Origin of the sequence: Paraburkholderia sp. RHO2, assembly GCF_050955445.1 — a bacterium.
Classification (GTDB): Bacteria; Actinomycetota; Actinomycetes; order Mycobacteriales; family Mycobacteriaceae; genus Prescottella; species Prescottella agglutinans_A.
Map to the genome: position 1 here is coordinate 1,144,845 of NZ_CP162617.1, position 56,820 is coordinate 1,201,664.

Annotated in this window: 54 protein-coding genes (2 of these 54 running past the window's edge); 26 read left to right on the forward strand and 28 right to left on the reverse strand. The window is 69.4% G+C overall.

The annotated features are described in order from the left end of the window. The 5 genes in view from ABTV10_RS05250 to ABTV10_RS05270 are tightly spaced (at most 56 nt apart) and all read right to left on the reverse strand, a layout consistent with a single transcriptional unit that may run on beyond the window. A protein-coding gene (locus ABTV10_RS05250; protein WP_499033012.1) for a lysylphosphatidylglycerol synthase domain-containing protein crosses the window boundary here: on the reverse strand, positions 1-1,472 show its 5' portion. It extends 919 nt beyond the left edge of the window; only the first 1,472 of its 2,391 coding nucleotides appear in the window; it begins with the start codon at positions 1,470-1,472; the stop codon falls past the left edge of the window. Beyond that, positions 1,462-2,769: a sensor histidine kinase gene (locus tag ABTV10_RS05255; protein WP_499033014.1), complete on the reverse strand. Its 1,308-nt coding sequence runs from the start codon at positions 2,767-2,769 to the stop codon at positions 1,462-1,464. The genes ABTV10_RS05250 and ABTV10_RS05255 overlap by 11 nt, the downstream gene beginning before the upstream one ends. Next, positions 2,766-3,467, reverse strand: a complete 702-nt coding sequence (locus ABTV10_RS05260) for a response regulator transcription factor (RefSeq protein WP_499033015.1) — start codon at positions 3,465-3,467, stop codon at positions 2,766-2,768. The genes ABTV10_RS05255 and ABTV10_RS05260 overlap by 4 nt, the downstream gene beginning before the upstream one ends. 44 nt (positions 3,468-3,511) lie before the next feature. Continuing rightward, a complete protein-coding gene (locus ABTV10_RS05265) occupies positions 3,512-3,967 on the reverse strand; it encodes a MarR family winged helix-turn-helix transcriptional regulator (RefSeq protein ID WP_499033016.1) in 456 nt (151 codons plus the stop codon). A gap of 56 nt (positions 3,968-4,023) precedes the next feature. Further along, entirely contained in the window at positions 4,024-4,863 is an 840-nt protein-coding gene (locus tag ABTV10_RS05270) for a fumarylacetoacetate hydrolase family protein (protein ID WP_499033018.1), read from the reverse strand. Between the two features lie 118 nt (positions 4,864-4,981). Between ABTV10_RS05270 and ABTV10_RS05275 the strand changes: the two genes are divergently transcribed. Continuing rightward, complete coding sequence (locus ABTV10_RS05275; protein WP_499033019.1) at positions 4,982-5,644, forward strand: GntR family transcriptional regulator; 663 nt, start codon at positions 4,982-4,984, stop codon at positions 5,642-5,644. Between the two features lie 64 nt (positions 5,645-5,708). Here ABTV10_RS05275 and ABTV10_RS05280 read toward each other — a convergent pair whose 3' ends face one another. The 3 genes from ABTV10_RS05280 to metA all read right to left on the reverse strand — a co-directional run bounded on the left by ABTV10_RS05280 (position 5,709) and on the right by metA (position 7,954). Continuing rightward, entirely contained in the window at positions 5,709-6,077 is a 369-nt protein-coding gene (locus ABTV10_RS05280; protein ID WP_499033020.1) for an ANTAR domain-containing protein, read from the reverse strand. A gap of 311 nt (positions 6,078-6,388) precedes the next feature. Beyond that, entirely contained in the window at positions 6,389-6,757 is a 369-nt protein-coding gene (locus ABTV10_RS05285) for a PH domain-containing protein (RefSeq protein WP_499035137.1), read from the reverse strand. A gap of 282 nt (positions 6,758-7,039) precedes the next feature. Further along, positions 7,040-7,954: a homoserine O-acetyltransferase MetA gene (gene metA, locus ABTV10_RS05290; RefSeq protein ID WP_499033021.1), complete on the reverse strand. Its 915-nt coding sequence runs from the start codon at positions 7,952-7,954 to the stop codon at positions 7,040-7,042. Between the two features lie 222 nt (positions 7,955-8,176). Here metA and ABTV10_RS05295 point away from each other — a divergent pair, with 222 nt between their 5' ends. The 3 genes from ABTV10_RS05295 (at position 8,177) to ABTV10_RS05305 (ending at position 11,268) form a co-directional block, all read left to right on the forward strand. Then, complete coding sequence (locus tag ABTV10_RS05295) at positions 8,177-9,529, forward strand: cryptochrome/photolyase family protein (protein WP_499033022.1); 1,353 nt, start codon at positions 8,177-8,179, stop codon at positions 9,527-9,529. 21 nt (positions 9,530-9,550) lie between these two features. Continuing rightward, complete coding sequence (locus tag ABTV10_RS05300; RefSeq protein ID WP_499033023.1) at positions 9,551-9,907, forward strand: hypothetical protein; 357 nt, start codon at positions 9,551-9,553, stop codon at positions 9,905-9,907. Between the two features lie 161 nt (positions 9,908-10,068). Next, entirely contained in the window at positions 10,069-11,268 is a 1,200-nt protein-coding gene (locus ABTV10_RS05305) for an NADH:flavin oxidoreductase (RefSeq protein ID WP_499033024.1), read from the forward strand. Between the two features lie 12 nt (positions 11,269-11,280). On the opposite strand, the gene ABTV10_RS05310 is transcribed toward ABTV10_RS05305, so the two are convergent. Beyond that, positions 11,281-12,060: a hypothetical protein gene (locus tag ABTV10_RS05310; protein WP_499033025.1), complete on the reverse strand. Its 780-nt coding sequence runs from the start codon at positions 12,058-12,060 to the stop codon at positions 11,281-11,283. 482 nt (positions 12,061-12,542) lie between these two features. On the opposite strand from ABTV10_RS05310, the gene ABTV10_RS05315 reads away from it, so the two are divergent. Together ABTV10_RS05315 and ABTV10_RS05320 are read left to right on the forward strand one after the other, a co-directional pair. Further along, a complete protein-coding gene (locus tag ABTV10_RS05315) occupies positions 12,543-13,430 on the forward strand; it encodes an AurF N-oxygenase family protein (protein ID WP_499033026.1) in 888 nt (295 codons plus the stop codon). Between the two features lie 12 nt (positions 13,431-13,442). After that, positions 13,443-14,837 (forward strand): FAD-dependent oxidoreductase, encoded by a 1,395-nt coding sequence (locus ABTV10_RS05320; RefSeq protein ID WP_499033027.1) that lies wholly within the window; start codon positions 13,443-13,445, stop codon positions 14,835-14,837. Positions 14,838-14,849: 12 nt separating this feature from the next. Here the strand turns inward: ABTV10_RS05320 and ABTV10_RS05325 are convergent, their stop codons facing one another. Continuing rightward, the gene (locus tag ABTV10_RS05325; protein WP_499033028.1) at positions 14,850-16,772 is read right to left on the reverse strand and encodes a propionyl-CoA synthetase; all 1,923 of its coding nucleotides are present in this window, start codon (positions 16,770-16,772) and stop codon (positions 14,850-14,852) included. A 145-nt stretch (positions 16,773-16,917) separates the two neighbouring features. Continuing rightward, positions 16,918-17,655, reverse strand: coding sequence for a DNA alkylation repair protein (locus tag ABTV10_RS05330; RefSeq protein WP_499033029.1), 738 nt, complete (start codon positions 17,653-17,655; stop codon positions 16,918-16,920). Positions 17,656-17,697: 42 nt separating this feature from the next. Here ABTV10_RS05330 and ABTV10_RS05335 point away from each other — a divergent pair, with 42 nt between their 5' ends. Continuing rightward, entirely contained in the window at positions 17,698-18,378 is a 681-nt protein-coding gene (locus ABTV10_RS05335; RefSeq protein ID WP_499033030.1) for a GOLPH3/VPS74 family protein, read from the forward strand. Between the two features lie 24 nt (positions 18,379-18,402). Here the strand turns inward: ABTV10_RS05335 and ABTV10_RS05340 are convergent, their stop codons facing one another. Beyond that, entirely contained in the window at positions 18,403-18,855 is a 453-nt protein-coding gene (locus ABTV10_RS05340; RefSeq protein WP_499033032.1) for a cysteine hydrolase family protein, read from the reverse strand. A 435-nt stretch (positions 18,856-19,290) separates the two neighbouring features. Between ABTV10_RS05340 and ABTV10_RS05345 the strand changes: the two genes are divergently transcribed. After that, entirely contained in the window at positions 19,291-21,033 is a 1,743-nt protein-coding gene (locus ABTV10_RS05345) for an ABC-F family ATP-binding cassette domain-containing protein (protein ID WP_499033033.1), read from the forward strand. On the opposite strand, the gene ABTV10_RS05350 is transcribed toward ABTV10_RS05345, so the two are convergent. From ABTV10_RS05350 to ABTV10_RS05370, 5 genes are all read right to left on the reverse strand, one after another. Continuing rightward, on the reverse strand, positions 21,003-22,508 hold the full coding sequence (locus ABTV10_RS05350; protein ID WP_499033034.1) for a carboxyl transferase domain-containing protein: 1,506 nt from the start codon (positions 22,506-22,508) through the stop codon (positions 21,003-21,005). The two genes, ABTV10_RS05345 and ABTV10_RS05350, sit on opposite strands and share 31 nt — an antisense overlap. A 76-nt stretch (positions 22,509-22,584) precedes the next feature. Then, positions 22,585-23,787, reverse strand: a complete 1,203-nt coding sequence (locus ABTV10_RS05355; RefSeq protein ID WP_499033035.1) for an ABC transporter permease — start codon at positions 23,785-23,787, stop codon at positions 22,585-22,587. After that, positions 23,784-24,683, reverse strand: coding sequence for an ABC transporter ATP-binding protein (locus tag ABTV10_RS05360; RefSeq protein ID WP_499033038.1), 900 nt, complete (start codon positions 24,681-24,683; stop codon positions 23,784-23,786). The genes ABTV10_RS05355 and ABTV10_RS05360 overlap by 4 nt, the downstream gene beginning before the upstream one ends. Further along, positions 24,680-25,231, reverse strand: coding sequence for a hypothetical protein (locus tag ABTV10_RS05365; protein WP_499033040.1), 552 nt, complete (start codon positions 25,229-25,231; stop codon positions 24,680-24,682). The genes ABTV10_RS05360 and ABTV10_RS05365 overlap by 4 nt, the downstream gene beginning before the upstream one ends. 32 nt (positions 25,232-25,263) lie before the next feature. Next, entirely contained in the window at positions 25,264-25,530 is a 267-nt protein-coding gene (locus tag ABTV10_RS05370; protein ID WP_499033041.1) for a helix-turn-helix transcriptional regulator, read from the reverse strand. Between the two features lie 100 nt (positions 25,531-25,630). Between ABTV10_RS05370 and ABTV10_RS05375 the strand changes: the two genes are divergently transcribed. The 3 genes from ABTV10_RS05375 (at position 25,631) to ABTV10_RS05385 (ending at position 28,126) form a co-directional block, all read left to right on the forward strand. Then, on the forward strand, positions 25,631-26,173 hold the full coding sequence (locus ABTV10_RS05375; protein ID WP_499033043.1) for a hypothetical protein: 543 nt from the start codon (positions 25,631-25,633) through the stop codon (positions 26,171-26,173). 167 nt (positions 26,174-26,340) lie between these two features. Continuing rightward, a complete protein-coding gene (locus ABTV10_RS05380) occupies positions 26,341-26,943 on the forward strand; it encodes a copper chaperone PCu(A)C (RefSeq protein WP_499033044.1) in 603 nt (200 codons plus the stop codon). Further along, positions 26,936-28,126: a Dyp-type peroxidase gene (locus ABTV10_RS05385; protein ID WP_499033046.1), complete on the forward strand. Its 1,191-nt coding sequence runs from the start codon at positions 26,936-26,938 to the stop codon at positions 28,124-28,126. The genes ABTV10_RS05380 and ABTV10_RS05385 overlap by 8 nt, the downstream gene beginning before the upstream one ends. 46 nt (positions 28,127-28,172) lie before the next feature. Here ABTV10_RS05385 and ABTV10_RS05390 read toward each other — a convergent pair whose 3' ends face one another. Next, the gene (locus ABTV10_RS05390; RefSeq protein WP_499028866.1) at positions 28,173-29,342 is read right to left on the reverse strand and encodes an IS30 family transposase; all 1,170 of its coding nucleotides are present in this window, start codon (positions 29,340-29,342) and stop codon (positions 28,173-28,175) included. Between the two features lie 83 nt (positions 29,343-29,425). Next, a complete protein-coding gene (locus ABTV10_RS05395; protein WP_499033048.1) occupies positions 29,426-31,060 on the reverse strand; it encodes an ABC-F family ATP-binding cassette domain-containing protein in 1,635 nt (544 codons plus the stop codon). Between the two features lie 120 nt (positions 31,061-31,180). Here ABTV10_RS05395 and ABTV10_RS05400 point away from each other — a divergent pair, with 120 nt between their 5' ends. Genes ABTV10_RS05400 through ABTV10_RS05415 form a run of 4 tightly spaced genes read left to right on the forward strand, consistent with a single transcriptional unit; the run spans position 31,181 to position 34,537 of the window. Continuing rightward, positions 31,181-31,798 (forward strand): TetR/AcrR family transcriptional regulator, encoded by a 618-nt coding sequence (locus tag ABTV10_RS05400; RefSeq protein WP_499033051.1) that lies wholly within the window; start codon positions 31,181-31,183, stop codon positions 31,796-31,798. Continuing rightward, complete coding sequence (locus ABTV10_RS05405; protein WP_499033054.1) at positions 31,795-32,811, forward strand: TIGR03617 family F420-dependent LLM class oxidoreductase; 1,017 nt, start codon at positions 31,795-31,797, stop codon at positions 32,809-32,811. The genes ABTV10_RS05400 and ABTV10_RS05405 overlap by 4 nt, the downstream gene beginning before the upstream one ends. Next, on the forward strand, positions 32,808-33,617 hold the full coding sequence (locus ABTV10_RS05410) for an enoyl-CoA hydratase/isomerase family protein (RefSeq protein WP_499033055.1): 810 nt from the start codon (positions 32,808-32,810) through the stop codon (positions 33,615-33,617). The genes ABTV10_RS05405 and ABTV10_RS05410 overlap by 4 nt, the downstream gene beginning before the upstream one ends. Further along, positions 33,608-34,537, forward strand: coding sequence for an SDR family NAD(P)-dependent oxidoreductase (locus ABTV10_RS05415; RefSeq protein ID WP_499033056.1), 930 nt, complete (start codon positions 33,608-33,610; stop codon positions 34,535-34,537). The genes ABTV10_RS05410 and ABTV10_RS05415 overlap by 10 nt, the downstream gene beginning before the upstream one ends. Positions 34,538-34,603: 66 nt before the next feature. Here the strand turns inward: ABTV10_RS05415 and ABTV10_RS05420 are convergent, their stop codons facing one another. Beyond that, on the reverse strand, positions 34,604-35,641 hold the full coding sequence (locus ABTV10_RS05420) for an LLM class flavin-dependent oxidoreductase (RefSeq protein WP_499033058.1): 1,038 nt from the start codon (positions 35,639-35,641) through the stop codon (positions 34,604-34,606). A 42-nt stretch (positions 35,642-35,683) separates the two neighbouring features. Then, the gene (locus ABTV10_RS05425) at positions 35,684-36,286 is read right to left on the reverse strand and encodes a class I SAM-dependent methyltransferase (RefSeq protein ID WP_499033059.1); all 603 of its coding nucleotides are present in this window, start codon (positions 36,284-36,286) and stop codon (positions 35,684-35,686) included. Positions 36,287-36,430: 144 nt separating this feature from the next. Here ABTV10_RS05425 and ABTV10_RS05430 point away from each other — a divergent pair, with 144 nt between their 5' ends. The 3 genes from ABTV10_RS05430 to ABTV10_RS05440 all read left to right on the forward strand — a co-directional run bounded on the left by ABTV10_RS05430 (position 36,431) and on the right by ABTV10_RS05440 (position 39,480). After that, the gene (locus ABTV10_RS05430) at positions 36,431-37,258 is read left to right on the forward strand and encodes an aldo/keto reductase (RefSeq protein ID WP_499035138.1); all 828 of its coding nucleotides are present in this window, start codon (positions 36,431-36,433) and stop codon (positions 37,256-37,258) included. Between the two features lie 111 nt (positions 37,259-37,369). Further along, the gene (locus tag ABTV10_RS05435; protein WP_499033061.1) at positions 37,370-37,984 is read left to right on the forward strand and encodes a PadR family transcriptional regulator; all 615 of its coding nucleotides are present in this window, start codon (positions 37,370-37,372) and stop codon (positions 37,982-37,984) included. After that, on the forward strand, positions 37,981-39,480 hold the full coding sequence (locus ABTV10_RS05440) for a DHA2 family efflux MFS transporter permease subunit (protein ID WP_499033062.1): 1,500 nt from the start codon (positions 37,981-37,983) through the stop codon (positions 39,478-39,480). The genes ABTV10_RS05435 and ABTV10_RS05440 overlap by 4 nt, the downstream gene beginning before the upstream one ends. A 65-nt stretch (positions 39,481-39,545) precedes the next feature. Here ABTV10_RS05440 and ABTV10_RS05445 read toward each other — a convergent pair whose 3' ends face one another. Further along, a complete protein-coding gene (locus ABTV10_RS05445; RefSeq protein ID WP_499033064.1) occupies positions 39,546-40,580 on the reverse strand; it encodes an alpha/beta hydrolase in 1,035 nt (344 codons plus the stop codon). 214 nt (positions 40,581-40,794) lie between these two features. Then, positions 40,795-41,835 (reverse strand): cell division protein ZapE, encoded by a 1,041-nt coding sequence (gene zapE / locus ABTV10_RS05450; RefSeq protein WP_499033065.1) that lies wholly within the window; start codon positions 41,833-41,835, stop codon positions 40,795-40,797. Between the two features lie 42 nt (positions 41,836-41,877). Between zapE and ABTV10_RS05455 the strand changes: the two genes are divergently transcribed. Together ABTV10_RS05455 and ABTV10_RS05460 are read left to right on the forward strand one after the other, a co-directional pair. Then, positions 41,878-42,468, forward strand: coding sequence for a TetR/AcrR family transcriptional regulator (locus ABTV10_RS05455; protein WP_499033066.1), 591 nt, complete (start codon positions 41,878-41,880; stop codon positions 42,466-42,468). A gap of 128 nt (positions 42,469-42,596) precedes the next feature. Continuing rightward, positions 42,597-43,973, forward strand: coding sequence for a hypothetical protein (locus ABTV10_RS05460; RefSeq protein ID WP_499033068.1), 1,377 nt, complete (start codon positions 42,597-42,599; stop codon positions 43,971-43,973). Between the two features lie 125 nt (positions 43,974-44,098). Here the strand turns inward: ABTV10_RS05460 and ahpF are convergent, their stop codons facing one another. The 3 genes from ahpF to ABTV10_RS05475 form a co-directional block, all read right to left on the reverse strand. After that, entirely contained in the window at positions 44,099-45,688 is a 1,590-nt protein-coding gene (gene ahpF / locus ABTV10_RS05465) for an alkyl hydroperoxide reductase subunit F (protein ID WP_499033069.1), read from the reverse strand. Positions 45,689-45,848: 160 nt separating this feature from the next. Beyond that, positions 45,849-46,412: an alkyl hydroperoxide reductase subunit C gene (ahpC, locus tag ABTV10_RS05470; RefSeq protein ID WP_433610509.1), complete on the reverse strand. Its 564-nt coding sequence runs from the start codon at positions 46,410-46,412 to the stop codon at positions 45,849-45,851. Between the two features lie 276 nt (positions 46,413-46,688). After that, positions 46,689-47,168: a cupin domain-containing protein gene (locus tag ABTV10_RS05475; protein WP_499033070.1), complete on the reverse strand. Its 480-nt coding sequence runs from the start codon at positions 47,166-47,168 to the stop codon at positions 46,689-46,691. Between the two features lie 69 nt (positions 47,169-47,237). On the opposite strand from ABTV10_RS05475, the gene ABTV10_RS05480 reads away from it, so the two are divergent. The 3 genes from ABTV10_RS05480 (at position 47,238) to ABTV10_RS05490 (ending at position 49,683) form a co-directional block, all read left to right on the forward strand. Continuing rightward, positions 47,238-48,617, forward strand: a complete 1,380-nt coding sequence (locus ABTV10_RS05480) for a DUF1254 domain-containing protein (protein ID WP_499033073.1) — start codon at positions 47,238-47,240, stop codon at positions 48,615-48,617. Between the two features lie 245 nt (positions 48,618-48,862). Next, a complete protein-coding gene (locus tag ABTV10_RS05485) occupies positions 48,863-49,438 on the forward strand; it encodes an HNH endonuclease (protein WP_499033074.1) in 576 nt (191 codons plus the stop codon). Next, positions 49,435-49,683 carry a WhiB family transcriptional regulator gene (locus tag ABTV10_RS05490; protein ID WP_499033076.1) on the forward strand — a complete coding sequence of 83 codons (249 nt, stop codon included), beginning with the start codon at positions 49,435-49,437 and terminating at the stop codon, positions 49,681-49,683. Before ABTV10_RS05485 ends, ABTV10_RS05490 begins: the two co-directional genes overlap by 4 nt. Before the next feature lie 13 nt (positions 49,684-49,696). Here ABTV10_RS05490 and ABTV10_RS05495 read toward each other — a convergent pair whose 3' ends face one another. Further along, complete coding sequence (locus ABTV10_RS05495; protein ID WP_499033077.1) at positions 49,697-50,785, reverse strand: NAD(P)-binding domain-containing protein; 1,089 nt, start codon at positions 50,783-50,785, stop codon at positions 49,697-49,699. 152 nt (positions 50,786-50,937) lie between these two features. Between ABTV10_RS05495 and ABTV10_RS05500 the strand changes: the two genes are divergently transcribed. Both ABTV10_RS05500 and ABTV10_RS05505 read left to right on the forward strand, forming a co-directional pair. Then, entirely contained in the window at positions 50,938-51,669 is a 732-nt protein-coding gene (locus ABTV10_RS05500) for an enoyl-CoA hydratase (protein ID WP_499033078.1), read from the forward strand. A gap of 15 nt (positions 51,670-51,684) precedes the next feature. After that, a complete protein-coding gene (locus tag ABTV10_RS05505; protein WP_499033079.1) occupies positions 51,685-52,782 on the forward strand; it encodes an MBL fold metallo-hydrolase in 1,098 nt (365 codons plus the stop codon). Positions 52,783-52,800: 18 nt separating this feature from the next. Here the strand turns inward: ABTV10_RS05505 and ABTV10_RS05510 are convergent, their stop codons facing one another. Continuing rightward, the gene (locus ABTV10_RS05510; RefSeq protein ID WP_499033080.1) at positions 52,801-55,176 is read right to left on the reverse strand and encodes a glycoside hydrolase family 3 C-terminal domain-containing protein; all 2,376 of its coding nucleotides are present in this window, start codon (positions 55,174-55,176) and stop codon (positions 52,801-52,803) included. A 78-nt stretch (positions 55,177-55,254) separates the two neighbouring features. Here ABTV10_RS05510 and ABTV10_RS05515 point away from each other — a divergent pair, with 78 nt between their 5' ends. Next, positions 55,255-56,820 carry the 5' portion of an HAD-IC family P-type ATPase gene (locus ABTV10_RS05515; RefSeq protein WP_499033082.1) on the forward strand. It continues 918 nt past the right edge of the window, so 1,566 of the gene's 2,484 nt are visible here — the first part of the coding sequence; its start codon is at positions 55,255-55,257; its stop codon lies beyond the right edge, outside the window.

Below are 56,820 nucleotides of genomic sequence, written 5' to 3' on the forward strand. Positions count from 1 at the left end.
CGGGTGAAGCGGGTGACCTGTTCCGGGGCGATCTTCTCGATGTCGGTCTGGTTGCTGACCTCGTCCCGGATCGCGCCGAGCAGCGCGGACGAGTCGGGCGCCTGCTTGCGCAGCCGTGACGGCATCGCGGACTTGGTGAGCCGGCCCGACGCGGCGAGGATCCGGTCGCGGCCGCGCGCGGCGAGCGCGGCACGGACGGCCGGCTCCACCCCGAACAGCGTCGCGGTCGTCAGGAGCAGCTGCGCGGTGTCGGACTGGATCTGCGCTTCGGACGACCCCAGTTCGGCGTACGTGAAGCCGTCGAACATGGCCTGGCCGTCGTCGATCCGGATCTCGGACGCGCGCAGGTCGCCGTGCGTGATCTGGCGGGCGTGCAGTTCACCGAGCGAGGCCCACAGCATCTCGAGCAGCGTGTCGCGAGGATGAGGATTGTCCGTCCGGAGCGTCGCGACCGGGGCGCCGTGCGAGAGCGGGCGGGCATAGAGTTGCCACCCACGGTCGAGGGCGGTGACAGCCATCGGCTTCGACGCCGCGAGTCCCAGATCGGCCACGGCGATCCCCATGAGCGCCCGGTGCTCGACGGCGCGCGCCAGCGAGGCGTGTGCGGGTGCGCTCTCGCTGCTGCGCAGGGTGAGCCACTTCGACACTTGCCGGATCGCTCCGCTGCTGCGCTGGTTCTGCCCGTACAGCTCGACGATCATCTCCGGCTCGCCGTCGCGGGAGGCGCCGAGGACCAACGGCCCGCTGCCCGCCGGGGTGATCACCCGGAACGCGGTGACCCGGTGACCCAGACGCTGCATCGCCTCGACCGCCGACTCGAGCGGCACCTCGAGCGCCGGCGTGCCGACGACCAGCACGATGATTGCGCCCACGAGGTATCCGACGGCCAAGCCGAGCATCGAGCGGGCCGGCACGATCGAGCTGACGATCAGATGGATCGGCGCGAACAGGAGCAGCAGCGCCCACCACAGGCGCCGCCACCGTTTGGGCAGCCACGGCCCCGACACCGTCAGGACCGCGGCGAGCATCGCGATCCAGCGGGGATCGTCGAGGAACTGGGAGAGGAACGTGTTGAGGCGGTCGGAGACGTCGAGGTGCCACTGCGGGGCAGCGAGACCGGTGCCCGTGAACGACAATGCGACGCCCGCGATCAGCCCCGCCGCCGCGTAGCCCGCGAGCAGCTTCCAGCGGCGGCTGATGACGAGCTGGATCAGGATCGCGAACGGCAGCGCGAGGATCGCGATGCCGTAGAGCAGGTAGACGGTGTCGGACACCTCCGGCGACAGGATGCCGACGATGTCGGACACCGACGTCTCGAGCGCGTCCCATTCGCTGCGGGTGATGAGCGAGCCCGCGATGACCGCGCCGAGGAACACCAGCGCGAAGACGACCCGCAGGATGTCGCTGGTCCGTCGGGCCAGCGGCTGCAGCAGGCTGCCGGTGACCGGGATGTCCCGTCCGTCAACTCTCAAGGGACACCACCAACCGGATGCCGCCGAGGGGGCTGTCCTCGAACGCGGCGACGCCTCCGTGGAGTTGAGCCTGCTGCGCGACGAGCGCCAGCCCCAGCCCGGATCCGCCCTTGGCGGCGCCACTGCCGCGCCGGAAGCGTTCGAACACCGCCGACCTCTCTGTTTCGGGGATGCCGGCGCCGTCGTCGTCCACGGTGATCGTCACGGCGCCGTCCGTGGCGCGGCGCGCCCCGATCGTCACGTGCCGTGCCCGGCCGTGCCGGACGGCGTTGGTGATCGCGTTGTCGAGGGCCAGCCGCAGGCCGACCGGCAGGCCGCGGACGACGAGTCCGGGCGGCGCGTCCACGGTGACCACGAGTCCCGGGTGCAGGCGCTGCGCGTCCTCGGCGGCGAGATCGCACAGCTCCGTCAGATCGAGGTCGACGTGGTCACGCTCGCTGGACAGCTCGCCGGATGCGAGGCGTTCGAGCGCGGTGAGCGTCGCCTCGAGCCGGCCCTGGGTGCGCGCGAGGTCGGCGAGGATCTCGGTGCGCTGTTCGTCGGACAGGTCGAGTGTCGTGAGGACCTCGAGGTCGGTGCGCATCGCGGTGAGCGGGGTCCGCAGTTCGTGCGCGGACGCCGCCGCGAAGTCGCGTGCGGTGTCGAGGGCGGCGGCGGTGCGCGACTGGGCGTCGGAGACGTCCTGCAGCATGGCGCCCGCGGCGGCGGCCAGTTCGTCGGCCTCGCGGACGCCGGACGCGGCCGGTGCGAGGTCCCGGTCGCGTCGGCTCACGCGCTGGGTGAGTTCCACCAGCGGCCGGACCGCGCGGCCGCCGAAGACCCAGCCGAGGCCGGTCGCGGCGACGATCGCGAGGACGCCGACGAGCGCGACCTGCTGCTGCTGTTCGGTGGTGGGGTCCTTCGCTTCGGCGAGGGGGACGGCCACCGACAGGAGCGACGAGGATCCGGGGGCGAGCGGGGCGGTGAAGGCGCGGAACGGGGTGCCCGCGACGTCGACGGTGTGCGATCCGGGATCGAGTACGGGCAGCCGGCTCGACGTGGCCGCGACGACCTCGTCCCCGGACCGGATGGTCACCGCGAACGCGCCGGCGTCCCCGAGGACGTTCAGGAAGGGTGCGGCGGCACCGGCATTGACGATGAGGACCCGGGACGCCGTCTCGAGCCGACGGTCGAGTTGCAGCAGGTTGTTGCGGGCGATGGCGAGCGCCAGGTACACGCCGACCGCGGCGACGACGATCGTCGCCCCCAGAGCGGTGGCCGCGGCGACCCGGGCCCGCAGCGAACGCGGCCGGATCACGTCGGCTCCCGCAGAACGAATCCGACACCGCGGACGGTGTGCACGAGCCGGGGTGCGCCGTCCGCCTCGAACTTGCGGCGGAGGTAGCCCACGAACACGTCCACCACGTTGGTATCAGCGACGAAGTCGTACCCCCACACCAGTTCCAGCAGACGCTCGCGGCTCAGCACCACGCCGGCGTTCCGGGACAGCACCTCGACGAGCTCGAACTCCCTCTTGGTGAGGGGAATCTCGTTGCCGCCCAACCAGACACGGCGGCCGGCGAGGTCCACCGACAGCGGGCCGACGACGATCGGCGGTTCGGTTGCCGTCCCGGCGACGGCCGCCGAGCGGCGGCGCAGCATCGCCCGGATCCGGGCGACCAGTTCGGCGAGGACGAACGGCTTGACGAGGTAGTCGTCGGCGCCGCATTCGAGGCCGGCGATGCGGTCGTCCACCGAACTGCGTGCGCTCAGGACGCAGATCGGGACGTCGTCGCCGGCCGCGCGGAGCGACGTGACGACACCCGTGCCGTCGAGGACGGGCATGTTCATGTCGAGGACGACGGCGTCGGGTGCGGCGTCGGCGACGATCCGCAGCGCGACGGCACCGTCGGACGCGGTGAGGACGGTGAATCCGGACAGCCGCAACCCGCGTTCGAGTGAGGCCAGCACGTCCGGGTCGTCGTCCACGACCAGGACGGTTGCGGTTGCGGTCACGTGAGCATTGTGCCCGGTGAGCGGTCCGGATCCGTGCATGCCGGTCACCGCTCCGGGTCCGCCGACGCCTGCTGCCGTCGGCGCGTGATGAGGACGTCGGCGACCCGGACGAAGGCGTCGAGGTCGGCCGCGGGGACGCCGTCGAACAGGTCCTGAGCGGCCTGCTCGCGCAGGTGTCGGATCCGTCCCGCGTCCGTGCGGCCGCGTTCGGTGAGGGTCACGAGGTGCGCCCGGCGGTCGGTGGGATGCGCCTCGCGGCGCAGGTGGCCGGACTGCTCGAGCGCATCCACCAGGGCGGTGACCTGTCGGGTGCTGCACCGCAGGACGCTCGCCAGGTCGCGCTGGGTCATCGGCGGATTCTCGAGCACGCACAGCAGCGCCCGGGTGCGCGCGGTCGTCAGGCCGAAGGTGCGGGTGCCCGCCGCGACGGACGTCGACAGGTCCTCGGCCAGAAGGTATGCGCGGCCGAGGGCGGCGTTGAAGTCGGGCGTGTCGGGCACGGCAGTGATGCTAATTCATTGTGAATACTGTTCACGAACCGTGCCCGGCGGTCCGGCTACCGCACGCAGCGCTGCACCAGGGTGCCGATGCCCTCGATGCGGCTGGTCACGACGTTGCCGGGCGCGAGGAACCGCTGGGGGTCCCGGCCGACGCCGACGCCCGCCGGAGTGCCCGTGAAGACGAGGTCGCCGGGACGCAGCGTGCACACCGCCGACAGGTGTGCGATCAGCTCGGCGACGGGGAACATCATCTGCGCGGTGCGGCCGGACTGGACCGTCTCGCCGTCGATCGCGCACTCGATCGCCAGGTCGTTCGGGTCGGCGAACTCGTCCGGGGTCACCAGCCAGGGGCCGGTCGCGCCGAAGCCGGGGAACGACTTGGCGAGGGAGAACTGCGGAGCCGGCCCGGCCATCTGCGACGTCCGCTCCGAGAAGTCCTGCCCGACGGTGAGTCCCGCGACGTGGCTCCAGGCGTCGGCGGCGCCGACGTTCGTCGCCTCGCGGCCGATGACGGCCACCAGTTCCACCTCCCAGTCGACGGTGTCGGTGGGCAGGACCAGGTCCGTCTCCGGGCCCGTGAGGCAGCTGACGAACTTGGTGAACGTGGGCGGTGCGTCGGGGGCGGCGAGGCCGGTCTCGGCGGCGTGGTCGCGGTAGTTGAGCCCGATCGCGAACACCTGGCTCGGCGTCGGTGACGGCGCACCGAGGTCGCGGGCGGCGAACGACTCGCCGCCTCCACTGCCGAGGACCGTCGTGGCCCAGGCGGTGAATGCAGCCCACTCGGCGTAGACCGAGGCCGGGGCGGGGCCGAAGCGACCGGAGCTGGCGGTGTGGACGTCGATCGCCCGGCTGTCGTCGATGAGAACGGTCCGTCCGGAGAGATTGGCCACGCGCATGGTTGGGCTCCTGTCGTCGTCGGATGGGGAGGTGTCGACCAGTACACCCGAGGAATATCGGAAAAGCAATTTAATTTCGAAACTTGACTCGCGATTCGGAAGAGCCTGTACTGGCGGCATGGCAAGAGCGACCGGCACCCGCGCAGACGTGATCCACGCGCGGCTGCGCGCCGACATCCTCGGTGGCGTGCTCGCCCCGGGCGAGAAGCTGGCTTTCGGTCAGTTGCAGGCGCGCTACGACGTCAGCACCGGCGTCCTGCGGGAGGTCCTGCCGCGCCTCGTCGAGCAGGGCCTGGCGGTCTCCGAGGCTCAGCTCGGGTTCCGGGTCGTGCCGGTGTCGGTGCCGGATCTGCTGGAGCTCACCGAAACTCGCGTGTTCGTCGAATCGGAGGCATTGCGGCGATCGATCGCGAACGGCGACGTCGAATGGGAGTCCGCGGTCCTGGCCGCGCAGCATCTGCTCTCCCGGACCCCGGCGGCGGAATCCGACGGGCGCGTCTCCGAGGCCTGGCTCACGGCCCACAGCGGGTTCCACGGCGTGCTCCTGCGGGCCTGCCCCAACACGCGACTCGTGCGGATCGCAGAGTCCCTGCGCGACGTCTCGGAGGTCTACCGCTGCTGGAGCGGGCGGACCGCGGAGTCGTCGACCCGCGACGTCGACGCCGAGCACCGGCGCATCGCGACCGCCGCGGTCGAGCGGGACGCCGACCGCGCCGTCGACGAGTTGTGTCAGCACATCGAGTTGACCACGGCGCTTCTGATCGCCGGGGTGGAGGCGTGATCAGGCTCGGTGATCTCGAGAGCGCGGTGGTGGACGTGTTACGGAACGTCTCGCTCTCTCGGCTTCACTGCGCTGGGGGCGGCTTCGCGCCCGAGGCGAGGAGGATGTGATCGAACGCTCCACGCACGTCGAACGCGAGGTCGAGGGCGGTCGGGAGCGCCGCGACCAGTTCCTCGGCCACCACGAGGACTTTGACGTTGAACTGTTGAGACTTCCATGTGAGGACGTCGAATGCGCGATCGGCAGAGATACCGTAGATCACCATCAGGGCGCCTTTCGCCTGCTCGATGACAGTGCGCGACTCGATGAATGCGGAGACGTTCTCGGTGATGCTGCGATCGATGTCGCTGCGGATGGAATCGGTGACGTCGATGTAGAAGCCTGACATCCCGACGACACACCCGTCGGCCGTGATGCACTGACCGGCACCCACGACGCAATGGACCTTGCCGGCGCTGTCGATGATCCGATGCCTGCTGCTGAACGGCTCGCGTCCCTCAGTACCCGCTGCATGAGAGCCGCCGCAGCGTCCCGGTCGTCGGGATGCTTGTGCTCGAGCACTAGCGCGGTGGTGGGGACGACCTCGCCGGGCTCGTAACCGTGCGCGCCGTCGTGGGTCTTGGGTGGAGATCGTTGTCCGAGGAAGGGCGACACGAGAGGACGCCGGAGCCCGAGGCCCTCGCCTGTTCCACAGGCGAGGGCTGGCCCGAAGAAAGCCTGCGGCCGAAGATCGAGAAGGCTCGCTTACGACGCTACGAAGTGCGTGAGCATCGCCTGTACTTCGTAGATGCTCACGCCCTTGGAGAACTGCTTCTGGATGGGCATCGGATTGCCCGAGATCCAGATCTTCAGCTCCGCGTCGAGATCGAACGATCCGGCGGTCTCGACGGAGAAGTGAGTGATCGACTTGTAGAGAACACTGTGGTACTCGGTCTTGCGGCCGGTGATGCCCTGCTTGTCGACGAGGATCAGCCGCCGATTGGTGAAGAGGAACGAGTCCCGCACCAGCTGGTACGCCGCATGGATCTGCTCACCGTGACCGAGCAACTTGCCGAACTCACTGTTGGCCGTAGCGGGATCCATGACCCCCGCGTTGCCCATCAGCCCATCCATCAATCCCAACGCGCGTCTCCTCACTTGTGCCGATTCAACGACACAGTACGCACGCGCGATCGGCGGTTGTCGTGCGGTGTCGTCATCACGAGTCCATGGACAGTAGCCGCTGCTCTTCGCGCGGTCAGCGCAGGGGCAACCGACGCCACGGGCCGCCGTATGTGGTGGAAGCGCTTGCGGCAGAGCACGTCACCTTCTCCGGCACCTCCGTCCGGATCGCTCGACGCTGAGGCGCGGGTGCGGAATCCAGCCGTCTCCGGGGCCCGGAATCGGCTTGGCCGGTCAGGCCTCGCCTGGCTTGAACGGTGTCTCCTGGTAGACGCAGTAGTTCAGCCAGTTGGCGTACAGCAGGTGCCCGTGGCCGCGCCATCGGTTGAGCGGGATGGCGGTGGGGTCGTCGCCGGGGAAGTAGTGCGCGGGAGTGGGGACCGGCAGTCCTTGCTCGCTGTCGCGGCGGTATTCACGTGCCAAGGTGTCCGCGTCATATTCCGGGTGACCGGTCACGAAGACCTGGCGGCCGTCCGCGGTGGCTGCCAAGTAGACCCCGGCCTCCTCGCTCACCGCCAACACGTCGACCTCACCGGTGGCCTCGATGTCGGCGGCGTGGACATCGGTGTGGCGTGAGTGCGGCGCTAGGAACTCGTCGTCGAATCCGGTGAGGATCGGCGACCGCGCGCCAGTGATCCGATGGGGGAATACGCCGGAGATTTTTTGTGGGACTTCGTGTTTTCGGACACCGTAGTGGTGGTACAGGGCCGCCTGCGCACCCCAGCAGACGTGCAGAGTCGACTGCACGGCACCGTGGGTCCAGTCAAGGATCTTGGTCAACTCCGGCCAGTAGTCGACGTCCTCGAAGTCGAGTTTCTCGATCGGCGCCCCGGTAATGATGAGGCCGTCGAAGTGCATATGGGCCACTTCGTCGAAAGTTGAGTAGAACGATTCGAGATGCTCTGCAGAGGTAGTACGCGAGACATGGCTGGCCATGTGCAGCAGGGTGATCTCGATCTGCAGCGGAGTGTTGCTGAGCAACCGCAGCAGCTGCGTCTCGGTGCTGACCTTCATCGGCATCAGATTCAAAATGGCGATCCGCATCGGGCGAATATCCTGATGTCCAGCACGCTCGTCGGACATGACAAAGATTCGCTCCGCCTCCAGGATGGCCCTGGCGGGAAGATTGCGCGGCATAGTGACAGGCATCGCCCAGCAGCTTAGTCCGCCTCCGGTTGCCTACAGGGACCGGAGCTCAATAGGAGCGGTCGCCGGGGCGCCGGGTACGACGGACTGTTGACGGCCGTCTACGCATCGGGGATGAAGGTCGGAGTCGCCGCACCGAGTCGGAGGGCCTCGAGAGAAGCGGGGCCGAGGACCGCTGAACTACCGTGGGTGTGCAAATCGAGCGCGACCCGACTGGAGGAGGCCATGACCGAATCGGTCGTTTGGTTCCGCCGTGATCTGCGGCTGGCCGACCTGCCGACGCTCGGTGCGGCGGGGGAGCGGGCACTGGGCCTGTTCGTCCTGGACGACCGGCTGCTCGCGCCGTCGGGCGGGCCGCGACGAGATTTCCTGTACCGCAGCCTGTCCGAGCTGGACCGGCAACTCGGCGGGCGGTTGCTCGTGCTGCGGGGCGACCCCGTCGATGTGGTCCCGCGGGTCGCGAAAGCCGTCGGCGCACCGGAGGTGCACGTCAGCGCCGACTACGGGCCGTACGGGCGGGAGCGGGATGCCGCGGTCGCCGAACGCGTCGCGTTGGTGGCGACGGGTTCGCCCTACGCGATCGCGCCGGGGCGGGTGACGAAGGACGACGGCACCCCGTACAAGGTGTTCACGCCGTGGTTCGCGCGGTGGCTCGACCACGGCTGGCGCGGTCCCGCCCGGACCGGCGCGGACACGCTGGGTTGGATCGACCCCGACGACGTCGGCGGGCTGAAGGGGCGTGTGGCGATTCCCGCGCCGTCGAAGGCGGGCCCCGGGGCGGGTGAGGCGGCCGCGTCGGCGCGGTGGCGGGAGTTCTGCCACGACGACCTGCTGCGCTACGACGACGAACGTGACCGCCCCGACCTCGACACCACCAGTCGGATGTCGGTGTACCTGAAGTTCGGCAACATCCACCCGCGGACGATGCTCGCGGACCTGGCGGGCAGGCAGGGGCGCGGCGCGCAGCAGTACCGTCGGCAACTCGCGTGGCGAGACTTTTACGCCGACATCCTGTTCCAGCGCCCGGACAGCGCGCGACGCAACTACGACGCCCGATTCGACGCGATCCGGCACGACACCGGACGCGACGCCGACGCGCTGTTCGAGGCGTGGTGCGCCGGACGTACCGGTTTCCCGATCGTCGACGCCGGGATGCGCCAACTGGCAGCCGAGGGCTGGGTGCACAACCGGGTGCGGATGATCGTCGCGTCGTTCCTCGTCAAGGACCTGCACCTGCCGTGGTGGCGGGGTGCGCGGTACTTCATGCAGCACCTTGTCGACGGCGATCTGGCGTCGAACCAGCACGGGTGGCAGTGGACGGCCGGTTCCGGGACCGACGCAGCCCCCTATTTCCGGGTGTTCAACCCGACCAGTCAGGGGGAGAAGTTCGATCCCACGGGCGATTACGTACGGCGCTGGATCCCGGAGCTCCGCGGTGTGGACGGCAGGGCCGTTCACACTCTGAAAGGTGCTCGGCCGGAAGGATATCCGGAGCCGATCGTCGACCACGCACACGAGCGGCGCGAGGCGCTGGCGCGGTACGGCGAGCTGGGTTTCGGGCACCGCGGCTCGGGGTAGCCCCCGGTGGGAAGGAGGCCGATGACACGCGACGTGGAGAAGCGATGGTCCGATCCCCGGACCTTTCGCCGAGCCGTTCTCTTCGACGCGGCAACGATCCTCGCCGCTCTGATCGCGATGGCTGCCGCGATTGCGGTGGGGGCCGCGGTCGACGACTGCGCGCCCGGCGAAGGCACGCTGTGCGGTGGTCCGTCCCGGGTGATCGTGGTGATAGTGCCGTCGGCGCTGTTGTTGCTCGGTGGTCTGGCCGCGTTCGTCGAGACGTACCGCACGTGGCGGCGGGGCGGGACGTGGCCGATCTGGCAGGGCGCGGGATGGGTCCTGTTCGTTCTGATGCTCGTCTACCTCGGTGCTGCCGTGCCGTCGTTGTCCGGTTGAGGATTGACGACCACGATCACGATCGGCCGACGCGGCGGGCGTACGACCTCACCGTCTGTCCGTGATGCGGGGCATCGACTTCCCACTCAGTGGACACCACCACTTTCGGTGCCGCTGGCTCCGGTATAGCCTCGGGCCTCTCCTCGACGGAAGGATCCACGGTGTCCGAGATCGCCGCTCCTGATGTGTTCGCGCCGGCCAAGTTGGGCCCGATCACGTTGCGTAACCGCATCATCAAGTCCGCGACGTTCGAGGGGCGGACCCCCGAGGCGCTGGTCACCGACGCGCTGATCGAGTTCCACCGTCAGCCTTCCGCGGGTGGGGTCGGCATGACGACCGTGGCGTACTGCGCGGTGCAGCCCGAGGGTCGGACCGAGCGCGGTCAGCTGTGGATGCGGCCCGAGGTGGTGCCGGGTCTGCGCAGGCTCACCGACGCGATCCACGCCGAGGGCGCCGCGGCGTCCGCGCAGATCGGACACGCCGGACCGGTGGCGAACGAGAAGTCGAACCGGCTGCCGGCGCTCGCACCGTCGACGTCGTTCAACCCCATGAGCATGAAGAAGATCCACGCGGCGACCCCCGCCGACATCGCACGCATCACGCAGGCCCACGCCGATGCGGCGAAGTTCGCGATCGAGGGCGGATTCGACGCCGTCGAGATCCACTTCGGGCACAACTACTTCGCCAGTTCGTTCCTGAGCCCCAAGCTGAACAAGCGCAAGGACAACTACGGTGGATCGCTCGAGAACCGGGCGCGGATCGTGCTCGAGACCGCGCGGGCCGTGCGCGAGGCCGTCGGCGACCGGATCGCGATTCTCGCCAAGCTCAACATGGACGACGGTGTGCCCGGCGGTTTCTGGGTGGACGAGGCGATCCAGGTGGCCCAGTGGCTCGAGGCCGACGGCAGCCTCGACGCGCTGGAGCTGACGATGGGCAGCTCGCTGCTGAACCCGATGTACCTGTTCAAGGGTGACGCCCCGGTCCGCGACTTCGCGAACGCGATGCCGCAGCCGGTCAAGTTGGGCGTGCAGATGGTGGGCAAGGCGTTCATCAAGACGTATCCCTATGAGCCGCTGTTCATGCTCGAGGAAGCGCGCCAGATCCGCGCCGCGGTGACGATGCCGCTGGTGCTGCTCGGCGGTGTCACCGACAAGGCCGGCATGGACACCGCGATGGCCGAGGGCTTCGAGTTCGTCGCGATGGCGCGTGCCCTGCTGCGCGAGCCCGACCTGATCAACCGGATCCAGGCCGAGTCGCGCACACGGTCGCTGTGCATCCACTGCAACAAGTGCATGCCGACGATCTTCTCCGGTGCCCGCTGCGTCCTGGTCGATCCCGTTCCGGTCCGCGGGCGGGGCTGACGCGGGGTCGGACTACACGCAGTCCCACGCGAACTCGACGGCCGCGCGGACGTCGTCGGCCTTCTCGGCCCAGGCGCCCGTGCCGCTGACGGGGCCGGCGATGCTGCACAGTGATTCGGTTGCGGCGCCGATGATCTCGAGCGCGACGCGGAACTGGTAGCCGCCGACCGTGGCCAGATGGTCGTAGTCGGACTCGTGTGCCGAGCCGTTGCGGCCCGTCACCGCCCCCAGGTCGATGCGTTCGATCAGGTTCGCGAGCGCGGGTGTCGGCGTCGGCAGGGTCGGGGCGGGGGCCGCCGTGACGGCTGCCGTCGGACAGAGTGCGGTGGGAAGGCCGAGGTCGACGTCGTCGGCGGTCGCCGCCGCCGTCAACCGGGCACGCGCGTGTGCCGACGCGGCCGCCAGGCGCCGGGCGACGTCCTCCCCGCGGGCCGATTCGAGTCCGGCGAGGACGCGGAGTCGGTCAGCGGAGGAGCCGAGCAGCGTCCATACAGTGCTCATCCGACCGGCCTCGATCAGCGGTGCGGTGTCGAGCAGCGTGGCCAGGATTTCGTCGTACTGGGCGATCGCCGCGGCAACGCGAATGTCGGGCCCCGCGTCCGATTCGGACACGCGCAGCGCATCGAGATCCGGTTCGAGGCAGGCCTGGATCGTGACCGCGACCTCGCGCACCAGCGCGGCCTGGTTCGACAATTCGATGCCCTCGGTGTCGGGCAGGTAGTGGCGACGCGGGCTGTTCGCGACGAACTCGCGCAGGAGGGCATGGGCGGACGGAGTGGCTACGACGGACAACTTTCCCCCTTGAACGAGCGCGGACGAACGGGAGCGGGCAGGGACAAGCACGGAAGGGTTGCGGCCGACCGCGGCCGACCGGGGAAATCTCCGTCCATTTCGGACAATTCGAATCAATGGTGTCGAACCTTGGGGTGCGATTTCCTCTGCCGTGAACGTACCGTGATCTTACCGTGATCGTCAAGTGTGGCGAATGTCCTGACCTGGGGATTCCGGGAATCAACTTAAAGATAGTTTGGGGAAGTTTCTACGAATTATCCGATTGGTGAGGATTCTCGGTTCGAGAGTTCCTTGTCGGCGCCGATCTCTGCGATCGCATCCCTGGCCTCGGTGAACATCTCGATGTCGACCCCGGCGAGCCTCGGCCGGTATGTGGATACCGGGATTCCCAGCCGTCACTCATGCGAGCATGGACCGCACGTTCGGGGCGCTCTCGCGCGAGCGGTGCCTCGAATCGCCACCGAATTGAGGGGTAGGGAAGGATGGGCGCTTCCGGAAGCGACGCACTGTTCGAGGCCCTGCTGGAGTCTGCCCAGCGGCTGTCCTTCGATTCGAGGAGTCCGCTGGTCTACCAGTCCGAACCGGGCGACGACGAACGGCACGGTATGACGCCGCAGTGGTCACCCCTCTTCGGCACCCCGATGTGGGACGGCATGTCCGAATCCGAGCGCGTCCGACTCACCAGAAGCGAAGTAGCGCATTTCCTGGGCGTCGGCATCTGGCTGGAGGTGGGGTTGCAGGTGGCATTGCTGAGGGCGAGCCACAGCGCGGATCCGGGCCGGCCCGACGTCAAATTCCTTTTCAACGAATGCGCAGACGAGAACCTGCACTCGTTGATGTTCGCCAATGCGATCGAGAGCATCGGATCACATTTCTATCCACGTGACCGCATGCTGGACTTCTTCGGATGGGTGTTCCGCCACCTCGTCCGGGACGAGGTGGCGTACGGAGTCGTCCTCGCCGGCGAGGAGATCTTCGACGTCATGCAGCGTGACTGGATGTCCAGCGATGACGTCGTCGCACCGATTCGCCGTGCCGCCTACATCCACGTCGTCGAAGAGTCCCGGCACATGGCGTATGCGCGCCGGAAGATCCGAGATCGATTGATCGGACTCTCCCGCTTCAGGCGATACGTGAGCACACTGGTCATCGCGTTGGGGACGCACCTCATCGCGAAGAGCCTGATCAATCGCCGGGTCTACGAGGAACTCGGCCTCGAGTGGGGTGCCGTGAGGTCGAACATCGATGGAAGCGAACACCATCGGATGGCATTCCGGAACGCCGCGGGGCCGTTCATCGAGTTCCTGAGCAGAGAAGGACTGCTGAATGCCGGCGCTCGATGGATCTACCGAAGGTCGAATCTTCTCTGAGGAGGAGTCGTCGTGGCCCACGTCATTCTGGGGCATTGCTGTAAGGATGCCTCGTGTGTGCGGGTATGCCCGCAGAACTGCATTCATCCCGCCCCCGGCGAGGACGGCTTCGCTTCCGCCGAGACGCTCTACATCGACCCCGGATCGTGCATCGACTGCACGGCATGCGTCGAGGCCTGCCCGGCCGCGGCCATCAAACCCGAGCATGCGCTGACCGCGACCGAGCGCCGGTACTCCGCCCGCAACAGGGAGTTCTTCGCGCAGACCCCCGCCACGCCGCGCGCCAGACCGCGCGCCGTCTTCGAGCTGCCGCTGGCCGGCCCGAGCGACAGACTCGACATCGCCATCGTGGGGTCGGGGCCGGCCGCGATGTACACCGTTCGCGAACTCCTGCGCCGATCGACCTCGATCAGCGTCACCGTCTACGAGCAGCACGAGAGCATCGGGGGCCTCCTGCACCGGGGCGTGTCACCCGACCACGTCGGCGTGCGCGACATGATCCGACTGTTCGACGTGCCCTTCCGCGACGACCGCGTCACGATCGTGCCCGACACGGAAGTCGGTGTGGACGTATCGATCGACGAACTCCGAACGAGGTTCGACGCGGTCGTCCTCGCCTGCGGAGCCTCGCAGCCACGCCGAGTCGGACCCGCCACCGCCGGTGGCGGCATCTACCAGGCCATCGACATCCTGGTCGCCGAGAACTGCGGGTCCCCGGGGATGCACCCGCCGGCGCCTGCCGGACCGTCGTGCGTTGTGATCGGCGCGGGAAACGTCGCCTTCGATGTGGTCCGGTGGGTCGCGAAGACGCGTCGGCGGGCTTCCGTGCACGATCGGATCGGAGAACTGGTGGTGCTGTCGCGGTCGGCTCCGGACGGCGCCGCGTTCACTCCGTCCGCGTTCTACGAGCTCCGCGACCTCGAGCGCACCGAGGTGCTGATCGACCGCGCCGGCAGCGCGCCGCCTACCGGCGCGGACAGCTCGCTGCTTCGCGAGCTCTCGCGCCTGCGTTCCGCCGATGTCCGCGGCGTGCACGCCGCGGCGACCGAGACCGCGGATCCCCTGCGCGTCGTCCTGTCGTTCGGGCAGGAGGTGGCCGACCTCCGGGCGACCGGCGACGGCGCCGTCACGGTCACCACGGTCGCCGGTCGGACGTTCCACGCGAACTCCGCGGTCTGCGCCGCCGGGTTCACCACGAAACGAATCGTCGGCGTCCCCCTCGACCCACGCGGGGTCGTGCCCAACCGGCGCGGACAGGTGATCTCGCACGAGACCGGCGAACCGGTGGAGGGACTGTACGTCGTCGGCTGGGCGAAACGAGGCGCGTCCGGCGGGGTCGGCGACAACCGCACCTGCGCCGCGGAAACCGTGACGCAACTCGCCGCCGACCTCCGCTCGCGCGCGTGACGCGTGCGAGGGTCAGCCGCGGAGCAGCTTCTCCAGGTCCGCGAGGACGGACGGGTCCTCGATGGTGGACGGCACGGTGTACTCGTCGTTGTCGGCGATCTGCCGCATCGTCTTGCGCAGGATCTTGCCCGAGCGGGTCTTGGGCAGCGCCTGCACGACGGTGACGTCGCGGAACGTGGCGACCGCGCCGATCTGCTCGCGGACCATCGCGACGAGTTCCTTGCGGAGGACCTCGTCCTCGATCTCGACGCCCGCCTTGAGCACGACGTAGCCGCTGGGGCGCTGACCCTTGAGTTCGTCGTGGATGCCGATCACCGCGCACTCGGCGACGGCGGGATGCGACGCGACCACCGCCTCCATGCTGCCCGTCGAAAGACGGTGTCCGGCAACGTTGATGACGTCGTCGCTGCGGCCCAGGACGAACACGTAGCCGTCCTCGTCGATGTATCCGGAGTCGCCGGTGAGGTAGTAGCCGTCGAACGTCGACAGGTACGACTTCACGTAGCGGTCCTCGTCGCGCCACAGTCCGGCGAGCGTGCCCGGCGGCAGCGGTAGCGCGATGACGATGTTGCCTTCGGTGTCGGCGGGGACCGGCGTGCCCTCGCCGTCGACGATGCCCACGCGGTACCCGGGAACCGGGACGGTGGGGGAGCCGGCCTTGATCGGCATCGGTTCCAGCCCACGCAGATTCGCGCAGATCGCCCAGCCGGTCTCGGTCTGCCACCAGTGGTCGACGACCGGGACGCCGAGCTTCTCGGTGGCCCACACGTAGGTGTCCGGATCGAGGCGCTCGCCGGCGGCGAAGAGCGTCGTCATCGACGAGATGTCGTACTTGGCGAGCTCGGCGGCCTCCGGGTCGGCCTTGCGGATGGCGCGGATCGCGGTGGGGGCGGTGAACAGCGCGGAGACGTTGTGTTCCTGGATCACTCGCCAGAACGCGCCCGCGTCCGGCGTGCCGACCGGCTTGCCCTCGTACATGACGGTGGTGGCACCGGCGAGCAGCGGGGCGTAGACGATGTAGGAGTGGCCGACGACCCAGCCCACGTCCGACGCCGTCCACATGACCTGGCCGGGGCCGATGTCGTAGATGTTGCGCATCGACCACGCGAGGGCCACCGCGTGGCCGCCATTGTCGCGGACCACGCCCTTGGGCTTTCCGGTGGTGCCGGACGTGTACAGGATGTAGAGCGGGTCGGTCGCGGCGACCGAGACGGGGGCGGCGTCCCGCGCGTCGGCGGCCAGCTCGTCCCAGTCGAACCACGCGGCGCCGCGGTCGCGGTAGTCGGCGGCGGAGCCCGGAATGTTCTGTCGGTTCTTGACGATCACGGTGTGCGGCGGGTGCGCCGACAGCTCCAGTGCCTGGTCGACCATCGGCAGGTATTCGATGGTGCGGCCCGGCTCGAGGCCGCCCGACGCGGTCACCAGCACGACGGGCTGGGCGTCGTCGATGCGGGTGGCCAGCTCCTTCGCGGCGAAGCCGCCGAACACCACCGAGTGCACGGCGCCGATGCGGGCGCACGCGAGCATCGCGATCGCGGCCTCGGGGATCATCGGCATGTAGATCACCACGCGGTCGCCGGCGACCACGCCCTGCTCCGTCAGGACACCCGCGAACCGGGCGACCTCGGCCAGCAGCTCGGAGTACGTGTACGTCCGCTTCGCCGGCACCATCGCCGAGTCGTAGATGAGCGCGGCCTGGTCGCCGCGGCCGTCGCGCACGTGCCGGTCGAGCGCGTTGAAGCACGTGTTGAGGGCGGCGTCCGGGAACCAGCGGTACATCGGGGCGTTCGAGTCGTCCAGCGCGCGGGTCGGCGCGGTGTCCCACTCGACGGCCTCGGCGGCCGCGAGCCAGAAGCTGTCCGGCTGCTCCACGCTCTCCGTGAAGGCGGTGGCGTAGGCCCCGGCGTTCGGGCCTGCGTGCTCGGCGGTGCTCATCGATTCGTGTCCTCTCGGGTCCTGACCACGCATCTGTGATGCACACGACACCCTATGTGACGTGTGCCCCACGGCATGCGGGCTGTGGCCCGCGGAACCGGAATCTGCGCCCGGCGGCGCCGAACGGTCGGTGAACGGCAGGCGGTCAGCTACTGCGCAGTAGCCGATAGCGGGCCCGGGTGTCCGCGTCGAGGTGCTCGGTGGCGTAACCCAGCGCCGTCGCACCCATCTCCGCCGCGTGCCGGTCGAGGAAGCCGAGCAGCAGGCCCCGGTCCACCCGCTTGCCGACCTCCCGGAGCATCCAACCGGTCGCCTTCTGGGTGAGGTCGCGGCGGTCGTGGAGCACCCCGGCCGCCAGTTCGAGGGTCGTGGACGCGTCCCCGCGCCGGATGAACCCGAACGTGGTGAGCAGGGCGACGCGCCGTCGCCACAGGTCCTCGTCGGCGCCGAGGACGAACACCGGGTCGCGGGGCCGGTCGTAGAGCCAGCCGCCCAGGATGTGCAGCGCCGACAGGTCTACCAGGTCCCAGTTGTTCACCCGGCCCCGCAGGACGGCGGCCAGGTACCGTTCGGCGAGCCGCTCGCGCGCCTCGTCGTCGCGGGCGCGGGCGCGGCTCGCCCGCGCGAACTGCTCGACGAGGATGAGCAGGCCGGTCAGTCGATGCTCGTGCACCGGACTGTCGAGGAGCGTGTCGACGTCGTCGAGCGGCAACGACGCGAACCGCTTGGCCACCGTGCGGATCGCCGGCACCCGGACACCGATGAATTCGTCGCCCTCGCCGTACTCACCCCGCCCGGTCTTGAAGAACCGCTGGAGGTGTCGCGCATCGCCCGCGTCGGCGACCTCGGTCAGGGCGGCAATGACGTCTCCGGCGTCGGGCATGGACAAGACCATCGCACACCGCGACTCCGTACGGTGGGGAACATGACGTCGCTCATCGCCGAAGATCTGCTGCTGCTCCTGCTCGACGACGAATCCGGTGGACCCCTCGTCGACGGCACTCGCCTGCCGCGCGTGCTCGCCGGAGCGGTCCTGCTCGAACTGGCGTTGGACGGATTCGTGACTCCCGCCGAGGACGGCGACGACGTGAAGAAAGGCCGTCTCGCCGTCCGGCGGGCGGCAACCCCCGACGATCCGATCCTCGCCCGTGCCGTCGAGGTGATCCGCGAGTCCCGTCGACCGATGAAGCCCGAGACCGCGATCGAGAAACTCGACGCTGAGGTGCGGGCCGCGGTCTTCGAGCGGGTGATCGACCGCGGCTGGGTGCGCGAGAGCCGGCGCAAGATCCTCGGCATCTTCCCGAGCAAGATCTGGCCTCCGGTCGACGAGAGTCACGAGCGCGAGGTCCGGCAGGAATTGGTGGGTGTGCTCGTCGAGGGACTGGACCCGAACCCGCGGACCGCAGCCCTCATTTCGCTGCTGTCCGCAGTCGACGCCGCAGCCAAGGTGTTCCCGGACGCCGATCGCAAGGCGATCCGCAAGCGCGCCAAGGACATCGCCGAGAAGGAGTGGGCGGGAGCCGCGGTCCGCAAGGCGGTCGACGCGATCAACTCCGCCGTCTTCGTGGCGGTCGTGGTGCCGGCGATCGCGGCCGGGACGTCGTAGCAATCGGCCGAATGTCACACGCGTTCAGTCGGACCGAACGCGTGTGACATTCGGTCGCGGAGTCGGGTATCGATCTCGTATCACCGTGATTCCGTCCCGGGACAGTTCCGCGAGGGCGCGGTCGTGGGATTCGGCGGAGGTTCCCGCGCAGGCGTCCGCGACGCCGAGGAGTCGCAGGTTCGTCTCGACGTCGGGGTTGTCGAAGACGTTGCGGCTGTGCTTGCTGAGCACCAGGTCGCCCGGTGCCGGCGCGAGCGCGGGATGGAACGACGCTCCGCGGCCCGTCGGGTCGGCGCGCAGGCGGTCGTCCGCGTCCAGGCTCAGGTACCGGGTGCACAGCACCCGGGCACCCGTCGCGCGGAGATCGGCGCGGACCGCGGCGGCCTGGTCGATCACCGAACGATGGTCGATCGACTCGATGATCCAGTGCTGGAAGTCGATCTCCATGAGAACGGTGTGCGGAGGCTCGGCGCGCATGGCGGGGAGGCTAGCCGCTGGAGCGGGCTCCAACGCAACACGTGTGGATGGTCCTCGCGCCCAGGGCTGCCGGAAGGGCGTTCACCCATAGCAGTCTGGGCTGGGAGGCAAACATTTCAGCCACGTGGACTGCTCGGTAGTCGCACGCAACGAACGCAGCGACGACGACAGTGCTCTGAGGGGCCCTGATGTTTCGGCCGGCGGGTGCGGTGGCGGGCGGGGATCGCGGTGGCGCTGACCAAATTCCGTGGCGACAGTGTCACACGCCGGATATGGTTCTGTACATGTACGTAGGCGCTGCGTTGATGAGGCCGTGGTCGTTCCGCTGACGGCGGCGCCCCGAGTTCCGACGATCTTCTGAGGCCGCCGTCCCGGTACAAGCCGGGCGGCAAAATTCGTGCTGTCCCGGCTCCATCCTCGAGCTGCGGAGTATCAGTGTCTACATCCCGTACAGGCCGAAACGGCCTGTCCAACAAACCCGACCCTTCACACGAAAATCCCTCTCCCGCGGACCATTTGCTGGCGGGCGTCCACGCGCACATCCGGGCATCCTCGGTCCACGTCACACTGGGGTCGCGGTCCATCCTGACGGACGTCGCGATCACGGTGTCGAATCGCTCGCGGCTTGCCATCGTCGGGGAGAACGGGCGCGGCAAGACCACGCTGCTCCATGTACTCGCGGGGCTACTGCACCCCGACAGTGGGACGCTCATCCGTGTCGGCGCGATCGGTGTTGCTCAGCAGGCCATACCTTTTCGGGACGGGGAGACTGTCGGCACGCTGGTAGCCGAGGCCGTCGAGCCCGCGCTGCGGGCATTGCGGGAGCTCGATACTGCGACGCTCCTGCTCGCCGACGGAGTCCGAGGAGCGGACGAGATCTACGCGGCGGCGTTGGAATCGGCAACCAGGCTCGACGCCTGGGATGCCGAACGGCGAGTCGACATTGCACTCGAAGCGCTGGACGCGTGCACGGACCGAGACCGCCCATTGCAGACGCTCTCCGTCGGGCAACGCTATCGAGTCCGTCTGGCCTGTCTGCTGGGCGCCACACACGACATCCTGCTGTTGGACGAGCCGACCAATCACCTCGACGGAGACGGACTGGACTTCCTCACCGAGCGCCTGCGGACCCACTCGAAAGGGCTCGCCATCGTCAGTCACGACCGCGCGCTGCTGCGCGATGTCGCCGACGAGTTCCTCGACCTGGACCCGAGCCCGGACGGGCGTCCCCACCTCTTCGCCGGCGGCTATCCGGGTTGGCAGGAGGGTCGACGCCGGGCCCGCGACCGGTGGGAACACGAGTACGCGGACCAACTCGCCGAGCGCGCCCGCCTTCAGGAAGCCGTCGCGGGTGCCCGCGACCGGCTCGGCACCGGTTGGCGACCCGAGAAGGGCCACTGCAAGCACCAGCGCCAGTCCCGAGCACCGGGCCTGGTCCAGGCGCTCAAGCGACGCCAGTCTGACCTCGAGGCGCACACGATCACCGTGCCGGAGCCGCCTCTGCGACTACGCTTTCCCGACCTCACAGTCCGTCCTGGCACGCCGTTGCTCCGCTGCGACGACATCACCGTGGCAGGGCGGTTCGATGCCCCTGTCACGTTCTCACTGCATGCGGGGGAGCGTCTCCTGGTGACCGGCCGCAACGGCGCGGGCAAGTCCACGTTGCTCGCCGTGCTGGCCGGTGATCTGCGCCCGTCCACCGGCAGCATTCGCCATCATGGGGCTGCCCGTGTCGCCCTCGTCGGCCAGGAAGTGCCGGCGTGGGAGCCCGATCTGACCGCGCAGGAGATCTACGATCGCCACATCCGTAGCCTCGATCTGCACCACAAGGTAGAACCGATACCGCTGACATCGACAGGGTTGCTGGAGAAGCAATCGCGACGCACACCAGTCGGGCGCCTGTCGCAGGGGCAGCAGCGGAGACTGCAGCTCGCGATCGTGCTCGCCACTCGTCCCACGGTGCTCATCTGCGACGAACCCACGAACCACCTATCGGTGTCCCTGGTCGACGAGCTCACCGCAGCACTATCGGGCACTCCGGCCGCCGTGGTCGTGGCCACCCACGACCGCCAGATGCTCACCGACTTCGCGCACTGGCCCCACCTGTCCCTCACACCGGGCGGCGGACCCGCGGCCTCGCGGCGGGATCAGTGTCCCGGCAGCCCCAGGGTCCGGTAACGCGCGAGGCGGGCGGTCATCCGGTCGTCGCCGGGGAGATCGTGCAGCGTGGCGAGCTCGCGGGCGATCGCGGCGGCAACCCGCTGGGAGAACTCGACGGGTTCGATCGCGGCGTCGGGCCTCTCGGGGATGACGGCGTCGACGACGCCGTCCCGCAGCAGATCCAGCGACCGGATGCCCTGCGCCGCCGCCATCTGCGGGGCGTGGGTGGTGTCGCGGTGCACGATGGCGCTGGCGCCCTCCGGGGGGAGCGGTGCGAGCCAGCCGTTCTGGGCCGCGAGGACGCGGTCGGCGGGCAGCAGTGCCAGCGCGCCGCCGCCGGTGCCCTGGCCGAGCAGCACCGACACGGTGGGGGTGCGCAGCGTGACGAGATCGGAGATACAGCGGGCGATCTCGGGTGCGAGGCCGCGTTCCTCGGCCTCCCGCGACAGGGCGGCGCCGAGGGTGTCGATGACGAGCACCAGCGGTAGTCGTAGTTCGGCGGCCATCCGCATGCCGCGCCGCGCCTCGCGGAGCGCGGCCGGCCCCATCGTGTTCAGCGCCGACTGGCCGGCTCGGTCCTGGCCGAACAGCACGCACGGCTGCCCGCCGAACCGGGCGAGGGACAGCAGCACCGTCGAGTCCACCTCGCCCTGGCCGGTGCCGCTCAGGGGGACGCGGGTGGTGGCGGCGTGCCGGACCAGCTCCCGGACACCGGGTCGGTCGGCGCGGCGCGATGCCATCACCGACTGCCACGCCGGAACGTCCGGGATGTCGTGCGGGTCGGTGGGATCCGGGATGGCGGCGGTGTCGTCGGCGGGATCGCTCACCACGTGCAGGGCCCGGTCGACGAGGTCCCGCAGCTGCTCGACCGACGCGACGCCGTCGATGACGCCCTTGCTGTACAGGTTCTCCGACGTCTGCACGCCCTCGGGGAACTTCTCGCCGTACAGCGCCTGGTAGACGCGGGGGCCGAGGAAGCCGACGAGCGCGCCCGGTTCGGCGATCGTCACGTGTCCGAGCGATCCCCACGACGCGAAGACGCCGCCGGTCGTGGGGTCGCGCAGGTAGACGAGGTATGGCAGGTGGGCGGTCTTGTGCGCGGCGATGGCCGCAGCGATCTTGACCATCTGCACGAAGGCGACGGTGCCCTCCTGCATCCGGGTGCCGCCCGAGGTCGGGGACGCCAGCAACGGTAGTCCCTCGGCGGTGGCCCGCTCGATCGCCGTGACGATCCGCTCGGCGGCGGCGACGCCGATCGAACCGGCGAGGAACGAGAACTCGCACGCGATGACGGCGACCCGGCGTCCACCGAGCAGCGCCGTGCCGGTGATCACGGATTCGTCGACGCCGGACTTCGCCGCGGCCGCGTCGAGTTCGGTGCGGTACTGCGCGCCGGGGGAGACGTCGAGCGGGGCGGAGTCCCACGAGACGAAGCTGTCGGCGTCGAACACGCGGCCGATCAGTTCTCGGGCCGAAATCCTGGTGCGGGACATGGGACTTCCTCCATCTCGTGACTCGCCACCGGCGACCGCACCCAGTGGCGGGTGCGGTCGCCGGGGTCCAGCCTAGTTACCGTGCGAGGGCCTCACGCCACGAGACCGTCTTGCCCATCCGCAGGATCGAGCGCTGGTAGATGCGGGCGGCCAGTGCCGACATCGCGACGGTGACGACCGCCATCAGCACGATCGTGCCCACGATCTGGGTCCCGGTCGCCACGCCCGCGGCGATGCGCAGCGGCATGAGGATCGCGGAGAACGGCGGAATCCAGCTCAGCACGTTCGACAGCGAGCCGTCCGGATCCTGCACCGCACTGAACGCGGAGAAGAACATCGCCATGATCAGGATGGTGAGCGGCATCGCGGTGGAGTTGACGTCCTCCTGGCGCGAGACCATCGAACCGGTCGCGGCGTAGAGCACGGCGAAGAACGCGAAGCCGAGGACGAACCAGCCGAGGGTGCCCACCAGCGTCCCCCACGCGGTGCCGCCCAGGGTGAGGACACCGGTGGCGACGCCGGCACCGACACCGACGACACCGTACGCGGCCAGCTGCGCGAGACCGACGGCCCCGATACCGATCACCTTGCCCCACAGCAACTGCAGCGGCCGCAGCGTCGACAGCAGCAGCTCCACGACGCGGGACGACTTCTCCTCGACCACGCCCATCGCGACGTACATGCCGAACACCAGGATCTGCATGTAGAGCAGCACCACGACGGCCATCGACAACGCGATGCGCTGTCCGCGTTCGGGATCCGGCGGGTCGAGCGCATCGACGGTGACGACGGCCGAGCTGGTGGTCTCGGCGAGCTGGGCGGCGTCGACGCCCTGTGCGGCCAGCGCGGCGTTCTGGGCCTGTGCGGCGACGGCGCCGTCGAGCACGACTCGCAGCGACGCGTCGATCTCCGACTCGGTGATCGCGGTGACCGAACCTCCGTCACCCGGGATCAGCGCGACCTCGAGGTCGCCGCTCTCGACCTGGCTGCGCGCGGTCTGCTCGTCGGGGACCGCGGTCACCTCGACCGGATTTCCGGCGGCGTCGCCGGTCGCGACGAGGGCTGCGCTCAGCGACTGGTCGCCGACAAGTCCCACCTTCGAGCGGTTCTCGTCGTCGCCGCCGGAGAAGATCGATGCGGCGACGATGGCGCCCACGATGGCGATCAGGACGATCGCGTTGCTGATGAGGAAGCTCTTCTTCCGCACCTGGGTGAGGAATTCGCGCCGGGCCACCAGTGCGATCGCGCGGGTCGGGCTCAGTCCGCTCCGGTCGCTCATGCGGACACCACCTCTCGGAACAGTTCGGTCAGGGACGGCTTGCGGACCGCGAACTCGTGCACGGGTCCGGTCTTCAGTGCGGCGTTCAGGACGGCCTGGTCGTCGGCGCCCGCGCCGAGGGACAGCACGGTGCGGCCGTCGTCGTGGCTGACGGTGGTCACCCCGAAGAGGTGGTCGGCCCATCCTCGCGGTGCGGCGGGAGCGTGGACCTCGAGCAGGACGTCGCCGGTGCCGCGGAGTTCGTCGACGGTGCCGATGGTGTCCATCCGCCCCTTCGAGATGATCCCCACCCGGTCGCACAGCCGCTGCACCAGGTCGAGCTGATGGCTGGAGAAGATCACCGGAACACCGGTTTTCGCCTTCTCCACGAGGACGTCGCTCATGACGTCGACGGCCACCGGGTCGAGACCCGAGAACGGCTCGTCGAGGATGAGAACGGCGGGATCGTGCACCAGCGCGGCCGCCAGCTGCACGCGCTGCTGGTTGCCCAGGCTCAGCGCGTCGACGGTGTCGTTCACACGTTCGGCGATGCCGAGGCGCTCGGTCCAGCGGCGCGACGAATCCTCGGCCTGTCGGCGTGAAAGCCCGTGCAGTTCGGCGAAGTACGTGAGCTGCGGGCCCACCTTCATCTTGGGATAGAGGCCGCGTTCCTCGGGCATGTACCCGATCGAGCGGCGAACCTCGAGATCGACGGGCCGCCCGCCGAGCCGCACCTCACCGCTGTCGGCGGCGAGGACACCCAGCGCGATCCGCATCGTCGTGGTCTTGCCGGCGCCGTTGCTGCCGACGAATCCGAAGATCTCGCCGGGGCGGACGTCGAAGCTCAGGTTCTCGAGGGCGACGACGTCGCCGTAGCGCTTCGCTATCCCGTCGAACGTGAGGGTCTGGCCGGTCATGCAGGCTCCTGGTGGTCGTCGGTGTCGGGGTCGGGGCGTGTCCAGGCCAGGATCATCGCGGGCACGCACGCGCCGATGATGAGCGTGGTCAGGACGAAGAGCCCGGCGGAGTATGCGAGGTTGGTGCGGTCGATGTCCGGATCGAGGGCGCCCGCGAGGATGAGGAACATCGCCGGGACGAACGTCAGCGCCTGGGTCACCGTCAGGCCGATGGACCGGGCGCTGTCGCGCTGCTGCACCTCCCACTCGTCGAGGGCGTGCCGAGGCGCGTCGCCCTGGCGACCCGAGACGATCTGCAGGACCGTCCAGGTGACCAGGAAGGCCACACACACCGGCAGCCACAGCAGCGGGCCGGTCTGCATGTCGTCCAGGCAGACGACGCCCACCGCGACCATGGTCAGCAGGATCACGGCGAGGACCGCGACGAGGACACGTCGCCGTCGCTGCGTCCGCCAGCGGGGCAGCCAGTGTCGGTACTGCTCCTCGTGCCGGAGGAAGCGTCGGGTGCGGAACTCCTGGTATCGCTCGAGCAGGCCGATGTCAGCCATCCTCGTCGACGCCTCCTTATCGGTCGGTTCCCTTATCGGTCGGTTCGGTACAGCTCGGTGCTGAGGGGGCCGAATTCGGTGCGCGAGAACACGGCCTCCACGGGAAGCTCGAACACCGCGCAGATCCGCAGCGCCAGGTCGAGGCTCGGGTAGTGGTCGCCACGCTCGAGCGCACCCACGGTCTGCGGGTTCACCTCGATCAGCTCGGCGAGCTGCGCACGGCTCATCTTGCGTTCGGCGCGCAGCACGGCGATGCGATTGAAGATGGGGAGACTCGCCCCACGCCGCACCGGGCTCATGCAATCGATCGTTGTAAAAACCCAACAATCTGTCAAACCAAGCAGATGCTCGGCGAGGCTCACGTCAGTTCCGTACGACGGCCTGTAGTAACCTCGGGGCATGCGGATCGGCCCAGGTGAGGAGCTCGCACGCCAGGTGCGTGGCGTCGCCGTCGCCGGATCCGTCATCGCGCTCGCGATCGGTGCGCACGGACTGGCCGGCGGAGGCATGCCCCACGGCGTCACACTCCTGCTGCTCGGCGGCGTCGCGGCGGTGCTCGCCGCGGCCGTGACCGCGGTGCCCACTCTCGCCGTCCGGCGACGCTGGCTCGTGCCGGTGCTGGCCACTGGCCAGGTGCTCTCGCACACCGCGCTGTCGCTCGGCGACGCCCACGCCGGGATGCACACGGGTTCGCACCTGAGCGCGGCGATGCTCCTCGCGCACTCCGCGGCCGTGGTCGTGTGCGCCGTCCTCATCGCCGCCGCCGAACGGATCGGTCCGCGGGCCTGCGCGGCGCTCCGCCGGATCCTGCCGCGGATCCTCACTGCCCTGCCGGTGCGGCTCGAGCCGGCGCTGCCGCGGGCCGTCGCCGACGTCCGACCGGCGTCGGAGCTCGTCTGCGTTGGGTCGATCGCGCGCCGGGGTCCTCCCGCCTACTGCTGAGGTCTCACTTCACCGCGTCACGACGCCACCGTCGTCGGCGCGCGCGCTCCCGTCGGCACGTCCCGGCGCCGGAGGCGTTCCCCCGGGCCGTCGGCCCGCCATACCTGCCGGGCAGCGCCCGCGTGCCTCACGGCCGCCGCGCGCCCGCACACGAAAGGCACACGTACATGAAGGCATTCACCCGCATCCGCGTCCTCGCTGTCGGAGTCACCGTCGCGGCCGGACTCACGCTCGCGGGATGCAGCAGCGACTCGAAGGACGACGCGAAGACGACCGACGCCGCGTCGATCACGGTGCAGGACTCGTGGGTCAAGGCGGCCGACGGCGGCATGACCGCGCTGTTCGGCACCATTCACAACGACTCCGACAACGACGTCACGCTCGTCTCCGCCACGTCCTCGGCCTCGCCGCGTGTCGAACTGCACGAGATGGCGCCGGACGGCACCGGTGCGATGAAGATGCGAGAGAAGGACGGAGGCATGACCATCAAGGCCCACGACACGTACGTGCTCAAGCCTGGCGCCGACCACATCATGCTGTTCGACCTGCCTGCCCCGGTCCAGGCCGGCACCGACGTGTCGTTCACGTTGAAGTTCTCCGACGGCGCCACCACGGAGATCACGTCGCAGGTCCGCGACTTCACCGGCGCGCGGGAGAGCTACGGCTCGCACGGCGAGGCACCGAGCCAGGCCCCGAGCCCGAGCCCGGCACCGAGTGAGGGCCACGGCGACATGCAGAACCAGGGCCACGGTGAGGCGCACAGTGGCTGACATCAGCCGTCGTCGTCTCCTCGGGGCCGGCGCCGTCGCAGTCGGCGGCGTCGGCCTCGGCTGGGGCGCGGGCGCGGTCACCGCGCGCCCCGCGAAGGCCGAATCCGTCTCGCCGACCGTGCCGTTCCACGGGGAGCACCAGGCGGGGATCGAGACGCCGCCGCCCGCACACACCACGTTCGTCGGCCTCGATCTCGAGCCTGGGACCGACCGCGCCGCGTTGGTTCGGATGATGAGGGTCTGGACCGACGACGCCGCCCGGCTGACCGCCGGGCGGGGTGCGCTCGCCGACACCGAGGCCGAACTCGCGACGGCCCCGGCCCGGCTGACCGTCACGGTCGGATTCGGGCCGGGGGTGTTCCACGCCGCGGGCCTCGAGGACCGTCGGCCGTCGTGGTGCAAACCGTTGCCGCCGTTCGAGATCGACAAGCTCGAGCCACGGTGGAACGACGGCGACGTCCTGCTTCAGGTGGGCTCCGACGATCCGGTCACGGTCGCGCACGCGGTGCGCGTGCTGCTCAAGGACGCGCGCAACACCGCATCCGTCCGTTGGGTGCAGCGCGGGTTCCGCCGCGCTCGGGGCAGCGAACCCGAGGGCACCACGATGCGCAACCTGATGGGTCAGGTCGACGGCACCATCAACCCCCAGGCGGGCAGCGGCGACTTCACCGACGTCGTCTGGAACGACGGCGCCGAGCAGGCGTGGATGGCGGGCGGCACGTCGGTCGTCATCCGCCGCATTCACCTCGACCTCGACGGTTGGGACGAACTCGACAGCCCCGGCCGGGACGAGGTGATGGGACGCCGGATGTCCGACGGTTCGCCGCTGACCGGTGACTCGGAGCACGACGCACCGGATTTCGAGGCGGTCGGCCCGGGCGGGCTGAGGGTCATCCCCGAGTTCTCGCACATCGCGCGGGCCCGGCCGATGGCTCCGCGGGAGAGGTTCCTGCGGCGCGCGTACAACTACGACGAGGCCCCCGACGGTGTGGGGATATCCGACTCCGGGTTGATCTTCGTCGCCTACCAGGCCGACGTCGACGTCCAGTACCTGCCGGTGCAGCAGCGTCTCGCCGAGGCGGACATGTTCAACCGGTGGTCGACTCCCGTCGGCTCCGCGGTGTTCGCGATCCCGCCGGGATGCCGCGAGGGCGAGTACCTGGGGCAGGGTCTGCTGGGATAGGCGCTGCGCGCCTGTGCGCCTTTCTGGTGGTGTCCGCTAGGCGGATTCATGCGGTCGTTGCAACGAGGGCCTCGTCGAGACGCTCGGCTGGAGTATGCCAGTCGAGCGTCTTGCGGGGCCGTTCGTTGAGTTCGTCGGCGACGAACTGCAGGCGCTCGGCGGTGTGAACGGCCAGGTCGGTGCCCTTGGGGAAGTACTGGCGCAGCAGTCCGTTGGTGTTCTCGTTCGAGCCGCGCTGCCAGGGTGAGCGGGGGTCGCAGAAGTAGACCTGGACGCCGGTGTCGACGGTGAACTGGGCGTGCCGGGTCATCTCGGTGCCCTGGTCCCAGGTGATCGAGCGGGCCAGTGCAGCGGGCAGTTCCCGGATCTTGGCGGCCATCGCGACGTTGACGTGTTCGGCGGAGTGACCGTCGGGCAGGTGCAGCAGCATCACGAACCGGGTGGAACGTTCGACCAGGGTGCCGATCGCGGACCGGTTGCCGGCACCCATGATCAGATCGCCCTCCCAGTGGCCGGGCACGGCCCGGTCCCCGGCCTCGGCGGGACGCTCGGAAATGTTGATCATGTCGGGGATCCGGCCCCGCCGCTCGTCGGGCTTGCGGCTACCCTGACGCAACACCCTTCCGGTCCGAAGATGCTGTGTCAGTTCCCGTTTGAGTCCTCCGCGGGCCTGGACATAGAGCGAGAGGTAGATCGTTTCGTGGGACACACGCATCTCCGGATCGTCGGGGAACTCACGCACCAAGGCGCGTGAGATCTGCTCCGGAGAATGATTCTTCCCGAGCCGGGACTGCACGAACGTCCGCAGCCGCTCGCACGAGTTCAGCTTCGCTGGTTTCGGTCGTTTCGCCCGCGCTTGGGCGGCCCGGTGCGCTGTGGAGGCGATGTAGTAGCCACGCTTGTTCGTGCCCCGGGCGATCTCTCGGCTGATCGTCGACGGGGACCGCCCCAACGCCGCGGCGATCTCGTGTTGCTTCTTTCCGGCCTGCAGCAGTTCGGAGAGCGTCTCACGATCCTCGAGGGACAGGTACCGGCCCGACGGTGGTGGCGTCCGGCGGGGACGAACCCCACCGGACGCCACCAGCCACCGCTGCGCCGTCGAATACGCCACCGATGCCGCACCCGCGGCCGCTGCCGTCGACGCGCCCTCGCTACGGCACTGCCAGAACTTCAGCCGAGCATGCGCCGGCGCCGGCGGCCGACCGATCCACACCATCTGCAACACCCTCCAGGATCAGGGATGTTGCAACGACCGATTGAACTCGCCCTACCGAAAAGGCGCACGGGCACGTAGTGCCTCTACTCGCTGAGCCGGCCGTCCTCCATCCGCCAGCGTCGGGTGTGGCGCATCGTGTCCAGCATCCGGCGGTCGTGGGTGACCAGCAGCAGTGTGCCGGTGAACGATTCCATCGCCTGCTCGAGCTGCTCGATCGCCGGCAGGTCGAGGTGGTTGGTCGGTTCGTCGAGCACCAGCAGGTTCACCCCGCGTGCCTGGAGCAGCGCCAGGGCTGCGCGGGTGCGTTCGCCCGGTGACAGCGACGACGCGGGCCGCAGCACGTGGTGGCCCTTGAGGCCGAACTTCGCCAACAGGGTGCGGACGTCCGCCTCCGGCCAGTCCGGAACCTGTGCACCGAACGCCTCGGCGAGCGCCTCGTCCCCTTCGAAAAGTCCACGCGCCTGATCGATCTCGCCGACCGCGACGCCGGAGCCCAGCGTGGTCGTGCCCTCGTCGGGTGTCAGCTTGCCGAGGAGGACCTGCAGCAGCGTCGACTTCCCGGACCCGTTCGGCCCGGTGACGAGAATCCGGTCACCCCAATCGACTTGGGCGCTCACCGGGCCGAAGGTGAACGTTTCACGTCGAACGACGGCGCCGCCGAGCGTCGCGACCACGGCACCGCTGCGGGGCGCCGAGGCGATCTCCATCCGCAGATCCCACTCCTTGCGCGGCTCCTCGACCACCTCGAGCCGTTCGATGCGCCGCTGGGTCTGCCGGGCCTTCGCGGCCTGCTTCTCGGTGGACTCGGCGCGTGCCTTGCGGCCCATCTTGTCGGGGTCGCCGTTCTTGGCCTTGCGGCGGGCATTGCGGACGCCGTGTTCGAGCCAGTTGCGCTGCATCTGGGCGCGGTCCTGCAGTGCCGAGAGGTTGCCCGCGTACTCGTCGTACGCCTCGCGCGCGTGCCGGCGGGCCACCGCGCGCTCCACGAGGTAGGCCTCGTAGCCGCCGTCGTACACCGCGATCTGCTGCTGCGCGAGGTCGAGTTCGACGATCCCGGTCACGGTGCGCGCCAAGAACTCTCGATCGTGGCTGACGACCACGAGCGCGGTGCGGGTCTCGTCGACGAACCGTTCGAGTTGTTCGAGGCCGGGCAGGTCGAGGTCGTTGGTCGGCTCGTCCAGCAGCAGCACGTCGTACCGGGACAACAGCAGCGATGCCAGTCCGGCCCGGGCGGCCTGACCGCCCGACAGGTCCGTCATGTGCGCGTCCCCGGTGACGTCGAGGCCGAGGTCGGCCAGCACCTGTTCGGCGCGCTCGGCGAGGTCGGCACCGCCGAGCGCCAGCCAGCGGTCCAGGGCGGGGGAGTAGAGGTCCTCGCCGCCCTCGGCGAGCGACTCGGCGGCCGCGTTCATCGCCGATTCGGCGGCGGTGACGCCGGTCCTGCGGCCGAGGAACGCGAGGATCGTCTCACCGGGAATGCGATCGGGTTCCTGCGCGAGGTACCCGATGGTCGCGTCGGGCGGGCTCAGCGTGACGGTTCCGGTGACGTCGGCGTTGCCGACGCCGGCGAGCGTCGTCAGAAGCGTCGATTTGCCTGCTCCGTTGGCGCCGACCAGACCGACGACGTCGCCGGGGGCGATGGTCAGATCGAGTCCGGAGAAGAGCATGCGCTCGCCTCGGGACGCGGAGAGGTCGGAGATGCGCAGGGTTGCAGTCACGGGGAGATTATCCCTGGTGGAGCGGTGGTCGCCGTGGGCCGGTGCCGCCCTGCCGGGCCGGACCGGTCGTTTTCGCGGATTCGCTTCGGGAGCCGAAGTAACGTCCTAGCATGAAATGTAATGAACGCGAACGCTCCCCGTGTCGGTCGGCCGCGGGACCCCGGCAAGGATCATGCGGTCCTCGTTGCGGCCCGAGGATTGCTCGGCGAAGTCGGGTACCAACAGACAACGCTCATGGCCATCGCGCGACGGGCCGAGGTGAGCACACCCGCGATCTACCGTCGCTGGCCCAGCCGTGAGGCGTTGATCGAGGACGCCATCCACGGCCCCGCCGCCGACGGGCTCCCCGAGGCGACCGACGACCTGCGCGCCGACCTGCGCGCCTGGGCGAGCGCGTTCGTGGCCCGTGCCTCCAGTCCCGCGGCCCGTGCGGGAATCCCCGGTCTGCTGGGCGACGCCCGGTCCGACGTCGATCGAGCCCGCCTGCTCGCGCGGCAGGCTCCCGCGTTCGAGTCGTTCGCGGCCCGTCTCGAGCTGGCCGCCGAGCGCGGTGAGATTCCCGCGCCCGTGGACGCGTCCATCCTGTTCGAGATCCTCACCGGGACCACGTCGGTGCGCGGGCTGTTCAAAGGCGGCAGGGAGTCCGACGCCTTCGCGGTCGCACTGGGCGACGCACTGCACGTCCTCGCGTGCCACGGATCCGGTCTCGACACGACCTCGGAAGAAGGGCGCCCGTGAAGATCGACGTCCAGCTCGACGGGCGACCTGAGGACGCGGCCCGACGGGCTCGTGAGCTTGTCGCGCTCGGCGTGGACGGGCTGTTCACGTTCGAGGGCCCGCACGACGTGTTCCTGCCGCTGGTCGCGGCGGCGGCCGCGGTGGATGTGGACCTGATGACGAACGTGGCGATCGCATTGCCGCGCAGTCCGATGCACCTCGCGCACACCGCGTACGACCTGCAGACGCTGAGCCGTGGCCGGTTCCGGCTCGGCCTCGGTTCCCAGATCCGCCCGCACATCGAGAAGCGGTACGGCGCGCAGTGGTCGCGTCCCGCCGCGCGGATGCGGGAGACGGTGCTCGCACTGAAGGCGATCTTCGATGCGTGGGAGGGCAAGTCGCGGTTGCGCTTCGAGGGCGAGTTCACCACCCACACGCTGATGCCGCCGACCTTCGATCCCGGTCCCAACCCGTACGGTCCGCCACCGATCTGCCTCGGCGCGCTCGGCCCGCTGATGACCCGCACCGCCGCGGAGGTGGCCGACGGGCTGCTGGTGATGCCCTTCAACAGCGTCCGGCACTTCCGGGAGCGGACGCTGCCGGCGGTGGAGGAGGGCCTCGAGCGGGGTCGACGTGGCCGCGAGGACCTCGCGATCTACCCGCAGGTGATCGTCGGTGTCGGCCGAACCCCGGAGGAGCTCGACGCGGCGTCGCGGGGCGTGCGGGGGCTGCTCGCGTTCTACGGGTCCACGCCCGCGTATCGGCCGGTCCTCGAGGTCGAGGGGTGGGCGGATCTGCAACCGCGGCTCAACGGGCTGTCGAAGCAGGGCGAGTTCGCGGCCATGACCGACCTGATCGACGACACGATGCTCACGACCCTGGCTGTGCACGGCACGCCCGAGGAGTGCGCCGCGCAGATCGTCGCGCGGTTCGGCGCTCACGCCGACCGGGTGTGCTGCTACTTCCCCGGATATCCGGTGCGCGAGAAGCACATCGCCGAACTGGTCGCGGCGGTGAAGGCGCTCGCGCGGTGAGCGTCCTGGTCGAGATCGCCGACGGTGTCGCGGTCCTCACGCTGCATCGACCGCGGCAGCGCAACGCCTTCACCGGCGAGATGGGACGTCGACTGGGCGCGCTGTACCGGGAGCTCGACGAGGACGACGCCGTCCGGGTCCTGGTGCTCACCGGGACACCGCCCGCGTTCTGTGCGGGCGCCGACCTGACGGCCGGCAGCGGTACGTTCGCCGCACCGACGGAAGAGGGGTTCAGCGCGTCCCCGGTCGATCCGCCCGCGTTCGACCTGCGCAAGCCGGTGATCGCAGCAGTGAACGGGCACGCGATCGGCATCGGCCTCACCCTCGCGATGCAGGCCGACATCCGCATCGTCGCCGACGACGCGAAGTACGCGATCCCGCAGGTGCGCCGCGGCGTCGTCCCGGACGCGATGTCGCACTGGACGGTGCCGCGAGCGGCGGGCATGGCCGCGGCCGCCGAGATCCTGCTCACGGGAAGGACGTTCGACGGCCGCGAGGCGGTCCGGTTGGGCATCGCGAGCCGCAGCCTACCCGCCGACGAGGTCCTGCCGGCCGCGCTCGCGACGGCGCACGACATCGCCACCAACGTGGCGCCGATGTCGGCGGCTCTGAGTAAGCGCCTGCTGTGGGACGCCGCCCGGCACGGATTCACGCCGCAGCAGGTCGCCGACTACGAGACCGAACTGCATCACCGGGTGATGGGCACCGCCGACGCGGCCGAGGGCGTGCGTGCCTTCCTCGACCGCCGGGACCCCGAATGGTCCGCGCGGGTGTCGACCGACTGGAAGGAACTGCCATGGGAATGAACGGCTTCGGGTCCGAGTCCACCACTGACGACGTCCTCTCCGGCATCGACCTCGCCGGCCGCACGGCGTTGGTGACCGGCGTGACGAGTGGTCTCGGTGGCGAGACGGCCCGCGCGTTGGCGGCGTCCGGTGCCGCGGTGATCCTCGCGGCGCGCGACGGTGACGCCGCGTCGGCCGTGGCCGACGGGATTCGGGAAACCGTCTCCGACGCGAAACTGTCCTCCGTCGCAGTGGATCTGGCGGATCTCTCGAGCATCCGTGGCGCGGTCGACCGTCTCGAAGCGCAACCGATCGACCTGCTGATCAACAACGCGGGGGTGATGTACACGCCGTTCGCGCGGACCACCGACGGGTTCGAGTTGCAGTTCGGGACCAACCATCTGGGCCACTTCCTGCTGACCACGTCGCTGCTGCCGAACCTGCGATCCGCGGCGGAGCGGTCCGGGTCGGCGTCACGGGTGGTGACGGTGTCGTCCGACGCGCACCGGGCGCACGCGGTGGACCTGGTCGATCCGAACTTCCTGGAGCGCCGGTACGACAAGTTCGTCGCGTACGGGCAGTCCAAGGCGGGCAACGTCCTGATGACCGTCGAACTCCAACGGCGCCACGCGGACAACGGCATTCACGCGTTCGCGGTGCATCCCGGGGTGTGCGCCACCGGGTTGTCCCGGCACATGTCCCGCGACGACTTCGCCGAGATGAAGCGGATGAGTGCCGGCAAACCGGGCCTGCTCGCGAACCTCAAGTCGATCCCCGCGGCGGCGGCCACGTCGGTGTGGGCGGCCAGCGCCCCCGGACTCACGTCCGAGAGCGCCCTGTATCTCTCCGACTGCCGGGTCGGTCGAGCAGCCGAGCACGCCGTGGACCCGGAGACCGCGGCCGCGCTGTGGGAATTGTCGGAGAAGCTGGTGGGGCTCTGACCGCCAGCAGCAGTTCGGCAGGGTTGCCACCACGAGTATCTTGTGGCCTGCATCGCTTTTCGGCGGCTATTCCACGGGCCGAGACCGGTTTCCGGTGACCGACATGTCGCCCCATTCGGCGCAGATCTCGTAGCTGCGGATCCGGTCGGCGAGGTCGAACATCGTCGATCCGATCATGATCTCGTCCGCGCCGGTCAGTTCCACCAGCGCGTCCAGCTCGTTGTGGACCTTCCGCGGCCCGCCGACGATGTAGGCGGCCGACGAGCCCGCGATGAGCCGTTCCTGTTCCGGCGTGAGCGGATTCGCCGCGGCCTCCTCGGGGCTGGGGAACTGGTCGGGATCGTTTGCGCGCAGCCGGGCCATCGACAGCTTCATCGGGGCGGCCAGGTAGCGGGCGCGGTCGTCGTCGTCCGCCGCCATCACGGTGACCGTCACCATCGCGTAGGGCTCGTCGAGCACCTCCGACGGCCGGAACGACTCCCGGTAGGCGCGCAGCGCCGGCATCGTCTGGGCGGGCGAGAAGTGGCGCGCGAAGGCGAACGGGAGTCCGAGGAGGCCGGCGACCTGGGCGCTGTAGGTGCTCGACCCGAGCAGCCACACCGCGACCTCGGCACCGAGACCGGGAACCGCGGTGATCGCCGCGTACGGGTGGTCGGCGGGGAAACCGTCGTCGAAGAACGCCCGTAGGTGCGCAAGCTGCTGCGGGAACTCGTCGGCGTTCAGTGGGTCGGCCTGTCGGCGCAGCGCGTGCGCGGTCACCTGGTCGGTGCCGGGCGCGCGGCCGATGCCCAGGTCGATCCTGTCCGGGTACAGCGCGTCGAGGGTGCCGAACTGCTCGGCGACGACGAGCGGCGCGTGGTTGGGCAGCATCACGCCGCCGGACCCGACCCGCATGGTGTCGGTGACCGCGGCAACCTGCCCGATCATCACCGCCGGCGCGGAGCTGGCGATGCCCGGCATCGAGTGGTGTTCGGCCAGCCAGAACCGGTGATAGCCGAGCTTCTCGGTGGCACGGGCCAACTCGAGCGTGTTGCGGAGCGCGTGGCCGACGGTGGATCCCTTGGCGATGGGGGACAGGTCGAGTACGGAGAGCTTGGGCGTCACCTCGACGTCAACCCGTTCGCATAGCGAAATGTTCCGGCGAGGTCAGCTGCGGACGAGTCGGAAGAATCTCGGCTCGGCCTTCGCGAGGAGCCCCGGTGCCCCGGTGGTGTCCATTGCGTCGTCGCCGACGACGGTCCACCCGCCCAGTGCCCGTTCGACGTCGCCGCGGGACGCGCCGCGCGGCAGCGGGCCACGCCGTCCGGGGGAGAAGGAGAACATCAAGAGTTCGGCGCCGGGTTCGGTGACCGCGGTCAGCCCGTTGCCGTATGCGGTGCGCTGATCGTCGGTGAGGCCGTGGAAGCAGCCGATGTCGAGCGCCAGGGCATATCCGCTGTCGGCATACGCCGGCAGGTTGGTGACATCGCCGAGCACGAACTTCACGTCGGCGCCGGCGATGGGCAGCTTGGCGCGCGCCCGTTCGATCGCGAGGGGAACGGAGTCGACCGCGGTGACCGACCACCCGCGGATTCCGAGCTCGATCGAGTGATCGCCGGTGCCGCAGCCGAGGTCCAGGGCCTTTGCACCGGCCGCCGGCGGTGCGACGGCGTCGAGCAGCGCCCGGAGTTGTTCGGCGAAGGTGTGGCGCCCGGCCCCTTCCCACGGCGTGAAGCCGAGTCGGTACGCCAACCGGTAGCCGAGGTTCATTGCCCGCCCCTCTCGGAGGATCAGACCACTCGGATCGAACGTAGGCCTCGCCGCGGGCGTCGCGCAACGGCAGCCGCGGTGTCCACGTGCTGAGATCGCGGGAACACACAGGGGCGCCGCGCTGGTTGCCCGAATATGACTTCCATCGGTTCCGTGCCTGCCGTCCCACTGGGCGACGGCAATTCGATTCCACAATTGGGTTTCGGGGTCTTCCAGGTGCCCGACGACCAGGCGTACACCGCCGTCTCCGAGGCGTTGAAGGTGGGATATCGAAGTATCGACACCGCCCGCATCTACGAGAACGAGTCCGGGACGGGGCGGGCGCTCGCGGACTCCGGCCTCGCCCGGGAGGACCTGTTCGTCACCACCAAGCTGTGGAACGCCGACCAGGGCTACGACTCGACGATGCGGGCGTTCGACGACAGCCTGGCGCGGCTGGGGCTCGAGTACCTCGACCTGTATCTGATCCACTGGCCCGCCCCAGCCCAGGACCGGTACATCGACACGTTCAAGGCGTTCCAGCAGCTGAAGGCGGACGGCCGGATCCGTTCGATCGGCGTCTCCAACTTCACCGCGCAGAATCTGGAGCGGCTGGTCGAGGCGGTCGGGGAGGCGCCCGCGCTCAACCAGATCGAGTTGCACCCCGAGTTCACGCAGTCGCACCTGCGCTCGGTGCACGCCGACATGGGCATCGTGACGGAGGCGTGGAGTCCGCTGGGGCAGGGCACCACCCTCGGGAATGCGACGATCCGTGCACTCGCCGAGGCGCACGACCGGACGCCGGCGCAGATCGTCCTGCGCTGGCACATCCAGCTCGGCAACGTCGTCATCCCCAAGTCGGTGACCCCGGCCCGCATCGCGAGCAACTTCGACGTCTTCGATTTCGAATTGACCGCCGACGACATGTTCGCGATCAGTTCGCTGGACTCGCCGGACGGGCGAATCGGCCCGGATCCCGCGGCGTTCGGCTGACGCGTCTGAGGGCGGTGTTCCTCGTCACAGGCCGTGAACGGCATTGCCGGGCTGGTCCGCGCGGCCGTATATTCCACGCGGAATATTTGATGTGGAAGTGGGGTGGTGACGGTGCTTCCGCGATCGGCCACACCCCTCGGGATCTCGGTGCTCGCGCTGCTGTTCGAGCGACCCATGCACCCGTACGAGATGTACCAACTCCTCGTCGCCCGCCGGAAGGACCGCATTGTCAAGGTCCGCCCGGGTTCGCTGTACCACGCCGTCGAGCGACTCGAACGCGACGGAATGGTGATGGTGCTGGGCACGGACCGGCAGGGCAACAGGCCGGAGCGAACCACCTACGAGATCACCGTCGCGGGGCGACGCGCGGTGCGCGAGCGGGTAGCCGAGATCGTCGCGGCCCCGGTACCGGAGTACCCCCTGTTCACGCTGGGGCTCGCGGAGTTGCACAACCTCGAATCCGACCAGGCCCTGGCACTGCTCGAGCGCCGGATCGACGCTCTCGTCGCCGACCTCGCCGAACTCGACGAACTGTTCGAGTTAGCGCGAGTACGAGAGGTTCCGGAACTGTTCACCATCCCGTTCTCGTACACCCGGACGATGACGCAGGCCGAACTCGACTGGCTGCGCACGCTCGCCGACCGCGTCCGCAGCGGTGGCATGCCGTGGGTGACGGACGACCTCCTCGAGTCCGCGAGGCTCGCAGACCAGAAGGACAACCGATGAAAACCGACTTCCGGCCGTGGCCGGCGCTGTGGGCCCTCTGCCTCGGCTTCTTCATGATCCTCGTCGACAGCACCATCGTCGCCGTCGCCAATCCGGTCATTGCCGCGGAACTGGACGCCGACGTCAATGCGGTCGTCTGGGTGACGAGCGCATACCTGCTCGCGTACGCGGTGCCGCTGCTGGTGACCGGACGCCTCGGCGACCGGTTCGGGCCCAAGAACCTGTACCTGACCGGCCTGGTCGTCTTCACCCTCGCGTCCCTGTGGTGCGGCCTGTCCGGCGGTGTCGAGATGCTCATCGTCGCTCGCGTCTTCCAGGGACTCGGCGCGGCGATGATGACTCCGCAGACGATGGCGGTCATCACGCGAATCTTCCCGCCCGACAAGCGCGGTACCGCGATGGGGCTGTGGGGCTCGGTTGCCGGCGTCGCGACCCTCGTCGGTCCGATCCTCGGTGGTGTGCTCGTCGACAACCTCGGCTGGCAGTGGATCTTCATTGTCAACGTTCCGGTCGGCATCGTCGGATTCGTCCTGGCGTGGCGCCTGGTGCCGGCGTTGCCGACGAACAACCACAAGTTCGACCTGATCGGCGTCGCGCTCAGCGCGATCGGCCTGTTCTGCATCGTGTTCGGTCTGCAGGAAGGTAACTCGTACGACTGGGACGCTCGCACGTGGGGCCTGATCGGGGCCGGCGTCGTGGTGATGATCGCGTTCGTGTGGTGGCAGAAGATCAATCGCGACGAACCGCTGGTCCCGTTGGGGCTGTTCAAGGATCGCAACTTCTCGGTCGCGAACCTCGGCATCGCGACGATGGGCTTCTCGATCACCTCCGTCATGCTCCCGTTCATGTTCTACGCACAGAGCGTGACCGGCCTGTCGCCGACGCGGTCGGCCCTGCTCATGGCGCCGATGGCGATCGTGACCGGCATCCTCGCGCCGTTCGTCGGACGTCTCGTCGACAAGGCGCACCCCCGCTACATCGCGGGTCCGGGATTCCTGCTGTTCGGGCTGTCCGCCTTCTGGCTGGCCCTCGAGCTGAAGCCGAGCACGCCGGTCTGGCAGATCCTGGTCCCGATGGCCGTCATCGGCGCGTCCAATGCATTCATCTGGGCGCCGCTGTCAGCGACCGCGACGCGGAACCTGCCCGTCGAGCACGTCGGTGCCGGCTCGGGCGTCTACAACACCACCCGTCAGGTCGGTGCCGTCCTCGGTAGTGCCGCGATGGGTGCGCTGATGACGTCACGGATCACCGCCGAACTGTCGACGATCGGGATCGCGGGTGGCGCCCCGACCGGTGAGGGCTTCCACGGCGGCCAGTTGCCGGCGATCGTGCAGGAGCCGTTCGCGAACGCCATGTCGCAGTCGGCGATGCTGCCTGCGGCGGTCCTGATGCTCGGCTTCGCGGTCGTCCTCTTCTTCGTCAATCCCCGTAAGGGGCAGGCGGTCCGGGAGGTTCCCGCAGCGGCAGGCGACGAGACCGTGCCCGCCCACAACTGACGCCGAAAGACGACTCCGGCCGCCGACCGTACATGTGGTCGGCGGCCGGAGTCGTCGGTTGGAGGCTAGAGGCCCATCGACCGGGCGATCGTCGGCCAGGAGTTGTGCAGGTCGTCCTGCCAGTAGCCCCAGGAATGCGTGCCGGTGGGCTTGAAGTCGAACGTGGCCGGGATCTTCAGATCGGCGAGACGGTTCGCCAGGTTGTGCGTGCAGTAGTTGGTGGCCGCCTCGATCACACCGCCGACGACGGCCTGGTTGGCCAGCGCGAACGGTCGCCCGTCGATGCCCGGGCCGTCCAGGGTCTCGTGCGGGCCGGGCAGACCCGAGCCGGTGGTGATGTAGAGCTCGGTGCCGCGCAACTTCTCGGCGTTGACGACCGGATCGTTCTGCACCCAGCCGGGTCCGTCGAGGGGTCCCCACATGTTGGTGACGTCGACGCCGCCCCGGAGGCCTGTCACCACCTGGATCGCGTTCTGGCCGGCCCACGTGCTCGTCTCGGCGCAGCCGCTGAACGAGCCGACGCTCTTGTAGAAGCCGGGCTTGGCGATCGCGAAGTTGAGCACGGACGTTCCGGTCATGGAGATCGCCGCGACGGACTGGACCTTGTTGGTGCCGAATTCGGCGTCGATGACCGGCGGGAGTTCCTCGAGCATGAACGTCTGCCATTTCTGGCGGCCGAGCTTGGGGTCGTCCTTCTGCCAGTCGGTGTAGTAGCTGAAGGCACCCTCGAGCGGGGTGACGACGTTGACGTTCTTGTCCTCGAAGAAGTCCATGATGTCGGTCTGGCGCTGCCACGTGGCGCGGTCCTCGCCGCCGCCGGCGCCGTTGAGCAGGTACAGCGTGGGACGCGGCTGGCTGCGATCGGCCGGCAAGATGACCTCGAGAGGAATCTCGCGGTCCATCGACGGCGAGTACACCGAGATGGTGACCTTGCGATCCGAGTTCGTCGTCGTCTTCACCAGGTAGGCACCGGAGGCGTTCACCGCGGCGGTGGTGCCACTGTCTGCGGACGCCATGGCCGGCACCGCGAGCAGCGACGCGGCCGACACGACCACTGCGGCCGCGAGCACGCCGGCGCGCCCGGCCTTGGAGTTCCTCATGTGAATGTCCTCCCATTGAAGCCCTTGAAGGCGGTACGTGCCGTGGCACCGAAGGTGCGCCCGGTCGATCGTCGACGGCGCCGCGCTTCCCCCTGGGCGCGGCGTTCGCGCCGCACGATACCGACCGGGGGGCGGCGAGTGTCACGATCGGCGCGGGTGGCCCGAGATTCACCCGCAGATTCACACCGGGCGACGAGGCTCAACCCGGTGGGGACTAGCCGGGGAGCGGAGCCGTGGCTGCCGGCGCCGGCCGTAGTTGCCGGAGCCGGCTCATCACCCGGTCGATGTCCGCTGCGGGGCAGTCGATTCCGGAGGAGTCGAAGAAGCCCTCGTCGGCGAGGAAGACGACGCGGACGTCGTGGTCGTACAGGACGTCGACGAGGTTGACGAACCGTTGACTCGCGTCCCGGCCCGCCTCGTGGAGGGCGGGCACCTCGCTGACGACCCAGTTGCGGTGTGTCCGGGTGAGGGCGAGGTAGTCGGCGGGAGCGGTGGAGCCGCCGCACAGATCCGAGAACGTGAACCACAGGCAGTCGTCGTCGGCGCGCAGGGCCGCGATCGGATGCCCCACGGGGCGGAGCCGCCGACTCTCGTCGGGGCGGGGCCGCGTCAGGCCGAGCCGCGTCAGCTGCCCCGGGTTGCCGGGCTCGGCCCAGATTCCCGAGGCGAAACCCGTGTCGTGGTGGCCGGCGAGGGTCCGGTAGTCCCGGGGCCCGTCCACCGTCACGACGGTCATCGTCCGTTCGATGAGCGCGATCGTGGGCAGGAACACCTCGTGGAACAGCGGATTGGGCAGCAGGGCGGCTGGGGGATGGTTCGACGTCACGACCAGCGTGATGCCGCGGTCGAGCAGTGCCGGCAGCAGGCGCTCGAGAAACTTGGCGTCGCCGATGTCGTGGACGTGGAACTCGTCGAAGCACAGCAGCCGAACGTCGCCGAGCAGTGCGCCGAGGCTCTCGTGGAGGTCGTAGCGATGCCGGGTGATCGCCGCATGGAGGTCGAGGAAGAACTCGTGGAAGTGGACTCGCAGTTTGCGGTCGGTCGGCACCGCGGCGAAGTACGTGTCCATCAGCCAGGTCTTGCCGCGGCCGACCGGCCCCCACAGGTAGACCCAGTGCCCGTCGGCGTTTTCGAGTTCGGTTGCCGCCCGTCGTTGGGTCGCGTCCAGAGCGAAACCGCTTGCGCGCGCGGCGTCGTCGAACGTGCCGCGCGGAACTCGAAGGGCGGGTGGTGGGGGGCGCCGGAAGAGTTTCACGGTGCGAAACTCTATCATCGTAGAGTCTGACAGGATGGAGACATGAGTCACCGTCCGTCGCGTCGCGAGTCGATCTGTGAGGCCGCCCTCGACCTCGCGGCCGAGGGCGGCAACCATGCCGTCACCCATCAGGCGATCGACAAACGGCTGGGGCTGGCGAAGGGGTCCACCTCGTACTACTTCCGCACGCGGGACGCGCTCGTGACCGCGGCGGTGCGACGTCTCGCCGAGCGCTCGCGGGCCGCCTTCCTGGACGCGTATGCGCCCGACGAGAACCCGTCTGCCGAGGGCGCCGCCGAACTGATCGCGGGGCAGATCGATCGCCTGCTCACCGACCGGCGCCGTGACGTCCTCGCGCGGTACGCCCTCGTCTCGGACGCCGCGGAGGACGGGGAACTGCGCACCGCGATCGGCTCGTGTCTGTTCTCGGTGGACAACGCCACGGGGCTGATGGGTGCACTCGGCGCATCCGATCCGCGACTCGCGGCCCACGACCTGATCAGTTTGCTCGAGGGGCTGCTGTTCGACCTGACCTACGGGTCGCGGTCGGCCGCCGTCGGTGTCGCCGATCATCCAGACATGAGGCTGAGGACGACGATTCGGCTGTGGTTGGGCGCGCTGGCCGGGGCGTGACGGCACTCGGCGGCAGGTGTCGGAGGGGTTCGGTACGGTCCCTCGCATGGCAACTCCCGGCGGTCCCGAGTACCACCAGCACCGGTCGGCGTTGGACGCCCACGGTATCGCAGCGGGAGCGCCACGTCATGACCGTTGATGCACGAATGCCGGTCGGGCACGACATCGCGGTGCGTGAGCTGCTCGCTGCTTGGCGTGTGATCCGCAAACGCGTCCCCTACGAATGGGACGACGCGACCGGGATGACACGATTCGTGCCGTCGCGTGATGCCGACCTTGCACCGTTGGTCGGCACGCTCCGCGAGGCGGGCCTCGACCCCGACGCGACGGATGAGGTCGGCCACGGTTCGTGTTGGGATCGACTGCGCACGAGCGCCGTTCAGTGGGACGTGCCCGCGGCCGCGGAGGTCTTCACCGCCTCGCTGTGGTCCGCGCCCGGAGGCTGGCGCAGCGTACTCCCGGCGGTTCTGCTCGCGACCTCGGCGCCGGAGCACGAGCTGAGGCCGTGGAGCGGGCAATCTGCGGACGTGTGTGAGGTGTGCGGCTGGAAGGCGGGGCGCCGACAGGTCGTCGACGAGTGGGCGTCGCGGATGGCGGGAACGACGCCGCTGGACGGAGATCCCGCAGGTTGCGGGCTGGCGCTGTCGTGGACGGCGGGGGAGCGGCCTGTCGCCACCGACTACGATCGCTGGGTTCTCGGCGCGGTGCGAGGAGTGATCAAGGCTCTGCCTCCGCAGACCCGATACGCGAAGGCGGCCGACGCGCTCAGGGCAGCCAAGGTCCTACCGATGGACCGTTATGAGGCGGTCGGGTTCCTCGAGACACTCGCACTGGTCGGCGTGCTGGCGCCGAAGGAGCGCCCGGGACTCGCCGAGAGGTTCACGACATACCGCGAGCGGGATCAACGCCCGCGTGTGCGCGTCGAACCGCAGGCCCCGCTGGCATGGTGGGATACGAGTGTCGGGGATCGTGGCTGGCGCGACGACGTGTTCGACCGCCTGTTCGGTTTCCTCGGTGTTCCGGTGGTCGATCTCGAAGCGCCGCAACCGGCTCCGGTTCCGCCGCCGAAGGAGACCACGCTCGGCGGGCTGGCGGCGCGAGTACGCGCATTGACACCGCGTCCGCAGAAGGTGGCGGCATCGATCGGTGCCGGACCGGCAGCGGCGGGTGACGTGTGGGCGGTGCGAGTGCGACCCGACGCGTGGGTCACGGTCTATGTGCACGAGATCATGCTCACGCGAGATCGTCCCTATGCGAAGACGGAATACCTCTCGGGAGTCTTCCCACGGATGCCGAGCGCCGATCAACTCGTGTTGGTCGGGCAGCCGCGTGCGTCCGGTCGCAATGTCAACTACGTCCACTCCCTCGAGAAGACGCCGTGGGTCCGTCGCGTCGCACAGGGAATGCCGGCGCCGCACGCCGACGAACCTCTCCCCGAGCGAGGCGGCTGGCAGGCGGCCAAGCAGCTCCCGCACCTCGCAGGATGGAACTTCGCCGAGCTCTGAGCCCCCGGGCCACGCGGACAGATCCCTGGTTCCCCGGCGGGCCTGTCCCGAAACGACTCCGAGCCCTGGAGCGGCGCGCATCGCGGCGGCTCCAGGGCTCGGTCGTACGGTCGAGCGGGGTACTTCTACCCGGCGACTGCGGCGGCGTCGTCGGCCGGGGCGCTGGTGCGGATGAGGTGGTCGAACGCCGACAGCGCTGCCGTCGCGCCCGCGCCGGCCGCGATGACGATCTGCTTGAACGGCACCGTGGTGCAGTCGCCGGCGGCGAACACGCCAGGCACCGACGTCTGGCCGCGATCGTCGATGACGATCTCGCCGCGCGGCGACAGTTCGACGCTGCCCTTCAGCCACTCGGTGTTGGGCAGCAGGCCGATCTGGACGAACACGCCCTCGAGCTCGAGGGTGTGCGACTCGTCGGTCGTCCGATCCTGGTAGGTCAGGCCGGTGACCTTGTTGCCGTCCCCGAGCACCTCGGTGGTGAGCGTGCTGAGCAGGATGTCCACGTTGGGCAGGCTGCGCAGCTTGCGCTGCAGCACCTCGTCGGCGCGCAGCACCGAGTCGAACTCGATGAGGGTGACGTGCTCGACGATGCCCGCGAGGTCGATCGCGGCCTCGACGCCGGAGTTGCCGCCGCCGATCACGGCGACCCGCTTGCCCTTGAAGAGGGGTCCGTCGCAGTGCGGGCAGTAGGTGACGCCCTTGTTGCGGTACTCGGTCTCGCCGGGCACGTTCATCGAGCGCCACCGTGCGCCGGTGGACAGGATCACGGTGCGGGCGAGCAGCGAGGCGCCGCTCTCCAGTTCGACCTCGACGAGGCCGGTGTCGGTGACCGACGGCACGAGCTTCGCGGCGCGCTGGGTGTTCATGATGTCGACGTCGTACTGACGGACGTGGTTCTCGAGCGCCGCACCGAACTTCGGGCCCTCGGTGTAGGGCACGGAGATGTAGTTCTCGATCGCCATCGTGTCGAGGACCTGACCGCCGAAGCGCTCGGCGGCGATGCCGGTACGAATTCCCTTGCGGGCGGCGTAGATCGCGGCCGCGGCACCCGCCGGACCGCCGCCGACGACGAGCACGTCGAACGGATCCTTCTCGGCGATCGCGGCGGCGGCACGGTCCGCGGCGCCGTCGTCGAGCTTGTTGACGATCTCGGCGAGGCTCATCCGGCCGGAGCCGAACAGCTCCCCGTTGAGGTAGACCGTCGGCACGGCCATGATCTGGCGGCCGTCGACCTCGTCCTGGTACAGGGCGCCGTCGATGGCGACGTGGCTGACACCCGGGTTGAGCACGGCCATCAGGTTCAGGGCCTGCACGACGTCGGGGCAGTTCTGGCAGGACAGCGAGAAGTAGGTCTCGAAGTGGAACGTGCCTTCGAGGCCGCGGACCTGCTCGAGCAGTTCGGGCGCTTCCTTCGACGGGTAGCCGCCGACCTGGAGCAGCGCCAGGGCGAGCGAGGTGAACTCGTGGCCGAGCGGGATGCCGGCGAAGCGGACCTCGATGTCGGTGCCGCTGCGGCGGATGGCGAAGGACGGGCGGCGCGCGTCGTCGTCGCGGCGCTCGTAGGTGATCTTGTCCGACATCGCGGCGATCTCGGTGAGCAGTTCGGCGAGCTCGGCCGACTTGGCTCCGTCATCGAGGGAGGACACGAGCTCGATCGGCAGGGTCAGCCGCTCGAGGAGGGACTTCAGTTGGCCGGCAAGCGAGGCTTCGAGCATGTGGATCAACTCCATCGACGGGAAGGACTGTGATCGGGACCGGGCCTTGTCTCGAGGCCCGAAGAAGTTCGTTGGTGGCGGTACGGATCGCCACCGGGGCGCCTGGGCCCGGGGCGGGCACGGGCCCAGGAAGCCTGGGCCCGTGCCGCGAGGGGGTACGTCAGATCTTGCCCACGAGATCCAGCGACGGAGCGAGGGTCTCCTCGCCCTCTTCCCACTTGGCCGGGCAGACCTCGCCCGGGTGCGACCGGACGTACTGAGCGGCCTTGACCTTGCGAACCAGCTCGGCAGCGTTGCGGCCGATGCCCTCCGCGGTGACCTCCATGAACTGGATGACGCCGTCGGGATCGACGAGGAACGTGCCGCGGTCGGCCAGGCCCTGGTTCTCGCGGAGCACCTCGAAGTTGGTGCTGATCTCGAGGGTCGGGTCGCCGATCATGGCGTACTGGATCTTGCCGATCGTGGCCGACGAGTCGTGCCATGCCTTGTGCGTGAAGTGGGTGTCGGTGGACACCGAGAAGACCTCGACGCCGAGACGCTGCAGCTCTTCGTAGTGATCGGCGAGATCACCGAGCTCCGTCGGGCAGACGAAGGTGAAGTCGGCCGGGTAGAAGAAGAAGATCGCCCACTTGCCCTGGATGTCCGCGTCGGACACGTCGACGAACGCGCCGTTCTTGTATGCGGTCGCGGAGAAGGGCTTGATCTGCTTGTTGATCAGGGCCATTTGAACCTCTGTTCGGTCGAAGGTGGATACCAGACATTCGAGAGGTTAACCAACAAACCGAGGATAGGTCCAATCTATGAGAGCTATCTCATAAATACCTAACTCCTATTAATGGGTTGTCGGGATTGTCCGAGTGCGCGACGAGGGTCGAAGCATGCGGAGGGTGCATCTGCCGGCGGTGCGATCCGGCCGTCCGGGACGCGGCACGAACCGGTTGCTCCCCGCATGTTCGGCGAGTGCTGTGCGGCGTCGGATCCCGGCGCATCGGCCGACGGTCTAGAACCGTGTGGGATCGGGCATCGGGTAGTCCTGACCCTCGATGCGGAAGTCGGCGAAGTCGAAACCGGGAACGACGATGCAGCTGACCAGCGCGGCCTCGTCGCCGGTCGGTCGTGCCCGCTGCCAGTGGCGCGGCGGCACCACCAGCTGAGGGCTCTGGCCGGATGAAATGTCCGGTCCGAGAACGTGCGTCGCGACCGGTCCCGGCGCGTCGTCGTCTCCGCCGAGTTCCAGCACCAGCGAGCTGCCCCGGTGGTAGAGCCAGATCTCGGTGCCGCGCACGGTGTGCCACCGGGACTGTTGCCCGGGCTCGAGGAGGAAGAGGATGGCGGTCCCGGCCGACCGGGCCCCGCCGAACATGTTGGGCAGCGCGACTCCGGGCAACTCGATGTCGCTGCGCCACGTCTCGCAGTACCAGCCGCCTTCGGGATGCGGCAGAAGATCGAGGGTCCTGGCCCACTCGGGGAAACCGGTCACCAGACCATGATGACTGCAATGTTCGCGTATAGCGAGCGCATCGGCCGCAGGGGTGGTGAAATGGGCGACATGACCCACCCGCGTGGAGATTCGGCAGTCGGTTCGGATTCGACGGTCAGCGTCGAGTCGGTCGTCAGGGCGTTCGTGTACGGGTTCGCTCCCGTGTTCAACCTCTCGCAGGTGGAGCGGTTCGTGACGACGGGTGTCGGCGCGAATTCCGCGGCCCCCTTCAACTCCTTCAGTCACGCACCGGGATTGGCCGGTCCGGACGAGGAGTTCGTCTCGATCAACAACGACACCATCTACTCGATGGCGCAGCTCGACCTCAGTGTCGGGCCGCTGATCCTCGACGTGCCGGACACCGCGGACGCGTACTTCGTCCTCCAGTTCGTCGACGCCTGGACCAACAACTTCGCCTACATCGGCAAGCGTGCGACGGGCACGAAGGGCGGCCGGTACGTGCTGGTGCCGCCGGGCTGGCCTGGTGAACTTCCGGCCGATATCACGTCCGTGCACTGCTCGACGCGGATCGTGTCGATCGTCGGGCGGTGGGCGTGCGACGGCCCCGACGACGTTCTCCGAGTTCGCAAGCTGCAGGACCAGATCACGTTGACGCCCCTCGTCGCGAACGATCCGGAAGGTCTGCCGGAGCCGGACCCCGCGGTGCCGGAGGAGCTGATGTTCTGGGAGCGGCTGCGGCTGTACCTGCAGGCGTTCCCGCCGGCGCCGCGCGACGTCGCGCTGCAGCAGGCGTTCGCCCCGCTGGGGCTGCTCGAGACCGGTCCGTCGCCGTACGCCCACGCCGATCCCGCCCTGGCCGCGGTTCTCGTGGAGGGTGCCGCGCAGGGGCGGGCCAGGATCGAGGAGGCGTTGAAGTCGGGTGACGGCGCCGGTGTCGTGAACGGATGGCATCGCGCGTTTCACCTGTTCGACTACAACGACGACTACTTCGAGATCGGGACGATCGACAGTCCCGAGTGGCGAATCACGGACCGGGCCAGGGCAATCGGGTTACGCGCGGCCGCGGCGATGGGCGGACTGTGGGGCAACCACGGCTACGAGGCCGCCTACAGTCAGGTCTACACGGACGCGGCGGGCGACCAGTTGACCGGGGAGCACACCTACACCATCACTTTGGCGCCGACGCCGCCGGTGGACGCCTTCTGGTCGATCACCATGTACAGCATGCCGCACTTCTACCTGGTGTCGAATCCGATCGAGCGGTACTCGATCGGGGACCGCACACCGGGCCTCGTCTACGGCGACGACGGCTCGCTCACGCTGACCCTCAGCGCGACCGAGCCGACCGATCCGACGGCACGCGCCAACTGGTTGCCGACTCCGACCGGACCGTTCCGGCCGTTGCTGCGCATGTACATTCCGCACGAGACGGTGCTCGACGGTAGCTACGAAATGCCACCCGTCGTCCGGATCGATCCGCGTTCCTGACCGTCCGCCACACCCGCGGCGAATAATCGCTGTCGCTCGGATCACGGTCGTGCGAGACTGACCAGCCGATCCACCAGACACGAGCGAGGACGGGGAAGGACGGCGCCGCATGACCGCATCGAATCCCTGTGGTGCGCAGTCGATGCAGTCGTACCGCTGCATGCGCTGACGTACGCCTGTCCGCGTCGTCCCCGCCCGTTCACCTCTCCCGCACCACCGTCCCCTCGAATCGAGGCTTCGTTGTCATGCCCAGTCGCGCCCGTACCGCGATCACGTCCCGCACCTGGATGAACAGCCGGGTGCGCGTGCTGAACTCGACGTTCGACGACTTCGACGTCGTCCCCGCCGCCCGAGCGGTGGTCCTCGTCGCCGAGAACATCGCGGTCACCGTCGTCGAACGCGCACCGCTCTTCGTCGTCCGGTCCCAACGCCTCTCGATACCGCTACCGGAGATCGTCCGACTGGTCGAGTACGTGCACGTCCCGCCTCGGCCGGTGGTCGACGACGACACCCGCGCGTGCTTCGCGACGGTGCTGCAGCGGGACCGTCACCGGTGTGCCTACTGCGGCACGCTCGGCGCCCGGACCGTCGATCACGTCCAGCCCCGAAGTCGTGGCGGCGCAGACAGTTACGGCAATCTCGTAGCGGCGTGTGCCGCCTGCAACCAGCGCAAGGCCGACCGGACCCCGGAGGAGGCCGGGATGCCGCTGCTGTGGGTGCCGCGCGCACCCCGTGACGACGTCAAACGGCAACGCCGAATCTGGCGCGACCTCGCCGCGCTGCCCGACCGACCCGTCTTCGAAGGGAGGAGATCTCCGTGACCGCACTGCCGACCCTGGCCAGCTTCCTCACCGCCGGCGATCGGCCGCGATGGGAGGATGCGGCGTGCCGGGGCGACGCCCATCCGGATCGCTGGTTCCCGGATCCGAGCGAGTCGTACGACTACGCGGCGGCGGTGTGCGCACGGTGCCCCATCGTGACCGGGTGTGCCGCGTACGCGGCCGGAACCCGGCAGTCAGGGGTCTGGGGTGGTCGTGAGTACCGGGGTGGCTCTGTGGTCCGGTGATCGGCCGGCCGGCTCACCGCGCGAGGAATCGGGTCAGCTCCCGGGCCGCGGCGCGGCCGGCGCGGTTGGCGCCGATCGTCGACGCCGACGGCCCGTAGCCCACCAGATGGACGCGCGGGTCGGCGGCCACCTGCGTCGCGAGGCGGCCGGTCATGGTGATGCCGCCGCCCGGCCCGCGCAGACCCAGCGGTGCAAGGTGGTCGAGCGACGAGCGAAATCCCGTGCACCACAGGATGACATCGGCGCGCTGCTCGGATCCGTCGGCCCACCGCACGCCGGTCTCGGTGATCTCGGAGAACATCGGCAGCCGGTGCAGCACGCCGCGTTCGCGGGCTGCCCGGATCGCCGGCGTGACCGGCAACCCGGTCACCGACACCACCGAACCCGGCGGGAGCCCGCGCCGCACCCGATCTTCGACGAGCGCGACTGCGGCACGGCCGATCTCGGGTGTGAACGGCTCCTCGCGGAACTGCGGTTCGCGGCGGGTCACCCACGTCGTGGTCGTGACGCACGAGATCTCGTCGAGCAGCTGGACCGCGGAGATTCCGCCGCCGACGACGATCACGTGCTCGCCCTCGAACTCGCGGGCCGAGCGGTAGTCGCGTGTGTGCAGTTGCCGGCCCCCGAACCGTTCGGCGCCGGGCACCGACGGGACGAAAGGGCGTTCCCAGGTTCCGGTGGCGTTGACCAGCCCGAGGGTCAGGTACGTCCCCTCCGGGGTCTCGACGGCGAGGCGGTCGCCGCGATCGCACACGACGGTCGCGTGCACCGGCCGGTGCACCGGCAGTTCGAACCGCTTTTCGTAGAGCTCGTAGTAGTGGGGGACGGCGTCGGCGGCCCGTACGGTCTCGGTGTCGGGGCCGAGCGCCTCGGCGAACGCCATTCCGGGCAGGTCGTGCACCCCGTTGACGGTCCGCAACGTCAACGACGGCCACCGGAACTGCCACGCCCCGCCGGGGCCGGGTGCGTGATCGAGCACCACGAACTCGCGTTCCGGGACGAGACCTGATCTGCGCAGGTGATAGGCGGTCGACAGCCCGGCCTGTCCGGCCCCGATCACGACCACCTCGAGCTCGGTGTCCATCCCACTCCGTTCTGTCATAGCCTGAATTCGGCGCAACGCTCGCGACGGCTCCGTTGTTCCACGGTGCTCGGCGTGACTGTGGATGCTGCGTTACAGGTACTGTTCGGATCGCACCCGCCGGGGACGTCCACAGGGGACGGCCTCGCACCGAGAAAGCGAGTGGAAGCCAGATGATCGGGACCAGCCGTGACGGCCACGTGGTCACCCTCGAATTGCAGCGGCCGGAGCGACGCAACGCCCTCAACACCGAGTTGTGCATCGCCCTGCGGGAGGCCCTCGAGAAGGCCGTCGCGGAGGAGGCCCGGGTCATCGTGCTGACGGGGCAGGGCACCGCGTTCTGCGCCGGAGCCGACCTGTCGGGCGACGTCTACGCCGAGGGATTCACCGACCACCTGCTCGAGATGCTGCACACGATCGACTCGATCCCGGTGCCGGTGATCGCCGCGATCAACGGCCCCGCGGTCGGTGCGGGCACCCAACTCGCGCTCGCGTCGGACCTGCGGGTGGTCGCGCCCGAGGCGCGGTTCGGCATCCCCGCCGCCAAACTGGGCATCAGTGTGGACAAGTGGACCGTGCGCCGACTGGTGTCCCTCGTCGGCGGTGGTCCGGCCCGGACGATGCTGCTCGGCGCCGAGATGCTCTCGGCGGATGAGGCTTTCGCCCGCGGCCTGGCCAACAAGATCGGCGACCTCGTCGCCGCACAGGAGTGGGCGCGGACCATCGCGGAACTCGCACCGCTGTCCCTGCGGCACCTCAAGCTGGTCTTCAACGACGACGGCACACGCGAAGCGCAGACCGAGGAACAGCTCGCCGCCCTGTACGCGGCGTGGGGCAGTGAGGACGCGCAGGAGGCGCGGGCCGCGCGACTCGAGAAGCGTGCACCGGACTTCCGGGGCAGGTAGGGAAGCGGGACGACGATGATCGGCAGGGGAGTGCTCGTCGCGGCTGCGGCGGCAGGTGCAGGGTGGGTCGCTCGCGCGGCATGGGGGACCGTTCCGGCGCTCGGTGCGGCCCGGTCCGCGATCGAACCGTACGCGGTATCGTCACCGCGGTACCGCGACAACCGATTCCACAATTCCGACCCGAGTTCGTCGCTGCCGTCCGGTTCGCAGTCCGGGCTCGCGAAGGCCTTCCTTACCCGCGGCGCCGTGGGCCGGCCACGGCGCGCGATTCCCTTGGCGACGCCGCTGGCGCCGACCGCGGCGGGCGAGTTGGCCGTCACGTGGTTCGGTCACTCGAGCGTGCTGGTCGAGATCGACGGCCGACGCGTGTTGACGGATCCGGTGTGGAGCGAGCGGGTTTCGCCGTCCACGGTTGTGGGTCCGGCGCGCATGCACCCGGTACCGATGGCGCTGGGGGACCTGCCCGCCGTCGACGCCGTCGTCGTCTCACACGACCACTACGACCACCTCGACCAGGCCACGATCACCACCCTCGCGCGGACCCAGGACACCGTCTTCGTGGTGCCCATCGGGGTGGGCGCGCACCTGCGACGGTGGAACGTCCCGGGCGCCCGGATCGTCGAACTCGACTGGGACGAGAGCACCGAAGTCGCGGGGCTGACCTTGACGTGCACGGAGGCCCGGCACTTCTCGGGACGCGGACTGGCCCGCGACACGACGCTGTGGGCGTCGTGGGTGATCGCCGGAGCGCGACGGAAGGTGTTCTTCGGTGGCGACTCCGGGTACACGCCGCGGTTCGCTGACCTCGGTCGCCGGTACGGGCCGTTCGACGTCACCCTGCTCCCGGTCGGCGCCTACGACGAGCGCTGGCCCGACATCCACATGAACCCGGAGGAGGCGGTGCGCACCCACCTGGACGTGGGCGGCGCGCTGCTGATCCCGATCCACTGGGCCACGTTCAACCTCGCGTTCCACCCGTGGGGCGAGCCGATCTCGAGACTGTCCGACGCGGCCGCCGGCGCGGGGGTGACGATGTCGGTGCCGATGGTCGGCCAGCGGGTCGACGCGCTCCGTCCGCCCGAGCAGAAGACCTGGTGGGACGACCTGGGTTGAGCTGTCGCGCGGCCGGATTCACCTGCGCCGCAGCGATGCGACCAGAGCCCGGACGCCGCGCACGCCGTGACCGTTGCAGATGTCCACGAACGACTGCACCGTGTCGGACGTGACAGCGCCCCGGGTGAGCATCGGCATCATCCGCGGCGGCAGTTCCTGCATCGATCGCTCGAACAGCAGCGTCAGCGGATCGTCCTCGTCGAGCGTCGGCGCCATCGCCGCGACCTTGCGTCGCATGAACCTGGTCAGCAGCGTCGCGGCGGGGTGCCGGATGTCGGCGATGGGGGTGTCGACGGTGTAGTGGCCGGGTGCATCGACGACGTTGTCGGGCAGCGGGCGTCCGTACAGCGCCGCGAACGCGTCCCGCTCGAACACCGGGGAGCCGTGGTACGCGGCGGGACCGGGGTCGAACCCGCTCCGGTCGGACTCGAGCAGCACGGTGGCGGACAAGCGAATGTCGCGCGAGGACGCGCCGACCCGGATCTCGAAGTCGCCCGACTCGATCGACCAGTCGTCGATCGTGGTGTCCCAGAACGCGAATGCGCGGCGGTCCACCTGAACCGTGACGCGGCGTGACTCGCCCGCCATCAGGAAGACCTTCGTGAAGCCCGCGAGTTCCTGCTCGGGACGGAACACGGTGGACTCGACGTCGCGCACATACACCTGCACGACCTCGCTGCCCGGGCGGTCGCCGGTGTTGGTCACGCGCACCGACACGTCGAACCGCTGCTCGGCGGCGTCGTCGTTCTCGACTTCGGCGATCTCGAGTTCGGACCAGGCGAAGGTCGTGTAGCTCATGCCGTGGCCGAACGGGTAGCGGACGTCCAGCCCGGCCGTGTCGTAGTACCGGTACCCGACATAGACGCTCTCGCGGTACTCGACCACCGCCGGGCCGGCCGGCCACACGTGCACCGGGTTGTCGGCGGTCCGCAGCGGGAACGTCTCCGCGAGTCGGCCGCCCGGTTCCGCGTCGCCGGTGAGGACGCGGGAGATCGCGCTGCCCGCGGCCTGCCCGCCGAGGTAGCACTCGATGATCGCGGCGACGTCGTCGTGCCACGGCATCGTCACCGGCGCGCCGCCGGCGAGCACCACGACCACCTGCGGGCACACCTGCGCGACGGCGGCGATCAGGGCGTCGTGACCGTCCGGCAGGGCCAGATTCGCGCGATCGACCCCTTCGGTCTCGTAGCTGTCGGGCAGGCCCGCGAACACCACCGCGAGGTCCGCGTCTCGTGCGACGGCGCGGGCCTCGTCGAGCAGCGCGGCGTCGGTGCGGCCCGAGCCTCGGTGGTAGCCGGGCGCGAAGGTGAGACGGTCGAGGTCGACGCGCTCGGACAGGTCGGTCCACGCATCGTCGAGTCGGTGCGGATTGGTGCCGGAACTGCCGGCGCCCTGGTACCGCGGCTGCCTCGCGAACTCGCCGATCACCGCGATCCGCGCCGCCGGGTTCAGCGGCAGGACGGCGTCGTCGTTCTTCAGCAACACCGTGCCCGCCTCCGCGGCGCGGCGGGCGAGGGTGTGGTGGGCGGCCGCGTCGTATCCCGGCTCCGCGGCGCGTGCGGTCGCGGTCCGCTCGATCAGGCGGGTCACCGCGTCGGCGGCGCGCTCGACCGCGGCGGGCTCCAGCTCGCCGGACGCCACCGCCGCGAGCACCGCGTCGTCGTCGCGGCCGTCGTAGCCGGGCATCTCCAGATCCAGCCCGGCCGCCAGGCACGCCGACCGTTGTGTGACCGCGCCCCAGTCGGAGACCACGAGGCCGTCGAACCCCCACTCGTCACGCAGAATCCCGGTGAGCAGTTCGTGATTCTCGGCACAGTGGATGCCGTTCACGCGGTTGTACGCGGCCATCACCGTCGCCGGTCGCGCCTCGACCACGGCGTGCTCGAAGCTCGCGAGGTAGATCTCGCGGAGCGCGCGGGCGTCGACGCGCGCGTCGATGCTGTAGCGCCGGAACTCCTGGTTGTTGACCGCGAAGTGTTTGAGCGACGCGCCGACGCCGGTGGACTGCACGCCGCGGATCCACGCCGCCGCCATCCGGGACGAGAGGAACGGGTCCTCCGAGAAGTACTCGAAGTTGCGTCCGCACAGCGCGCTGCGTTTGATGTTCGCACCCGGGCCGAGCAGCACACTCACGCCCTCGGTGCGGGCCTCGGTCCCCAGCGCGACGCCCACCTCCTCGAGCAGTTCGACGTCCCACGTTGCGGCGAGCGCCGACGCGGTCGGGAAGCACGTCGCCGGTACCGACTCGGGGGAGTACCCGGACTCGGTCAGCTGTTTGCGGACCCCGTGCGGCCCGTCGGCGAGCATGACGGCGGGCAGACCGGTGCCCTGAGGGGCCTGCGTGTGCCAGAAGTCGGCGCCTGACGTGAGGGACACCCGGGCTCGCGTAGTCATGGCAACAGCATGCCTCCGTCGTCGGCGCCCCGTGGTCCATCCGACTCCACGACGGCGGGTTGGCATAGCCTTCGTGTCATGGCAACGGACGATCCACTGGGCCAAGACACGGCCGTCGGCGCTGTCGGCACCCTGGAGACCGATCCCCGGCACATCGAGAACGGCCTGACCGCCGACGAGGTGGCGCAGCGGGTCGCGAACGGGCAGACCAACGACGTCCCGGACCGAGCGAGTCGCTCGGTCAAGGACATCGTCCGGGCGAACGTGTTCACCCGGATCAACGCGATCCTCGGCGTGCTGCTGATCATCGTGCTGTCGACGGGGTCGATCATCGACGGGATGTTCGGTCTGTTGATCATCGCGAACAGCGGGATCGGCATCATCCAGGAGATCCGCGCCAAACGAACACTCGATCAGCTCGCAATCGTCAGTCAGGCCAAGCCGATGGTGCGGCGGGACGGCACCGCGGCGCCCGTGGCCCCGAAGGACGTGGTGCTCGACGACATCATCGAACTCGGTCCCGGCGACCAGATCGTCGTCGACGGCGTCGTCGTCGAGGCGTCGGCGCTCGAGGTGGACGAGTCGCTGCTCACCGGTGAGGCCGATGCGGTGCACAAGCCCGTCGGGGCGCAGGTGCTGTCGGGCAGCTACGTCGTCGCCGGCAGCGGCGCCTACCGGGCCACCAAGGTGGGACGCGAGGCGTACGCGGCGAAGCTCGCCGAGGAGGCCAGCAAGTTCACGCTGGTGCATTCCGAACTGCGCAGCGGCATCGACAAGATCCTCACGTTCATCACGTACCTGATGATCCCGGCCGGTCTGCTGATCATCTACAACCAGCTGTTCTCGAGCGGCCAGGCCCTCGGGCCCGCGCTCAACGGCATGGTCGCCGCCCTCGTCCCCATGGTTCCCGAGGGACTGGTGCTGATGACGTCGATCGCGTTCGCGGTCGGTGTCATCCGGCTCGGCCAGCGCAAGTGTCTGGTGCAGGAACTGCCCGCGATCGAGGGCCTGGCCCGCGTCGACGTCGTGTGCGCCGACAAGACCGGCACCCTCACCGAGAACGGCATGAAGCTCGCCGAACTGCGCACCGCCACGCCGGACGACGCCCAGGCCTCGCGTGCCCTCGCCGCGATGGCGGCCGACGACCCGCGCCCCAACGCGAGCATGCTCGCCATCCGGGAGGCCCTGTCCGACGACCCCGGCTGGGAGCCCACCGCCGTCGCGCCGTTCTCGTCGGCCAAGAAGTGGAGCGGCCAGTCGTACGGCAACAACGGCAATTGGCTGCTCGGCGCGCCCGACGTCCTGCTCGACCCGGACAGCGACATGGCGCGCGAGGCCGAGGAGATCGGCGCGCAGGGACTGCGCGTGCTGCTGCTCGGCAGCAGCGACCGTCCCGTCGACGCGGCCGACGCCCCCGGCGTCGTGACGCCGCGGGCCCTGGTGGTTCTCGACCAGAAGGTGCGCCCCGACGCCCGCGAGACCCTCGAGTACTTCGCGAGCCAGAAGGTTCAGGTCAAGGTCATCTCCGGCGACAACGCCGTCTCGGTGGGCGCGGTCGCGACGTCGCTGGGCCTGCCCGGCGGCGACAATGCGATCGATGCGCGGCAGCTGCCGGAGGACCGCGACGACCTCGCCGACACCCTC

Coding starts and splice junctions, on each gene's coding strand:
- ABTV10_RS05340 (WP_499033032.1), bottom strand. CDS start 18,855: ATGCGCGCCGAGCCTCCGCACACCGTTCTCATGGAGATCGACTTCCAG.
- ABTV10_RS05365 (WP_499033040.1), bottom strand. CDS start 25,231: ATGGCTGACATCGGCCTGCTCGAGCGATACCAGGAGTTCCGCACCCGA.
- ABTV10_RS05270 (WP_499033018.1), bottom strand. CDS start 4,863: ATGCGCGTGGCCAATCTCTCCGGACGGACCGTTCTCATCGACGACAGC.
- ABTV10_RS05485 (WP_499033074.1), top strand. CDS start 48,863: ATGCCCAGTCGCGCCCGTACCGCGATCACGTCCCGCACCTGGATGAAC.
- ABTV10_RS05380 (WP_499033044.1), top strand. CDS start 26,341: ATGAAGGCATTCACCCGCATCCGCGTCCTCGCTGTCGGAGTCACCGTC.
- ABTV10_RS05330 (WP_499033029.1), bottom strand. CDS start 17,655: ATGCCCGACGCCGGAGACGTCATTGCCGCCCTGACCGAGGTCGCCGAC.
- ABTV10_RS05455 (WP_499033066.1), top strand. CDS start 41,878: ATGAGTCACCGTCCGTCGCGTCGCGAGTCGATCTGTGAGGCCGCCCTC.
- ABTV10_RS05315 (WP_499033026.1), top strand. CDS start 12,543: ATGGGCGCTTCCGGAAGCGACGCACTGTTCGAGGCCCTGCTGGAGTCT.
- ABTV10_RS05355 (WP_499033035.1), bottom strand. CDS start 23,787: ATGAGCGACCGGAGCGGACTGAGCCCGACCCGCGCGATCGCACTGGTG.
- ABTV10_RS05500 (WP_499033078.1), top strand. CDS start 50,938: ATGATCGGGACCAGCCGTGACGGCCACGTGGTCACCCTCGAATTGCAG.
- ABTV10_RS05295 (WP_499033022.1), top strand. CDS start 8,177: ATGACCGAATCGGTCGTTTGGTTCCGCCGTGATCTGCGGCTGGCCGAC.
- ABTV10_RS05400 (WP_499033051.1), top strand. CDS start 31,181: ATGAACGCGAACGCTCCCCGTGTCGGTCGGCCGCGGGACCCCGGCAAG.
- ABTV10_RS05510 (WP_499033080.1), bottom strand. CDS start 55,176: ATGACTACGCGAGCCCGGGTGTCCCTCACGTCAGGCGCCGACTTCTGG.
- ABTV10_RS05275 (WP_499033019.1), top strand. CDS start 4,982: ATGGCAAGAGCGACCGGCACCCGCGCAGACGTGATCCACGCGCGGCTG.
- ABTV10_RS05505 (WP_499033079.1), top strand. CDS start 51,685: ATGATCGGCAGGGGAGTGCTCGTCGCGGCTGCGGCGGCAGGTGCAGGG.
- ABTV10_RS05440 (WP_499033062.1), top strand. CDS start 37,981: ATGAAAACCGACTTCCGGCCGTGGCCGGCGCTGTGGGCCCTCTGCCTC.
- ABTV10_RS05415 (WP_499033056.1), top strand. CDS start 33,608: ATGGGAATGAACGGCTTCGGGTCCGAGTCCACCACTGACGACGTCCTC.
- ABTV10_RS05425 (WP_499033059.1), bottom strand. CDS start 36,286: ATGAACCTCGGCTACCGGTTGGCGTACCGACTCGGCTTCACGCCGTGG.
- ABTV10_RS05390 (WP_499028866.1), bottom strand. CDS start 29,342: ATGGTGTGGATCGGTCGGCCGCCGGCGCCGGCGCATGCTCGGCTGAAG.
- ABTV10_RS05495 (WP_499033077.1), bottom strand. CDS start 50,785: ATGACAGAACGGAGTGGGATGGACACCGAGCTCGAGGTGGTCGTGATC.
- ABTV10_RS05335 (WP_499033030.1), top strand. CDS start 17,698: ATGACGTCGCTCATCGCCGAAGATCTGCTGCTGCTCCTGCTCGACGAC.
- ABTV10_RS05285 (WP_499035137.1), bottom strand. CDS start 6,757: ATGGATGGGCTGATGGGCAACGCGGGGGTCATGGATCCCGCTACGGCC.
- metA (WP_499033021.1), bottom strand. CDS start 7,954: ATGCCTGTCACTATGCCGCGCAATCTTCCCGCCAGGGCCATCCTGGAG.
- ABTV10_RS05460 (WP_499033068.1), top strand. CDS start 42,597: ATGACCGTTGATGCACGAATGCCGGTCGGGCACGACATCGCGGTGCGT.
- ABTV10_RS05480 (WP_499033073.1), top strand. CDS start 47,238: ATGACCCACCCGCGTGGAGATTCGGCAGTCGGTTCGGATTCGACGGTC.
- ABTV10_RS05375 (WP_499033043.1), top strand. CDS start 25,631: ATGCGGATCGGCCCAGGTGAGGAGCTCGCACGCCAGGTGCGTGGCGTC.
- ahpC (WP_433610509.1), bottom strand. CDS start 46,412: ATGGCCCTGATCAACAAGCAGATCAAGCCCTTCTCCGCGACCGCATAC.
- ahpF (WP_499033069.1), bottom strand. CDS start 45,688: ATGCTCGAAGCCTCGCTTGCCGGCCAACTGAAGTCCCTCCTCGAGCGG.
- ABTV10_RS05325 (WP_499033028.1), bottom strand. CDS start 16,772: ATGAGCACCGCCGAGCACGCAGGCCCGAACGCCGGGGCCTACGCCACC.
- ABTV10_RS05445 (WP_499033064.1), bottom strand. CDS start 40,580: ATGAGGAACTCCAAGGCCGGGCGCGCCGGCGTGCTCGCGGCCGCAGTG.
- ABTV10_RS05360 (WP_499033038.1), bottom strand. CDS start 24,683: ATGACCGGCCAGACCCTCACGTTCGACGGGATAGCGAAGCGCTACGGC.
- ABTV10_RS05370 (WP_499033041.1), bottom strand. CDS start 25,530: ATGAGCCCGGTGCGGCGTGGGGCGAGTCTCCCCATCTTCAATCGCATC.
- ABTV10_RS05350 (WP_499033034.1), bottom strand. CDS start 22,508: ATGTCCCGCACCAGGATTTCGGCCCGAGAACTGATCGGCCGCGTGTTC.
- ABTV10_RS05300 (WP_499033023.1), top strand. CDS start 9,551: ATGACACGCGACGTGGAGAAGCGATGGTCCGATCCCCGGACCTTTCGC.